We start from the raw sequence: 57,671 nt of genomic DNA, 5'->3' as shown, positions 1-57,671 counted from the left end.
AAAAATAATAGGCCGAGTTAGGTTTTAAATGCAGAAGGCGGTTCACCGGCAATTGTTTTGTGCGCTCAGGATTATTTCATAAAGGAATCTAAGCGTTATGTAAAATCCGGTACGCTGTAATTTGTAAATACGCATGCCAGGATGCCTAATGTGTAGAATTTAATTTATAAGAATTTAAGTCTATTCCCGGTCATTGGATTGATGTTCCCCATTACTTGGCGTTGTGGCTGATTCATAAATTTCGGTATGTCTGATTTGACCACCTAGATATCCCACCCGAGCCATCACTGAAAAACTGAATAAGGAACATATCAATGCTATTTTTGCAATCAATCGCGCTTTTTCTGAGTTTTTAAAATTAAATATTAAACCAAGAATGGAATTTAGCCCTACCACAATTAAACTAATGAGCCCAAACAAAGCAGCTTCTTCATGTTCATGGATTCGTTTCTTTGACACGCCGGGTATTTGTTCAACCAATTCTTCAGCAGATTCTCCGGTAAAATAAGAAATGCCTACACCAAGTGCAGATATGATTAAAACCAGATAAGATGCAGAAATCGTATGCGTACTTTTGGTGTAAAGGCCATAGGCTAAGACGATCGCGCCTAAGATGGAACCAAATAAAGGTAAATGTGTAATGAGTAAATGGACATGAGCAAGGTTCATTGTTGAATTTTTTTATTAGATTATAACAAGATTTTTGATTAATTATTTTAAGAATTATTTAATTTATTATTGGCTGCTGATAAAATAGCGTGAAATTCATTTGAGTGTTTCAATTCTTCCAATTTAAGGGGTAATGTTGGGTTTATTATATAATCCTGAAGGGTTTTTTGAAACCATTTGACATCATGCCAGGTTCCTGATTTAAAGCCTATATTTTTAAAAATACCTATTTCTTCAAACCCCATTTTGATGTGAAGTAATTCACTTTTCTTATTTGGAACGGTCACTCCAGCGTATACATTAAAGAACCCTTGAATTTTAAGAATGGATAACAGAGTTTCATAAAGTATAGACCCAATTCCTTTACCTTGTAGAGATTCGGTTATATAAATGGTAGATTCAGCGGACCACTGATAGGCCGTTTTATACCGATGCCGACTGGCATAAGCATAGCCTTCGATTTGATCGTTTTTTAAGCAAACCAACCAGGGATATTCATAAATTGTATCGAGAATTTTACTTTGAAATTCATTTAGCTCAGGGACTTTATAATCAAAGGTAATTGGAGTATATAAAACATAAGGCTCATATACCTTTAAGCATGCTGCTGCATCTTGCTCAGGAGAAATGAATCGTATAGAATAAGTGTCTTCCATTTTTTAATAATTCGACATATTATTAAGCAAATAAAAGCAATTTGTACATTCTGACAGCCTATTTAATTATTTAATAATTAAATTCAAACCAAATTTTTTTTGTAGTAAATTTGAAATAAGACATTTAATGCTATTAAACCAGAATCGACATGGAAACACAAACAATTGTAGAAACCCCATCAATACAGATGGAATCAAAGTCTTGCAAACAGCAGCCTATTTGCTTAGGGGGTAGCATTTTTAAAACGAACCTGGTTTGTGGTTGCTGTTTTTGTGAAACGGGATCCTGTCTTTGTGAATGGCATAAAGAAACAAATGGATTCTGGTCTTAATTTACGACGAGTCACGATGATCCCTGAATATTGTTTGAATGTGCTAATAAAAGTTTGATTTCAATTTGTACTAGCTTCATTCAATTCGATTAAATAACTCATCAATTGACTCGCAGATTCCAATACAGGACCTCCCATGGGATCTTGAAATAGCTGATTGATAGGTCCTTGACCAAAATAAAGTCCATCTGAAACCAGAAAGCTTAAACGCGCCTGACCGGTATCAGGATAAGGCAATCGATCCTGATTCCAGGGACCAATTTGCTTAATTACCTGATGGCTTTTATCGAATAAATTTTGAATTAACTGGTTGGATTGTTCCTGAGCGGCTTCCAACAAGATTACTTTTTCTGAATAATTAATGTAGCGCGCTGTGCCGTCTTGGTAGGCAGCCAGTACATCAAGTCCTTCCTCCAGAGCAACTTCAATGACGACTCCTAAAAGCTCTTTAGTTTGGATCTTTTCTCCTTGTTTTCTCAATAGATAGTAGGCTAACAGTTTTATTCGGCTTTCCAAAGTCGAATCTTGGGTAATATTAAAAAGATCAGTGGTATTTAAGGGCTCAGATAATAAAATGTTCCAGGGATAAGCTGTGTTTACATCTGTTGAATTTTTAAAAAATTGTGGATTATCACAAAACATCAATTCATACAACTTGTTGATGGCCTCATTTTTAAAGGGAGGGTAGTCCGCTGAAGTAGTGTCTGTGCTTTTCATTATGAAAATGTTTTAATTAAACTTAAGTAAAGAATAAATTCTTTTAGATCAATAAATAGTGAATTGTTGAAAATTCAATCCTGGAACAAATGTAGTTATTTATTCAAATTAAACCTGACAACATAACGCATTTAAAACCTATTTAGAAGTATTATAAGCAATTCTAAAAATTTCAAAGTTCCAAAAGACTGATTATATTTGTAAGGAATTGAAATGATTTGAATCGATTATAGAAAGGTATGAAAACAATTATAAAATTCCTTTTGGTTGGTTACGGGATTACGGCCCTATACTTCTTATATCTCGCAGCAATTAATTTGTTTGTTTATTTTGCCAACACTTCGAAGGGTTTTTATGAACCATTTTTACCTGCTGGGAGAAATTTAGCAATCGGGGTTATTTTTGCATTGATTACCGGATTATCCTGGTTTTTATTGCGCCAGCCATCATATCAAAAAGCTGGAACCATCCTTATTTATTCGCCCTTAATTCTTATTGGATTATTTATTTGTTGGTTTCTTATTGTAATGATATCTTCAGGAGGAAAATGGAATTAAAAGAATTGTTAGTTCCTTATTTTGACCTATGGAGTTTTTATCAAAAATATTGTTCTTCGTACTTTTTGGCATGACCTGCCTTCTGTGTTTGTTTTTTTTTCTTAGCTCAATCAATGTGCTGATTGATGCTTATGGTAAAAAGTCAGAATCCATTATAATGGGTTTAGCAGGTGTTTTGGTAGCTATAGGATTATACATAAGCTATCAAGCTATCCAAGATACGAATCGATATTTATATTGCAGCGGCATATTAGGCATCACCTGGTTAGTAGCTCTAGGAGTCGTGTTGATTGGTTTATTCTTTTTTAATGGTCCACTACGTTGGCAATAAATGGCTTTTATTTTAAAATTAATTTATTATTGTTTATTGGCCGGAACTGCAGCTTTGTCCTTTTTTTATATTTGGACGGCATTGTTTTCTAAACCAGGAACTAACAATCCGTTTTATCTTAAACAATGGTTTGGAATTGTTTCTTTGTTTGTGCTGGCTATCTTATATAAAGCCTACCTGGCTGGAGAAGTAGAAGCTCGTTTTGGTCTGGGTATTAAAATCATAATGATATCCTGGGCTTTATGGGGCTTGATTGTAATTCTATTTTATGGAATTGCAAAGTATCTTGGTAAAATCTAGTTGAATGATTTAGATATATTATAAAGATTGCTTTCGTTACCCTTTATTAAATTTAATATCAAACGGTACCTGTATAAATCACTCCTGAAGTAGGCGTTTCATTTAATTCAATTTTAATCAGTTGGGGTATTTGTGGTTTTATTTGATCCCAAAGCCAAATTGCAATTTGCTCGCAGGTTGGATTTTCTAAACCCGGAATGTCATTCATCAATTTGTGATCAATTGATTTTAAAATGGGATCAATTGCTTTATTAATGGCAGCAAAATCCATAACCCAGTTTAAATGAGGATCTAAACGGTCATCGATAAAAACGGTTAAATGATAGGTGTGTCCATGAATGTTTTTGCATTTATGACCTTCTGGTACGTTGGGAAGAAAATGAGCGGAATCAAAAGTAAACTTTCTAAATATTTGCATCTCAATCAGAATTTGGAACTCTATATGGAAAAAAATAGATATTTATCAAACAAAGGTACTATCTAAATCGATTTAATTTATTCCTGATTTTAATTTAGCTATATAAATAAGATGATTTTCAATCTTTAATTCTGATTTTTGATATTTTATAGTGGAAAATTCTAAGATCGTAAAGTTATTGGCAAATAACATTTCTTCTAAATAATTGGTCTCATGATAATAAACAAAAAGACTGTTTTTTCCATCACTGCTGGTTTCATAAGCAGATGTTTCGTAACGACCTTCAATGGTACTGAAGTAAAATATTCCTCCACCGTGCAATAATCTTGATGCATCTTGTATTAGCTGGGCGCATTCGAGCTTGGATAAATAGGGCATACAGAAACCGATGAGGATTGCATCGTATGACTTACTTAATTGACTCAGGTGACGGCAATCCATCAGTTTAAAATGAACGCTTGGGTTGTTTATTTGTGCAAGGCGGAGCATATTTGGCGAAGAATCAATTGCATCAATAATTAGATCAGGGCGAATTTCCATAAGGTATTTCGTAATATTTCCAGGACCGCAAGCAATTTCCAAAATCAGCGGATTTTCTTTGTCCAGAAGTTTGCAGAAATGATCGTAACTTTCATTATATATCTTTAAATCCATGAATTTGTCCTGATACCGTTGCGCGATATCATCCCAATTTGAAATATCTGATTTTGTTGACTTCATGTTAATTATATTATTTTCTATTATATTTTATTTATTCTTAAGGGTTAATAATGTTCAACCTTTTTCTTCGATGTTCGCCTTACTGAATTTAAATTAATAATGAATTGTATTATAAATATCGTATTAAAACTCCTTATAAATTTATATTATCTATTTAAAATTCTGATGCCATTTATAATTTTTCTGATTTATTTTTCTCTACTCGTTTGTCACGGGTATAATGCATGTAAGTCATATGTGAATAATGCAAATGCTATATACATTCATTTGCCTTTTTTTTTTAAAATTTAAGTATCAAATTTGACAAGGGAATTTTTCTGAGGTAAATTAAATGAAAATTCAAAATCAATGAATTAGAACAATTTTTACTGGTTTTGTATTTTCTGTACTTAGAAAGTATATACCAGAACCAATTTCAGACAAATCAAGCCATTCACTGGAATCAATGAATAGCTTTTGTTTAATCAGCATTCCATTGACATCTAAAACACTTAGGAGGCTTGGAAATTTAGTAGCAGGAAGAATTAATCGAATTTTGTTTTCAACTTGATCAATAACAAGGGAATTATCAAGTTTATCAATGGGATTGGCAGTGGATGTGATCATACAAGAGCATGGGATGGGTTGGGTACTGATTACTAAATTATCAAAATAACGCTCTTGGTCAACGGGCGATCCATTATTCCAGTAGTTTTCAAAAAATATTGCATTTATATGGAGGTTATTGGGATTGGCATTCCAGGTACTGTGCCAATCTAAATTGCTAGTTGAAGCTTGCAAGGTATCATTAATCCAAAATTCAAAAATGCCATTTTTTTGTCCCGGAGTGTTTAATTTAACATGTCCAACGATGCAAAACCATTTACCTGAATTGTTTTCATGATAGATAGGTGTTTTACCGGTTTTAAAACCGAGCCATCTTAAATTATTAAAGTCATTGTATTTAGTTGATTTTAAGTTTCCATCAAGACCAATTCCACTAGCAGGATCCATGCCAAGATACCAATCGTTGGTTCCGCCGGACCAAAGATGCGCCATCATACCTTGCGCCCAATTGCTGTTTGCTAAACACATGGCTCTACTTAGTTTGGCTGGTCCACCTCCGATCCAGCCGGATTGAGATTTAACATCCATCCGCCAATAAATTTCATCAAAGCTTTCACCAGGGTGTGCGGCGTTTTTACCAATATAGGTATCCGGAGTCTTCCCAAAGGATTTTGAAAGAGAGCCGGCACCAACCTCTCCAGCTTGCCACTTGACGCGCATGCCATAACTGCTGTCGCGACCTGCATTTGCTAGTCTTATAAAATCTCCGCCATTATTGTTGTATTCAAAATACTTTTGATTAAATGGAATGTCATCTTCAAAGTCATCACACCAAATAGTTCCTGGCGGCGCATGCTTGCAACTGAAACACTGGCCGAATAGGGAAGTCCCTTGAATTTGAATGCATATAAGTAGTATCCAACAAAAAAATATCTTAGGCTTGTTCATTAAATTTATTTAATTCTTAATTCTTAATTCTTAATTCATATTTCTTCCCGCGAGTACGCAGGATGTCCGCTCCGCTCCCATAATTCGAAATCCGTCATTCGTAATTTAATTTCTAGCGCCTTCAATAAAATACATATCAATTTCACCTTTATGTTTAACTGATATTTTTCCTCGGTAAGTACAAGTATAAATATCTTTAATATAATCATAAGTAGCACCGGAAATATTTACTTTTCCAGCTTCGCCACTCGTTTCCATCCTGGAAGCAGTATTTACGGTGTCACCCCATATGTCATAAGCAAATTTTTTAATTCCAACGATTCCTGCTACCACAGGACCGGTATGAATACCAATGCGCAATTCAAAATATGGTTTACCTTGATTTTTCCGATGGTTTATATTTTTCGTAATAAATTCCTGGAATTCCATTGCAGCTTTTACAACATCCCAGGGATGTGATGTATTTGTGGTTGGGAGACCACCTACACACATGTAACTATCACCAATGGTTTTGATTTTTTCTATCCCATATTTAGTGATAATTTTATCAAATTCACTATAGCAATAGTTGATTTCTTCAACCAATTCTTCAGCTGTCAATTTTTGACTGATCTCTGTAAATTTTTCAAAGTCTGTAAACAACACAGTAACATTATCAAATGATTTGGCTTTTGCACTGCCAGTTTCTTTGAGTTCTTCAGCCACTTCTTCAGGTAATATATTTAACAAGAGTTCGTCACTGCGTTTTTTACCTTTTGCTATTTTATTGCGTTGTCTAATTAGGGCAATGGAAAAGAGTACTACTAAAATCAATCCACCAGATATTCCAACCAAAATTAATCGCTGTTTTTGAATTTCTTTTTGTGCAAGTGCATCCTTTTTAGCTTGTTCAATTTTTAAAATAGCTTCTTTTTTTTCATATTCATACTGGAATTGAGTTTGAATAGATAGTTTATGATTTTTTTCGTTTTGTACACTATCCTTCATTTCAATAAATAAATCATTCATTGCAAGTGCTTCTTTCCACCTTCCTTTTTTACGATAGAGAGCTTGAAGATTTTCTGCCGCATTCCTGATGTCAGTTGGAAATCCTAATTCTTTTGCGATGCCTAAAGATTTAGATAAATAAGCTTCACTTTGATTCAATTGGGATTCATTCAATAAAAAGGCACCATATAAATTGGTTACAATTGCAATTCCCCATTTATCACCAAGCGCTTCAATTCCGGAAAGACTTTTTTCATAAGCACGTTTTGCTTCTTCTTTATTGCCCAACTTATTATGTATGTTTCCAATATTCTTCCAGGTATAAAAAATGCCTTGATTGTCATTAATTTCAGTACGAACTTTAAGCGCTTGTTCATAATAATTTAAGGCTATTAGTAGTTTGTTTTGTTCTTCACACAAATTTCCCAATGCATTCCAGGAATATCCGATACCATATTTGTCATTATCTTCAATGTGAATTTTTAAACTTTTTTGCAGATAATCAAAAGCAAGGTCGTATTGTTTCTGATCTTTATAAATAAACCCGGTATTTTCGTATACTGTAGCGATTCCTTGTTTGTCTTTCAGCTCTTCAAATATTTTTAAAGCTTTGTTGTAGTAATTTAAGGCATCAGGAATTTTACCTTGATTTTGATAGATTAGTCCAATATTATTATAGGAAGATGCAATGCCTTCTTGTTTTCCAAGTTCTAATTTTATGCTTAGACTACGCTGATGAAATTCAAGTGCTTCATCTATTTTACCAAGGTCTTTATATATAGCTGCTATATTATTTAAGCAAGTTGCGGCATCATTTTTATTACCGGTTTTAATTGCTAGTTCGTAACTTTTTTGATAAAGTGAAAGTGCAGTATCAATTTGTCCATTTTGTTCATGAAAATACGCCAACCAGGCTAAACTTTGGATTCGGCCAAAGTTGTAATTCAACTTATCCGATAATCGATTTGCTTCCTGGCTATATTGAAACGCCCTGTTTGGATTGCTTATAAAATATTCAGCGGAAAGTAATAGCATCGTTCGAACGCCCAACGTATCAGTCTGGTTTCCTGCCAACGCTTTTATCAAGGAATCGATTTTGGACTTGTTTTGAGCAAAAACACAGCAGCAACTGCCATATATGAGCATCAATGTCCAAAGAAAATGTTTCATAAATTATAAGTATCCCAAATTTATATATAATTTATCTTTCAAAGGTATTTGAATGATAGTTTTTTGTTTTATATTTAAATTTACTTAATAATAATTATACGCTTGAATTCACTAAGGTTGTGAATATTTACTCAATTAACAAATACCTATTTTATTTAAAATTTATATTATTATAAGACTGAAAACATTTTTTAATTCATTGGTATTAATTAAAGGTCTATACCTTAAAATATCAGATTACTCAATTGTTTTAGTCTAGCTAGTGGACTTGGTATTCAAAAAATTCACTTTTAAAAATTCAATTAATCTAATATAATCAATTTATTCGTACTTATATAGTTTTTAGTTTGAACTTTCAAAAAGTAGATGCCTTTTGGTAAGTTTGAAAAATCTAAATCTATTGTAGATGCTGACGAAACTACTTTTTCCGAATAAGCCTGATTTCCTTTATTGTCATAAAGAGTATACGTATCTATTTGCTCTTTACCAATAATTTTAAACTTTCCATTGCTTGGATTGGGAAATATTTGAATTGTACTTTTTTTAACTCCGTCTGATAGAATATTAGGAAACTGACTTTCGTTTTTGCGAATTATAAATACCCCAAAAACTGGAAATTGGGAAGCAACTGCTTGCGTCGAACCAATTGGTTTTGCATAGCTGTGTTGAATCATGGGGATCTTAAGGATTCCATCTGCTGGAAATTGACCAGGGATCACATCTGCTTGGTAATCCATTACATTGATTAAGTCATATGAATCTCCGGGTTTAAGTCCTGTTTGATTACAATTTATTTGAACAGTTTCTAAACTATCCCAATTATAAATCACCAGATGCGACTTTTCTGGTTCGTATTTATTAGGCAATATAAAATACTCGAGTCCACTAGAAGGTATTTCTGGGATATATTGATTTTCAGGAAAATCCGTTTGAGCAAATCCCCATAAATAGTAACCGTATACGGATGGAATCCCCCCAATGAATCGATTCCCTTGTATCGATGCATTGAATATCGGTGTATTATTAAATCCCAATCGGGTTTGGCAAGTTAAATAATTACTATCGAGAATTAAATTTTTTACTCCATAATTTAATCCAAAAGCATTGACCGGTGGGCGTGGGCTATTCAAACCAGCAAATGTATAATTGTGTTTAATAACTGTATTTACCAATGGGTTATTTGGTCCGTTTGATAAAACAAAAAAGTTATGCGTTCGCGAATTATTTCCAACTCCACCCAGATTTTCTGATGCGGACCCACCATTAAATAAAATATTATTGCGAATATCAAAATTTCCTATAGGAGCGGTAGTTGTCGTCTGCCAGATTTTAATTCCATTTCCAAATGTGTTAAATACGATGTTATTGTGAATCAATTTGGTTCCAAAGGTGTCATTTTGTAAATACATTCCATGTCCGTGCCCTTCCCAATTTGTGCCGTTTAAAAGGTTATTACCAATATGGTATATTATGCAACCATAGATTTCAGTATTCTTTGCAGTCTTCCATGCGTCGATTCCACTACCTGTATCATGGACGATCATGTTAATAAATTTGATGTTTTCGGCAGTACAGGTAATGCCACCTAAAATATCATGGTTTCGATCTGTTGCACTTGAATTGATGACTTCAAGTCCCCAAAACCAGGTATAACTGCAATTCCCCAATCCGGCAAAGATGGTATAAGATTTAGCCCCATCAATCAATACACGTTCGCCATTATAATTTTTAAAAATAATGGGCGCGTTTAAAGTTCCATTTGTTTTACAATTAAATGAAGTTTGTGCATCATAATCATTGGTATAAATACCACCGCGTATCCAAACGGTGTCCCCGGGTTTAAGTGCGGATGGATGATCAAACGCTTTTTGAAGGGTCCATGGATTCAACATACTTCCATCCCCTGTGAGTTTAACAGTATTCGAAACGAAGTAACTGGCTCCATTTAAATTAATATGAATAAAAATGAGCAAAGAAATTAAGAATATAAATCTCATTTCAGAAAGTTTGAATATAAACCATATATTGTTACTAAGATACTGAATTTTATTCAACTTCCAAAATGCTTTGCAAACCTTTATAAAAACCAGGCATAGCGGTTTCCATATGGCCTAAATTTGAAAAAAGAGATGAATTGTAGTTGATTTTATGTTTTAATAGTCCATCAAGCGTGTTTAAAACAGTTTCTGATCTGATTACTTCAGGATCTTCCTGATCTTCCAATCCACCAAATGCTACAAATAGGTTGGTCTGATTGTTTGATATAAAGTGACTCTGTTTATAAGTTTCCAAAATGTAATTGTTATTATAATGGCAGGATGGACTGGCAGCCACATAACCATTAAAAAATACCTCATTTTGTGAAAGATCATGGAGTAGTGCAAAAATTGTAAAATAGCCACCCAGGGAATGACCCATCAATATTCTTTTGAAAGTATCTACAGAATATTTCTTTTCAATGATTGGAATCAATTCGTCTTTAAGGAATTCCAAAAATATTTTGGCGCCACCACTTGTGGCCATTTTATAATCTGCCAATGCTTGTGGATAGGTATAATCTCTGCACCTAAGCGAATCCATAGTATGCAAATCATCATACCCAATTCCTATTAAAATCAGTGGTCTAATCAAACCAACCTCATTATATTTAATAAGCATTTCATAAACCATGTTAAAGTAAAAGTTTGCATCAAGTAAGTAAACCACAGGATATAGCGTGCCTGCTAAAGAATCGATTTTTTCAGGCAGACCAACAAATATTTTAAAGGTATCTTTAACTTGTTCAGAATACAATTTAAAAATCTGTTGATTTTTCATTTTAGACTCAACAGCTTGTATTGAACCTACATCTTGCTTTTTGCAACTGATCAGGATAGTAATAAAAAAAAGGATATGGAGTAACCTCATCACTGGAATGTAAATATTATTTGTCTATTTGGCTGATCCAGGATTCAATGATATTAAATAACTCGTCTTTATTGCTTGTTAAGTCCGCAGTTGAATAAATTTTAACCATTCTTCTTCCATCTGCGTAGTCGCCCTCAAGTAATTGACTTTTATGTAATATGGTGTAGCCGGTAGGAAAGACCAACAAGACATATTCTTTTTTATTTAAATTTACAACCAGCAGATCGCGCTTGTATTCTTTGGGATTAAAAGCGTTCATATCACCATTAAAATAGAAACTTAAAGAATTCCATTTTATGTGTTCGCTGATTTCAGAAAATCTCGTTAATAGATGCTGTCGTAATTCCAGCAGGACCCCTTTCAATGGATGCACCAATTTATCCAAATAGTCGTTGACATCATCAGTTTTTGACTGCTTTATTGTTTTTGCCATTAACTATTTTTTTTGTATTATTTTCATTAACTCTGAAGGCGACTATGCGGGCAATCAGATCATAAGGTATGGCCTGGCTTAATGGAAATTGTACAGATCCTTTTCCTTGTTTATAAAGTGAAAGTTCTTTTTCAAATGAAGAATGGCCGCTGGGAGTCGCATAAAAGCCAACATGATTTTTATAACCACCAAAATATACCAATGGTTTTCCATTTAATTTATAGGCTGGCATCCCATAACTAATTCCCTCCATGGCGGCGATTGCATTTTTTTTAATCACACTACGTATTTTAGTAAGTATTTTCTGGGTTTCAATTGGAAAGGAAGCAATATATTCTTCTACGGTTTTAAATTCGGTATTCATTTTGTTAGCTATATAAATTTAATAAGCTAAAACTATTTTAAAATGTAAACCCATATTCCAGGTTTAAAACAAATTTACGCGTTAAACCATCCGGTCGATTGTCCCTGACAACAAATGGAAAGCCTCCACTGAGTTGCACAGTATGTTTTGGATGTAATTCGTAATCAATAAATAAATTTCCATTTAGAGTTAAGCCTTTGGAACCTGGAATTTCAAGGGTAGTATTGAACGCATTGTCATATTTATCATTGGCTACATGGTAAATTGCCAACACCGCAGGTGTAATTTTTAATTTTGTTAAAAGCATATAAGGATAGGCCAGGCGGGCCAATACATCTGCCTTTCGGCTATAGTGATTGGTAGATTGAAAATCATTTAATATACTTGATGTAGAATGGTTTTCAGCTAAAAATTCATTCTTGTTTTTTGTTAAGGCTTGTTCGTATCCTATAGCTAATTGAAGTTGTTTAATTTTAAAATTCAAACCAAGAATTAGATCAAAAGTACCTAAACTGGACTGGTAATCCATTGGCAATGAATAATCATCTTTAATTTTGTTTGCATTAGTTAAGGGTATTTTAATTCCAACTAATATTTTAGAATATTTATTTAATAAAAAATTTGAAGAAAAATATAGATCAGATAAATTAAAATTTGAAATTTGGTTTCCTTCCTGGCGAATGCTGGTGATTTTACAATGAATTGAAAATTTACTAGAAATAGAACGACTGAATTCTATATAATTTGCAAGGATTGAAATATCATGGTCTGCTTTTGCTATGGATCCGCCAAAAGCAAGTTTGTTTTTTGATCCTGATAAGGTATCAAACGATCCTGGTTTGAGGCCAGATACTGTACAGAAGCCCGCATCACTGCACCCTTGGCCAAGGGTGGTTTTAAGGCATAAAGTAACAATTGCCAAAGTAAAGAGAATAATAATTCTTGTTTTCAATTTAGGTATATTTATAGGTAAAAATAATGCAATTATTTTAATTCAAAAATTGAAGATCTATATTAAGTTGATAATACTAAAAGGAACTTGGTAGAATTAATTAAATTTATAAATGATTCAGATTCTAACTAAAACTTGTTAACATTAGTTATAAATATTTTTATTCATGATTAATAATTATTTTGTCGCTATATAGAAATTTATTATTCTCACTCAATGTAAGTATATATAAGCCATTTTTAAGTTCTTTTAGATCAAAATGAAATTCGTTTTCCTGGTTATAATTAGTTTGTCGGCTTAAAATTCCGCAGGAATTATATAGCGAAATGCTGGCTTTTTTAAGTTTTGGTTTTGATTTCAAAGTAATTGATCCGGATGTTGGATTTGGAAAGAGTTGATATGTAATTTGAATAGCTTCTGGCTGATATTGTTTGACTAAAATGGGTACACACAAGGTGTTGGATCGGACGGGGGATTTAAAATTTGCAGTAGTAAAATACCCAATACCGAGTTGACCATAATTGTTTCTTCCGCTGGCCCAAATAGGTCCTTTTTCAGATAAGAAGAGCGTGTGTTCTCTACAAGCTTCTGCATGAATAATCTTATCAGTACCCCAGGATGTATTAACCAACACAGGTTTTGTTCTGTCAATTGCAGTGCCATCTCCTAATTGGCCGTCATTATTGCCACCACTGTTTAATCCACAAGCATAAACGGTTCCCGTATTAGTAACAAAAACAGAATGAATGCCACCAGCTTCAGCTTTTATGACTTCACTTAAATCGTTAATTGAGGATGCAAGCCATTGATCTGTTTGAGTTCCATTTCCTAGTTGACCGAATTGATTTCTTCCAGAGGAATATACAGTTCCATCTTTTTTTACAAACAGTGCATGCCATTCGCCCGCTGTGATCTGGATGATATCGGATAATCCATTTATTTGGATTGGGTTTTTATTTGAAGCATTTGTTCCATTTCCAAATTGTCCAAAACCATTATGACCGCATGCCCAGACACTCCCGTCCTCTTTTAAGAATAAAGAAAATTCAGCACCTGCTGCAACTTGTATCACATTGGTTAAACCACTGATTTGAATAGGAAACAATCGGTTTGTAGTTGATCCATCTCCTAATTGCCCTGATGAATTTAACCCACATGACCAAACAGTTTGATCTTTTCCTAAAAACAAAGAATGTTCACCTCCTCCAGATGCTTGAATAATATTCGATAATCCAATTACTTGAACGGGTGTATGCCTGTCTAAAGTGCTGCCATCCCCAAGCGGCCCCGCATTATTTCTTCCACAGGTCCAAACTGTCCCATTTTCTTTAATAAAAATCGAATGAAATAATCCACCAGATACACTCACTACACCATTCATTCCAATTACTTTTACGCCTGAATGCTGCTCAGTCGTGGTTGAATTACCCAATTGTCCATAACCATTGTAACCCCAGGCCTGCACAGTACTATCTGCGCAAATCAATAACGAGTGTCTGCCACCAGCCGCAACTGTTTGTGCAGATACATTTGGTGGAACAAAGTATTTTGAAATAAATACAAAGCTGAGTAATAAAATTAGTTTTTTATAGGGTTGCTTACATAACATATTCAAAGATTTAGTATAGGTGATTTAGCAATAGACTTTCGCTCTTTTTGTTTTTATTGAGTGCTGTTTATTTTTATTTTTTGCAATTTAATACATTAATATGAATATTACTTGCTCGTTTATCTCCCAAAATATAGTTTTATTATTTTGGTGTTTAATCAAACACCAAAATAAAATCTAATTTAAATATAAGCTTTGATAAAGCTTGGGATGGCAATCAGCTTAAATTAAAGCAACATGAATCAACACCCCAGCTGGTTAAAAATCTGAATTATTAATTTGCCCATTAATTTTCTAACAAATATTTGTCAAATATACTTTGTGGTTTATTAGGTCGTTCAACATTCCAGGCTGTAATTACAACTACCCATTTTTTTTCTGGTACGACAATAATATTTTGACCTCCGGCTCCTCTTGCAAGAAAAACATTGGGATATGCTGATTTTGTTGAAAAGCGATATTTGGGATTAGTCCACCAGAAATACCCATAATCATAAGAGCTATAAAAACCATTTGCTTCTGCACCAGTTACTAAACTTGAGGTGGCGGTTTGTACATAATTCTCTGGAATAATTTGTTTGTTATTCCATTTACCATGTTGTAAATAAAGTTGACCAATTTTGGCCATATCCCTTGAACTCAAATACAAAAGTGCCATTCCATTATTTTTTGGTCCACCATTTCCATTCCAAAAACGGTATTGTGTAATTTCCAATGGATCAAATAAATATTTTTTTGCAAAATGTTCGATATCCATGTTGCTTGCTTGTTGGATTAGACCGGAAATCAATACAGGTGCAGCATTGCTATAGTTAAATGTTTGGCCTGGTAATTCTGCCATTTCAGTTTCTAAAATTTTTTGATACCAATTTCCACTTGAAGTATAAAGTGCACGCCAATTATTATCGGGTGCTTCCCAGGGAGATTCCTTCCATTTTAGACCATGTTGCTGGGTTAATAGATTGGCAATGCTAATTTGTTGTTTGAGGGAATCCTGAATATACTCTTTGGGAAAAAATTGTGCAATTTTTTCATCGGTACTTTTTATAAAGTTATTTTGAATCGCGCAACCCAACAAGGTGGAAATAATACTTTTAGTTGCAGATTGTAATTGGTGTAGTGAATCAACGGTCCAATTTCCATAATATGATTCAAAAAGCAATTGTCCATTTTCAACAATCAGCAGACTGTGGATCTCTCCAAATTCACCGGCTTTGATGGCGCGATCTACTTTTGTAAAATTGTTTGTATCAACAGTTGCTTTGTTTTGCTTTGCAAATGAAATTTGACAAAACGCGCTTTGTAGAATCATGAAATTTAAACCGATGCATAATCCAATTTTATACATGATTTAGTTTTATAATAAATAGAGCAAAACGTTTAATACAGCGAAAAAAAAGGGGTACCCCGTTCACTGGTACCCCTTGGCTCCACAGATAGGAGTATATCGTATCCATGGCAAAAGCTTCGTAAAGCTAAGACGCTTTTATTCACTAGTTTGCAGCTCCTAAAAATATTTGCAAATCAAGGTTAGTTATTATAATTTCTTTTCCAATATATATAAATTGTTAATGGATAACACTCTTTATAATAGAATTTTAACTTAAGTTTAATTGACTATTTCCCTAAGAATTTGCTCTTTAGAAATCAGTAATTCACAGAGCTTCAAAGACTTAGTTAGCTTGTTGGTGCGGTATGTATTTTGATGAGAAAATCTGCATTTTTCAAGGAGGGGTAAGCCAAAGTTTCTATACATTTGCCCTTAAATCAACTCATTATGTCACAAAGTCATGAAATAGATTACAAGATATTTGGTGAAGAAATGCAATATGTAGAAGTCGAACTCGATCCGGGTGAAACGGCCATTGCTGAAGCGGGTTCATTCCTTATGATGGAGGATGGGATTCAAATGGCTACAATTTTTGGCGATGGCACTAACCAAACAGGTGGATTTATGGGCAAGCTCTTTTCTGCGGGAAAACGCTTACTAACAGGAGAGTCTTTGTTTATGACTACATACACCAATCAAGGAGGTGGTAAAGCGCGCGTAAGCTTCGCTTCCCCTTATGCAGGAAAAATCATCCCTTTGAATTTGATGGAGTTGGATGGTAAAGTCATTGCCCAGAAAGATGCATTCTTATGCGCAGCGATGGGTGTTTCAGTAGGCATTGAACTCCAGCGTAAGCTTGGAACCGGAATTTTTGGAGGAGAGGGTTTTATAATGCAAAAACTGGAAGGAGATGGTATGGCCTTTGTCCATGCAGGTGGTTTTGTAAAAGAATTGGAACTTGGAGTTGGCGAAACGCTTCGAATTGATACAGGTTGCGTGGTTGCCTATACCTCCCGAATCGATTTTGACATCGAATTTATCCGAGGAGTTAAAAACATGGTTTTTGGTGGTGAAGGCCTTTTCTATGCAGTTTTACGCGGCCCTGGCAAAGTTTGGATCCAAAGTTTACCCATAAGTCGATTAGCCGCAAGAATCATGCAATATGGTGGTATGAATCGTAAAGAGGAAGGCAGCATCCTGGGCTCGTTGGGCAATATTTTAGATGGGGACCGATAAGGTAGTTTAATTAATTACGAATGTCGAATTACGAATGTCGAATTACGAATTACGAAATTTGATTCGTTCAATGTTATAATGGTAAGCTTATTTTTATTCCTAATCCATAATTCGTAATCCGTAATTCTTAATTCTTAATTCCTAATTCCTAATTTCCACTTCCCCTTCCCCACCATGCCCCTGATCCTACCAGTACTCGACAAGAAACCCATTTTTGGAAAGCAGTGTTTTATTGCTGAAAATGCAACCATTGTAGGCGATGTGCAAATGGGTGATCATTGCAGTGTATGGTTTCAAGCTATAATTCGGGGGGATGTCAACGAAATTCGAATTGGAAATGAAGTAAACATTCAGGACGGAGCTGTTATTCATTGCACTTATCAAAAGGCTGGAACCTATATTGGGGATCGGGTATCCATTGGACATAGAGCCATTGTACACGGTTGCACAATTCATTCCAATGTTTTAATTGGAATGGGGGCTATCGTGTTAGATCATGCGATCATAGAAGAACATGTATTAATTGCTGCAGGTGCCGTTGTATTAGAAAATTCCAGATTGGAATCGGGTTTTATTTATGGTGGGATCCCCGCAAAAAAAATTAAAGAATTAGATCACGAAACCTTTCAATTTAATATTGAACGAACAGTAAAAAATTACCAAATGTATGCGTCCTGGTTTACGAACGACCTACCATAAAGAGAAATCTTTGCACTAATGCTAGGACTAAGTATATGGAGTTTTTAGAAATTTAAAAAATTAAAATGCATCCTTGTGATGCTCTAGTTTGTAACTACCATCTTTATTTAATAGGATTGCTATGATATCAAATCGAAACTCCCAATCGTGATTTATTTTTTCCATGTAATACGATCCGGCTTCATGAATTAATACTTCTTTATATTCACTTACAAAAGATTCAGGTGGACCAAAATAATCGTAACTCCTGGTTTTAACTTCAATAAAAACCAATATCTCCCCTTCCTTAGCAATTAAATCAATTTCTGATTTGCTGTATCTGAAATTTTGTTCAAGGATTGTGTACTGTTGAGAAACCAAATAATCTTTTGCAATTTGCTCTCCTCTGGAACCCGTTTCTTTGTTTGTTGTTGGTAAATTCAAAGATCAATAATAATTTGTCAATAATAATTGAAGAATTATTTATTAGTTGGATTGTAATTTAGTATTTCAACAGTACAGAATTGGAATATTAATTAGGATGGAAACGCTTCCCTCCAGGCCAGCATTCCGCCCAATAGATTGCGAACTTTTGTAAATCCTGCTTGCTCAAACAGTTGCTTCGCTATTCCACTGCGGTTTCCACTACGGCAATATAATATGATCTCATTATTTTTTTGGTCTGCCATGGATTCAATTTTTTGTCCCAATTCACTCCGCAGGGGAGCTAATTCTCCACCAATATTAAATTCATGGTGTTCATATACTTCACGAACATCAATTAAAATAAAATTTTCTTTTTCTTCTAATTTTTTCCTGAGTTCTTGTACGGTGATATCTTCCATAGTTTATTAATTACAATGTTCTGGTTTAACTTGTGAAATGGTTATTTTAAACGAACTGCCCAATTCGATGGTTTGGCCTTCCTGTGCTTCTGGAATTTGTTTGATAATATATGCGGTTTCGGGATCTGTAATTTCACCTTCTTCAAGGATGGTACCTAATTCTAATTTTGACGAACTCAATAAAAATTTAGCGGCTGCCAGTGTTTGACAAATTAAATCTGGAATAGGTACTTCACCACCTGCTTTGGTAGATATAACAAACTGAAGGGTATCTCCTTTTGATATGGTGATATCAGATCTCCGTTCATTTCCATTAAGCAATAATTGATCGTGATAGTAAACTTCTAATATATGATTTTCAGGTCCCGGGTCAAACTTAACCGCTTTGATTTTTGAGTATAACTCAAACAGATTAAACAATTCAGTTCTTTTGAATTCATATTTTTTACCATAAAGTACTGGTAACAGATCAGATTGAAAAGATTCAGCCTGAAATTTTGTAAGCGTTACATAAATTTTTCGTCCGCGCTTTACTTGTGAACCAGGAACTGGAATTTGTGAAATAATAATTCCACCCGGTTTTCCTTTGACGTACAAAGAATCGGACACAACGATTTCATAGCCTCTGGGTTCAGCATGTTTTTTTGCATTTGCCAGGGAAACGCCAATATATTTTTGTAAGCTGAGTTTTTGTCCGTGATTGGTATAAAGATTTAGAAAAAATGCCTGAAGTATCCATAAGATGATTACAACCAGGAACAAGCGAATTATAGTATGTAGCAACAACTTGCTTTTGAAAAAAGCAGGAAGTTCAGAGAAATTAAACTTAGGCGATTCCTTAACCACGATTACAGTTTAAGTAGTATAATCTTACCATTTTCTGAGATGACTAAGGTTTTATGATTTCGTTTTTTATCTTCCGCTAATTTTAACAAAGCTAATTTTAAGCCTTCAAAAATTTTATTTCCTAATTCCGAATATTTTTGTGTTTTTTCCATTGTGTATTTAATTTATTCCAGGTAATAGGATTGTAAATATTTGGTTGATTAAAAGAAGAACCTTCTGCAACAAAGTTAAGCGTAATATTAGAATTGTCAAATATCAACCATTTATCAACCTGTTTTAAATATATATTTAATAAGTTATCAAGACCTTTGTGATACCGTCTTACGATGATAGATTCTGGTATTGAGTGCCCTCCTTCAAGAATTCGATTATTTACTCTTTGTATTGCTAGCTCAGGAGATTCTAGATAAAAGAAAACTAAAGTAACATAGTATTGCAGCCTTTGGGCTTTTTGAATGGTTCGGTAAAACGATTTTGAAGATAAGGTGGTTTCAAATGCGTAATTGGAGTTAATTGAGATCAATTCATCAATCCTGTTTAACATTATTTTACCTGACTTTATAGAAACAGACTCTGGATTAAAAGGGGATAAGCCGCGAGCTATTTCATCTGCATTCACAAATTCATTAATTCCTAAAATACCTGGTAAAATTGAAAAAGATGCAGTTGTTTTACCCGCACCATTCGGGCGGGCAATTATATATAATTGGGTCATATTTAAATGCAAAGATATTCAATCAATTCAAGGCATCAATTTCAATTCAGAAGATTCCGTAGTTTTTACACTTAATCCAATTAATATATTAAAATTATTTTTAATATGTTTTATCTTTGTTTTTAAATTCGATCTATGAATCCGAAAAAAATGCGCGTTGGAATCCTATTTGGAGGCAAATCCGCTGAACATGAAATCTCAGTTCAATCGGCTAAAAATATTTACCAGGCCTTAGACAAGAATAAGTACGAGGCGGTTTTAATGGCTATCGATAAAAGTGGCAAATGGGTCAGTCATCAAGATGCAATGTGGCTATTAAATCAACAAGCGGTATTACCAAATTTGAATCAGCCCGAATTGAAGCAGATCTCACTTCATCCTCAAAGTGATGGAGTTGTTTCGGGTTTGGGTCCTAATGAAGCGAAATTGGATGTCGTATTTCCCATCCTACATGGTCCATTTGGAGAGGATGGAACCGTCCAGGGATTATTAAAACTTGCAAACATTCCGTTTGTAGGTCCCGGAGTATTGGGTTCAGCAGTTGGTATGGATAAGGATGTGATGAAAAGATTACTCAGGGACGCAAACATACCTATCGGTAAGTTTGTATCAATTCATGGAATTGAGAACGCACCGGATTTTAATACAATCCAATCGCAATTGGGCAGGCCACTTTTTATTAAACCTGCAAACCTGGGTTCATCTGTTGGGATTTCTAAAGTAAATTCAGAAACTGAATATCAGGCAGCACTTGAGCTGGCTTTTCAATTTGATACTAAAGTAATTGTAGAAGAATTTATAAAGGCACGTGAAATTGAATGCGCTGTTTTGGGAAATCAAAATCCAATTGCTTCAATTCCCGGAGAAGTCATCGCTCAAAAGGACTTTTATTCTTATGATGCCAAATACCTGGATTCCCAGGGTGCCCGAACTGAAATTCCTGCAAATTTGGACCAGGAGACTATAAAACGAGTCCAGGAATTGGCAGTTAAGAGTTTTAAAGTGTTGTGCTGTGAGGGATTGGGTAGGGTAGATTTATTCCTTACACCTGATAATCGATTGTTAGTCAATGAAATAAATACAATGCCAGGTTTTACCAAAATTAGCATGTATCCTAAAATGTGGGAATACAGCGGCATTCCCTATCCGGAATTATTGGATCGACTGATTGGTCTGGCCATCGAACGGTTTGAACAGGAATCCCGACTAAAAACAAGTTATTAAAAATTCCAGAGACCTCATTTTCGACTGATTGTTAAATTTTATTGAAATTGTCGGGTATTTATTTTTAGCTTTTTCAAATAATTAACTTAATAATTATCAATATTTTAGATTAAAATTTACGCTTTTAGAAGCATACTGCCTGACATTCAGCTTGAAACATCCATAAAAAAGTTTAATAAAAGTTTTGTTATTAAAATTGAAAGGGCTAAACTTGCAGGGTTTAAACTCTTTTTATTCACGAAAAACTTACGCAAGTATGAAAAAACAACTTTTACTGTTCGTTCTGTTTTTAGGTCTTATGAGCACAGGTGCTCAAGCACAAGGCAAAATGTTTCTAGGTCTTGATTTAGGATTTAACAGCAATGATGCTGGTTTTAATAATGATCATGAAGTGAGCCAATTCAATTTAGGCCCATCTTTAGGATATTGGTTGAATGATAACAGCGCAATCGTCGTTGGTATCAATTACAGCAGCCATGATGACAAAACGGATGACATCAAAGATACCGGCTTTGGTATTGGAGCTGAATTCCGCTATGGATGGCATTTTGGAGATAACGTATATGTTTATTTAGCTCCTGGCATTGGATTTACTTCTAATAAAAGAGAGTTAGCTAACAGTGATTCCAAATGGACTCAGTTAGACATTGGTATTAGCCCAGGTGTATCCTACATGTTGGCAGACAAATGGTCTATCAATGCTTATTTTGGTGGTTTGGGATATTCTTCTCAAAAACCAGATGGTGGCGATGCTGTAAATGCTTTCGGTTTAAATCTTGATATGAGCTCTTTAGGTTTCGGCCTTTGGTACCATTTCTAGGACTTAATTAAAAAATTTATAAAAGCCTTTCAGTTTACTGGAAGGCTTTTTTTTTGTTTGAATTTGAAAAGGAAAAACAAGCAGAACAATATTTCTAAATTCTTGCCAAAGTTTATTAATAAAAATTGCTTTTGATTGCAAGCCTTGATCTGTTTATTAATCCTGGAATTTTATTTGTGTATGGAGTTTTAAAATGCTAACTAAATCAAGGCATGACATAATACCATCCTTAGTTTGAATATGAATATTTTTTTATGGTCTTGAGGGACACACCGTAAATAATAAATACTTTTTATAATTGTTGGATTCATCCCTTGAATCCGTAAGAAACTACAGAGTTAAAAGTTTTGATTTAATTAAAATTTTGCAATTCTTAGTTTCTGAAGTTCAATTTGAACGAATCAATTTTAACTCTTTGAAAAACCAGCTGCCAAAAACGTAAACTAATAGCGGAAAAACAATAAATGAAAGTTTGTTGAAATTCCAGGCAGTTGAAAAATTAAAATGCAGGAGATGCATAATTGCGCGGGTCATACCGCATCCATAACAAGAATAACCTGATAACCTGGTAAAAAGACAGATGGGTGTGCCGGTATCAAAAAAATCGGCAGGCAACAGCATCAATGTAATGATCAAGATGCTAAAGCCTGCCAATTTGATCGTACTAAAAACGTACGGTTTTTTAATCAAAATTTAAGATTAAAGCGTTTCGGTATAATTGCCATTTTTTGGCTGTAAGTCACCAGTGATAATGCGGATTAAATCGATAAGAGCCCAAATTCCACATCCGCCTAAGGTTATTAATTGAATGATGCCTATCGTGGTATATCCCAAATAAAAACGGTGAATACCTAAACCACCAACAAAAATGCACAGTAATAAAGCAATCAATTGGCTTTTCCCTCCACCTGCTGGATGATCATCCAAATCAGCATTGCTTAACTGGTCTTGTTGTTGGTCTAATTTTTTTAGTTGCTTTTCGATAACTTTTTTAGCAACATAAAGTTTAGCTTTTTCCTTCAAACTTAGTTTTTGAAGGACTGGAGTTTTTTCATTAGAAGCTGTTCCTACTGATTTAGCTTTGGTGATTGAATGAGAAAATTCAGGCAGTATAATTTCATTGGAAGTAGAAGCAGTAAGCCCTGAAATAGAAGGAGCTATTTTGTCAATTCCTTCAACTGCAATTGGCTCGTTGTAAAATCCTTGAACAGAATTGTTTTTTGCAACGGTGCGGCTGCTTGGTTTATGCTTAGTATGTGATTTGTGTGTTTTAAGAAAATCAAAACTTATATCAAAATTTCTTTTTTCTTTAAAACTTGGACAAGTCAAATCACGAGATTTGCTGCAAGAACCAAAAACGAGTACAAATCCAATAAGGAGTAAATAATAGAATTTTGCTTTCATAATAAAAGTTTTAGGTTAATTAAATTCAATCCTCAAATATAGTTTTTATTTTTACTTTTCCAAGTCATTAGAGTCAAAATTAAAAGTATCTAAGATGAAATTTTTATTGGCATCAACTGTATTCTGCATGTTTTTTTCTTTGACTCCATCCAATGCTCAAAGTCTTTATTTTCCACCATTAAGTGGGGATCAATGGGAAACCATCCGCCCGGAGTCACTTGGATGGTGTGCAGATAGTATCAATGCGTTATATCAATATTTGGATGCGGAAGAATCTAAAGCATTTATCATTCTTAAAGATGGCAAAATTGTACTTGAAAAATACTTCGATCAGTTTAGCAAAGATTCCCTTTGGTATTGGGCATCCGCAGGTAAAACATTGACTGCTTTTTTAACAGGGATTGCTCAATCCGAATCAAAATTAAAATTATCAGATTCTGTTTCAAAATACTTAGGGTCTGACTGGACTGATTGTAGTCCGGAACAAGAACAAAAAATAACAATCCGCAACCTGTTAACGATGACTAGTGGATTGGATGATGGAGTTTCAGACAACCACTGCACCAAACCTGAATGTCTTATCTATAAAACCGATCCTGGAAAACGATGGGCTTATCACAATGCACCCTATACACTCATTCGGGATGTATTGGAACAAGCGACTGGTATGAATGAAAATTTATACATCCAGTCTAAATTAAAATCAAAAACGGGAATGAACGGATTGTGGATTACATCCGGCTACGATAATGTATACCTCAGCAATGCCCGCAGCATGGCACGATTTGGTTTGCTTATTTTGAATAAGGGAATTTGGGATTCCAATGATTTATTGAATGATCCTTTTTATTTTGATGAGATGGTGCATCCCTCTCAATCAATTAATAAATCTTATGGATACCTCTGGTGGTTAAATGGTCAAGCTTCGTTTATGTTGCCTGGATTGCAATTGGTTTTTCCAGGTTCTTATTGTCCCGAAGCACCCAGCGATATGTTTGCAGCAATTGGAAAAAATGGCCAAATCTTATGTGTGGTACCCAGTCAAAATCTTATTGTGTTGCGTATGGGTGAAGCAGGTGGATTGGGCAGCGACGATGTGCCAATCGTGCTTTGCAATCAAATGTGGTTGCGAATTAACCGTTTAAATTGTCAGCCGGTTCGGGTCAAAGAAAACAATCCATTATCCTTGAATTTAATTCCAAATCCGGCAGGAGATCTGCTCAGCATTGATAATATTAATAATTTATATATGTATAAAATTAATATTTATAATCACTTAGGTTTAAAAATGCCGGTTTCTTGGCAAGGACAACAATTACAGCTTAGTTCATTTCAAGCCGGGATCTATTGGCTTACCATCGAATTAGAAGGCCGGCAATATGTTTATAAATTTATTAAAGCAAATTGAAAGTTTGAAAAATCATTAAATGCCAGCTAATTAAAATGTGATTTCAATCTGGGCATCATAAGTGGATGGTTATTGTTTGTCAGGAATAGGCAACGTTTGGAATAAATTTAATATAAGTAACTTTAAAATAAATATTTACACATTAGATAAAAATATATATAATTTCATTTTTTGAAAGTATGCCTAAAATCATCTGTTTAGTCCCGTCTGGAGCTTCAAAAAAATTAGTTAATACCCTAATAATCTGTGGAATCTGTGTAAATTTGCATTCCATTTTTGAAAACGTTCTTTTATGGGTGCGTTAAGAGAATATATTATCCCCTTGAGAAGCCTTCAAAGCGGAACTCACCAGTTTAATTGGTCGGTTGGTTCCGAGTTTTTAAAACATTTTGAAGCAAGTATCATAACGGATGGTCATTTTAACGTAAAAATGCAATTGGATAATCGGGACGACGTTTCAGTTATTTCTTTGCATTTTACAGGGAGTTATGGTTCAACCTGTGATCGCTGTCTTGCAGATATTGAAATTCCAATCAATAAATCCTTCACGATTTATGTGAAAAATGGAACCGAAGAATCTGAAGATCCGGAATTGATTTTTCTGCATCCGGAAGATCATGAATTAAACATGGCGCCTATCGTTTATGACTATTTGATTCTGTCTTTACCATTAATTCAGGCGTTGGATTGTGAAAACATGGAAAATCCTCCTTGCAATAATGATATTCTTGACAGAATACAACATGAAGAAGGCCTCCACTCTGATAATTCAGTTTGGGAAAGTCTTAAAAATTTAAATACTAATTGATTAAAAAAAGCGGATTATGCCAAATCCTAAATGGAGACACTCCAAACAAAGAAAAAGAAAGAGAAGAACGCATTATAAAGCGGAAACTCCACAATTGACTACCTGCAAAACCACAGGAGCTACACATATTATGCACCATGCACATTGGTATGACGGTGCATTATATTATAAAGGCAATGTGGTAATTCAGGGAGCAGCCAAAGAATCAGCAGAAGCCTAATCCCTTTTAAAAATAAATCTAAAAAGCTCCCATTGATTGATGAGGAGCTTTTTGTGTTTTACAATCATTCGCATACTATGAAAAAAGTAATTTTTACAGAAAACGCACCAAAGCCGATTGGCCCATACAGTCAGGCCATCCAGGTTGGTCAGACACTTTATGTTTCAGGTCAAATCGCATTAGATCCAGTATCCGGAGAACTCCAATTGAGAACCATTGAAGAAGAAACACATCGTGTACTGGATAATATTCAAGCTATTTTAAAAGCTGCTGATATGGATTTTAGTCATGTAGTTAAATGCAGTGTTTTTGTAAAAGACATTAAGCAGTTTAGTGCAATCAATGCCGTGTACGCTACCTATTTCCCTAAAGCGGATCCTCCGGCTCGCGAATTGGTTGAAGTAGCCAATCTTCCAAGATTGGTAAATGTTGAAATTTCTTGTATTGCATATCAATAATCTTTAATTCCCATGACTGATTCAAAAAAAATTATACTGAGCGGTATTCAACCAACCGGTAAACTCCATTTAGGTAGGTATTTTGGTGCAATAGAAAATTGGGTTCGTTTGCAACAAGAATATGATTGCATTTATTGCATTGTTGACTACCATGCAATTACAATGCCCTACAACCCAATTAAACTCAAAGAAAACGTTTGGGATCTTGCAACTAATTTATTGGCTTGCGGAATATTACCTGAGAATTTATTTATTCAGTCGATGATTCCAGAGCATGCAGAATTAGCCTGGATCCTGGGCTGCAGTTGCAGCTATGGCGAACTCAGCCGGATGACACAATTCAAAGACAAGTCGTCGCAGGTTAAAGAAAAAGCGAAGGATGATTTTATTTCTGCCGGGTTGTTTACTTATCCGGTTCTGCAAGCCGCAGATATTCTCATCTATCGCGCAGATTATGTACCGGTTGGAAAAGATCAGGATCAACACCTGGAATTGACCAGAAATATAGCTGACCGATTTAATTCAGTTTGTGGTAAAAACTATTTCAGATTACCTGAACCTTTATATACTGAAGTATCAAAAGTGCTTTCTACAGCGGATCCTAACCGTAAAATGAGTGCCAGTGCTGGGGAAAAACATTATATTGATGTTTTCGGATCGGAAGAAATGATTCGCAAACAAATTCGCTCAGCAGTTACCGATACAGGTGAAACCAAAGCAGGTGAAATGAGTCTCGGAATTAGCAATTTATTCAGCCTGTTAAAGGCAAGTAAATCTCCGGATTACAGCGAACTTCTGAATCGGTATTTACAACAACAGCTTCCCTACAGTGAATTAAAGGAAGCCGTGGCGGATTCAATTATTAAAATGGTTTTGCCATTGCAAGAGCGAAAAAAAGAACTTCTGGAAGATCGTAAAGCAATTAAAGATTCATTAAAGCAATCAGTTGGTAGAATTCGAGCCCGTGCTGCAGAAACGGTTCGTGAAGTAAAAATGTTAACCGGTTTAAGTAATTAAAATGAATTGATTTTAAATTGTTAGAAGGTCGATTTATTATTCATAGTTTGTAATGTTCATTTATTACCGAATTTCTAAATCATGAAAATATTTTGCATAGGCAGAAACTATTCCGATCATGCCAAAGAACTCAATAATCCTGTACCACAAGATCCGGTTGTATTTATGAAACCGGTAACGGCCTTATTGCAAAACAACAAAGCATTTTATTATCCCAATTTCACTAAAGACCTTCACCACGAAATTGAGTTGGTTTATAAAATCGGAAAAAAGGGGAGAAGCATACCTGAAGACAGAGCATTAAATTATTTATCTGAAATCACAGTTGGAATTGATTTTACAGCCAGGGATTTACAACAAAAATGCAAAGAAAAGGGTTTGCCATGGGAAATAGCCAAAGCCTTCGATCATTCAGCAGTTGTCGGCAAATGGATTCCAATACAGGAATTGGATCTAGACAATTTGAAATTCCACCTTTCAAAAAATGAGCAAACCATTCAAAAAGGAATCAGCAATGAAATGATATTTCCAATCCAAAAAATCATTAGTTACCTCTCACAGTTTTTTACACTCAGCCTGGGAGATCTTATTTATTCCGGAACCCCCTCAGGTGTTGGTCCAGTCCAAATCGGAGATCAATTAAAAGGCTTTCTAAACGATGTGGAATTGTTTCAAACGGAAATTAGGTGAATTAGTCTGTAGAGAGGAAGTCTGTAGGTAGTGAGTAATTAAAAATTAATAATTAAGAATTAATAATTAGGGGAGAGTAGTGTAGATCCCACATACTCGCGGGAAGAATTAAAAATGATTATTTCTATCAACTATCAACCATCACCTATCAACTATCAACTATCACCTATCACCTATCACCTATCAAATATCACCTATATCCCTCTAATTCTTAATCCCATTTAAAATTTTCAAATCTGAATTGGCTTTTTCGTCTTTTGGATCTAAACTTAATACCAGGTTGTAATAATTTTTAGCCATATCGTATTCTGAAATTTTTACATTGTAAACAGCCAGATAGGTATAGGCATAAATTAATTTGGTTTTGTTTTTTACAGGATCCGCTGAAGCAAGTTCAATGTATTTTTCATAGTAAGGCTTTGCTAAAAATAATTTATTGGTTGTAGAGGTATCAATTAAATCATTGATCTGTGCCCGTGTCAACCAACCAAAATCATATTTAGGACTTATAGAAAGTACTGTTGCATAGGTGCTATCTGCTTCTAATAATTTATTTTGATTTTTTTGGGTAAGACCCAGATAAACCAATTCACTAACTGTTAAAGGTGCTTGCTTGGCTTTTTCAAGATACCAGAATTCAGCTTTATCAAATTTCTTTGCATCATAAAAAGCTTTAGCCAATAAACCAGTAATTTCAAGTTTGCGTTCCGGTTGGAGTTCAATTACTTTGTTGTAAAACATAGCAGCAGTATCCATTAAATTTAATTTAGCAGCGGCTTTAGCTGCAAATTCATAATCGGAAGGATAGGATTTACGCTCAACGGTATCTTTATTAATTCCATTAAAAAGTAAATAACTTTGATTTAATGAATTTTTAGAATCATTCACTTCAAAATAAGACCAGGCTAACCAACGGTGAATGGTATATTGTTCCGGATTGCTCTCAATAATTTTAGTGCCTTCTTCAATGGCGCGATTGTAATCTTTTGCAGTATAACATAAAAATTTTACCAAGCGAACTTTTGCATCGATATCTGAACCGGATAAAGCCACATATTTTTCAAGGATTGGGACTACTTTTTCAAATTTGCGGGTCCTGATATACAATTCATAAAGATCTTTATATGCCAATGCGTAATCCGCTTTGATTTTGATGGCATTTTCAAGTCTTTGGGTTGCTAAGTCCACCTGTTGTCCTGAAGCCCAAATTCTGGCCATTTTAACATAGATCTCAGGATCATTTACATCTTTTTCTATAGCTGTTTCATAAGAAGTCATGGCATTACCCAGATCCCCTTTTGCCTGATAAGCATCACCCAGGTAAATCCAGTATTTGGATTGTTTTGGATTCAAATCTCTGGCTAAGTTTAAATACTTAAGGGCTGTTTCAGCATTGGGTTTTGTATTATATAAGTACGCAGCACCCACCAAAGCTTGAATTTGATGGTTTTTTGAATTCCCCTTTAATGCAGTTTCAAAATGCTTTTTGGCTGCTTCTGCTTTGTTTTCATCGATATCTAACCTTCCAAGGCCAATATGGCATTGATCGCATTTGGAGCTGATGCTTAAACCTTTATCATAAGCTTTACGAGCTTCGGATTTATTATCAAGGTTGTAATAGACTTCCCCTATATAGTAATAGTAAATCGGGTCTTTTGTATCAGAAACGGCAAGTTTATTGAAAGTCGCCAATGCGGCTGTATAATTCTCGTTTTCCAGTTGTTTGATCCCATCTTGCAGATTTTGGGCTTTTCCAGCCATAAAAATGCAAACAAAGGCAATTGCAAGAGACAGACTCTTTCTCATAATCAAGCTGATTTTATCAAAAATGAGCGCAAAAATAAGATTTTTCATTGTTTCAGTTTTTTCTAATTTTAAGAGATACATTTCCCTTTCATTTGGTTTGACGTTTATTCAGCTCCAATCGTTCGATTGGCTTAGTTAAATTTTGATTAAGAAATTTATTCGACCACTTTAAAAGGACTCGATTTAAGTTCAATCCAACGATCTGTTTGAAATAAAGGCAATAAACCAGCCTTTAATAGAACTTTTTGACCAATTTCGCCAGTGACAAAAGAGGCAAAACCAATACCAAGGTCTGATTTACCTGAAACACTGATAAAATAAAGCGTGCGGGTCAAAGGGTATTTTTGATCCTGAAAGAGATATTGGTCTGGTAGTAAATAACCCATTTGGAGTGAATCTTTTGGCCTACTGATAGCTAAACGTTTCAAACCCTGAAGACGCTGCTGTTGCTTTCGGTCATCTGAATCACTAAATTCTGACCAGTCTACGATTGCTATAATTCCTGGATCCTGGGTCAAATAGTTAAAAAGGGCATCTTTATCTTTTAAAGTATATACGTTTTTGCCAAAACTGTCCAAATAAAATTTTTGCAATAGGTAATGGGCTATACCTGAACCGATATCTTCGATTACAATCGAATGAAACGGAGCATTTTTAACTGGAAGTCCTTTACAAATGGATTCAAAGGCTTCGTACTGTATGGTTGAGTCTTTAGCATTTCTATTTATTAAGAGACCGATCGCACCGACGGCAAATGGAAAGTGGCGAGGATGCACCTGATTTTTAATGAAATAGTTGACCTCACCTTCAGTAAGTGGACGGCAGCTGATTGCGGTAGTCATGCTATCGGTTCCAAGTCGCTTGAATACCTCTGTTTCATTATAATAATGGATATCTAATTCGGCATATTTATAGTTTAACTCAAAAATATCCTCCTCTTGGCTTATAACATATTTTAAGTTTTGGTCGCATAACAAGCGCTCATATCCGATCGTTGGTTGACTGATCTGTGTTTTTTGTTTGCAGGATAATAAAACCAATACAGATAAAAAACAGACAGTAAAATTCAAATGCTTGTCCATATACGAATACCTTATTTTAAAAAAACTTCCAGTCCGCCACCATCCGGAGTATTATGAGAAAATCTCACCTGATCAAAACTTCTGAGCAATTTTTCAACTTCGGCTTTTAATATTCCCTGACCTTTTCCATGGATAATTTGAATGTAACCAACTCTTCTTTGCAAACTAAATTCAATAAATTCTTTACACTTTTGAATTTGGAATTCGAGAATGTTTTCATGTGGATTACCCTGATACCGTTCCGGAGCAAGTACATTGTAATGTAAATCAATAACATGGCTGATTGCCTTTTGTTTCTGCAATGGCTGAAATCCTTTCACAGGCTCGGATTCCAGATTTACCAGTTCAATGAAAGGTTCAGGTTCTGCATACAATTCCAAGTCATCTGCACTTACCAAAATAATTTCATTGTTATAATTTAAACGGGCTTTTCCAGATGCATCTTCCCCAACAAATTGACCAATGAGGTCTTTAGAAATCACACGCAATTGATCGCCAATCCAATAGTCTTTTAAACTCATTTAAATCGTTTGATTAGGATAGGTTCAATGGATTGAACCCATTTATAAAAATCGTATTATATAAATCGTGTTGCAAGCTGGTGTTTATGTGTCCGCAAACCCAAAAGATCGCTCTAAATTACTAGGAAACTTTTAAAGGATCAAAAACTTAAGTAAAATATTCTGTGGCTCGGCTTACTAATGCTGGCAGGCACTTGGTTGAGCATTTCTAATGCAATTCCTATCCTAAATTGGTGCCATTTCACGAAAATTCAGTTTCTCCGAATTTTCGTTGATTATCCCCCTTTTATTGATTCATTGCTTTATTTTTGTGGATTCCAGTTCAATAATACATGAGAAATTTTTTATATTTATTATTCAGCTTATTTTTTATAAATCAGGAAGTATTGGCAGATCAGTATTTTAATGTGTTCTCGCCAGATAAAAAGCTTCAATTGAATTTTTACTTATCCCGGGAAGGGGTTCCTTATTACTCTTTGAATATGGATAATACAAGCATTTTAAAGAGAGGTCGTTTGGGAATTCAAATTGCATCCGGTGATTCTTTTGATGAAGATTTTGAATTGGAACGGATTGATACCATTTCAAAAAGTGAGCCGTGGAGTCCGATTTGGGGAGAAGAAAAGACAATTGCTTCAGATTACATCCAAATGCTGGTGAGTTTACGTCAAGCTAAATATCAAAATCGACTTTTTCAGATTGAATTTAAATTGTTTAATAATGGTCTTGGATTTCGTTATCTCTTTTCTGACAGTACGGTATTAAGTAATTTTATTATTTGTGATGAATTAACCAGTTTTCCTTTGAGTGCTGACCATAAAGCATTTTGGATTCCTGGAGATTACGATACCAATGAATTTGTTTATAGTTATACAAAACTCAGTGACATTCATTGTCTAAAGGAGCGAAAGGAAAATGACATTTCATTTAAATCTCCAATCAGCGACAGCACGGTGCAAACACCATTCACCATGAAGGCAAAGGGATCTTATTTTATAAGCATCCATGAAGCCGGTCTCATAAACTACCCAGCGATGAACCTGGATGTTAATCGAAACGATTTTACTTTAAAATGCAATTTAGTTCCGGATCCTCATGGAAATAAAGCGTATTTGCATAGTGGAGATCGGAGCCCCTGGCGTGTAATTTTATTAGCCCGTAAAGCAGGAGAATTATTAACCAACCGGGTTATTTTAAATTTAAATGAGCCATCTAAATTGGTTCAAACTGACTTTATAAAGCCTGGAAAATTTGTAGGAGTTTGGTGGGAAATGCATGTCGGCAAAAGTAGTTGGTCATATTCAAATAAGATTAATTGGAACCATGATTCAGATATATTGAATCCATCTGGAAAACATGGTGCAACCAATGAGAACGTAAAACGCTATATAGATTTTGCATCTCAAAACAAACTGGATTATGTACTCGTCGAAGGTTGGAATCGCGGCTGGGAAAATTGGTATGGTTCCGGTTTAGAGCATGTGTTTAATTTTACAAAATCGTATCCTGATTTTGATATGCAACTCATAAGTGATTATGCCAAATCGCGAAACGTAAAATTAATCATGCACCATGAAACTTCAGCGGCTGTTACAGATTATGAATGGCAACTTGATGCAGCATTTCAATTGACCGCTCGACACAATTATGGAGCGATTAAAACAGGTTATGTCGGTAAAATTATTCCCAGAGGAGAACATCATGACGGCCAATGGATGATCAATCACTACAATCGGGTGTTGGAAAAAGCTGCATCCAGTCATTTGATGCTGGATGTGCATGAACCGGTTCGACCTACAGGTTTGCATCGCAGTTATCCAAATTTAATGGCCTGCGAAGCAGCCCGAGGCAATGAATTCAATGCATGGAGTCTTGGAAATCCACCGGATCATGAAACCATATTGCCATTTACAAGATTGTTGGGAGGACCTATGGATTACACACCCGGTATTTTTGAAATTAAAATGAAGGTCTACGATCCTAAAAAAAATGAACAGGTTCATACCACCTTATGCAAGCAATTGGCACTTTATGTTACGATGTACAGTCCCTTGCAAATGGCAGCCGATTTAATTGAAAATTATGAGAAGCGGATGGATGCATTTCAATTTATAAAAGATGTACCAACCAATTGGGATACAACAATTGTATTGGATGCTGAGCCTGGAGATTTTTTATATATGGCCCGAAAAGAAAGGAACCAATCAAATTGGTTTATTGGAGCAATTACCGATGAGAAGCCCAGAGAATTTTTAGTGAATTTATCTTTTTTAGATCCTGAGAAAAAGTATCAGGCAACAATTTATAGAGATGACGAGAAAGCAGATTGGAAAAATTTTCCAATGGAATATAAAATTGAACAAAAGAAAGTTAAAATCAATGACAAATTAAAAATTAAATTGGCACCAGGTGGTGGATGTGCCATCAGTTTTATTGAAATTAAAAATTAGGTGTTTCAACGGTAAATTATCAATTAGGTATAGAACCTGATCTTTGAATCATGTTAGTTCCAGATTAAGATCATTCTTTCACAAATCGAATGTTTTCAAATGGTAAAAAATAATTTGGAAGGCAATGCAATTCATCTCCTGCTATTTCCAAATCGATTCCTTTAAAACTCACTTGTACTAAACTTGGTTTTAATTCAACTTCAAAAAAGGTATTCCTATTTTCTTCATCTTTAATTTTTGAAAAAATATCAGGATACAACGAATGTTGTAAAAAAATGCTGTCAATGGATGCTTTGTCGATTTCAATTAAACCCGAATCATCACTAAAGTATTCAGTTTGTTCTTTCCCAACAAAACAAGCTGCGCGAATGTGTTTCAATAAATAGGGGTTTGGTGCTATTACCTGAATGCGGTAGTTATTAGAATTTTGAGACTGACTTTTAATATTAAAATCTTTTCCGGCCTCTTTTGTACTCTTTAGAATTATTTTAGTTCCTTCTATTGTATAAGTTCCTTCTGCATTTCGGTCAATTGCACCATATGCATAATAGAATCGAAACTTGCCTTCCGTATTAAATTCAAAAGCAGCTGCCATTTCGCGAATTCCCCGAAGGGAGTAAACACCGGATAAGGTATTTTGTGAAAATAATTTAGAGCTCATGCTAAGCAGAATTAATAAATAAATAAATGATTGTGTTTTCAAAGAATTGTTTTTATAATATTATTTTTTAAAATAAATAGGTATCAATAAGTCGGATTGGTATTTGTTGATATTCATTTCTAATGAATCTTATAAATAAGAAATAGGATTGTGGCATGTCCATTGATCAAAGGCTAAAAGTCCATGTGTTTGATGAGATTGTTTAATTGAAATAGATGCAATACGTTTTCGAATGCCTGATCCGGCAATCTGCCATTCCATGTCTACTAATTCTGAGCATCTAAATAAAGTATCGCAAATTAATGTTTGAGTATCTCTCCCGGTGAGGTATGAAAAGCAATTTCTGTTTTTGATTCGAATCGAATCTTTAAGTAGGGTATAATTACTTCCAGCCTGATAAGTTTTGAAAATTAAACTATCTAAGTCTGAATTAGTGAAATTTATAAGAATCAATTCGAACCCTGGATTGTTACAATCTTCACGAAAGCATGAATAATTTAATAAACTGCAAAAAAGAACCCAGAATAAAAGGATTTGTATACGCACCAATCGCGTTCTTTAATTGAGTTGATTTAGATTTCCTTTTCGAATTTTAACACACACTACTTTAAATTCAGGACACTTGGCGATGCTATCGCTAACATCAGAAGTAACTATGTTTACAAATAGTTCCGGAAAATGGAAAGTGGTACTGATGACCCCTTGCTTTACTTCATCTGTTAAATGGGCTTTTATACTTATCTGTCCACGGGCAGATTCAATAATAACAGGATCGTTTTCGGAAATGTCGTAAATTTCAGCATCTTTCGGATGGATTAATACAATATCTTCATGAATGATTTCAACATTACCCGTGCGACGTGTCATGGTGCCTGCATTGTAATGTTCTAAAACCCGATTTGTAGTTAGTATCAAAGGAAAATCATCCATGTTTTCTATAATCTCAGGAGATTCTACATATTCTTTAAATTCAAATTTTCCTTTACCGCGTTTAAATGTATCAATATGTAAAATTTTTGTGTCGGTGCCGTCAGGTAAAACAGGCCATTGCTTTCCGTTGTCACCTAATTCATCCCATTTTACTCCAGCAAAAAATGGAACGATCTGACAAATTTCTTCCAGCAAGGGTTTAGCTGCATAATCAGCTTGTTTATAACCCATGCGATTCATGAGATCAACAATTATTTGACCATCCACCTTCGACTCGCATATGGGCTTTACAACCTGTTGTACTTTTTGAATTCTGCGTTCTCCGTTTGTAAAGGTTCCTTCTTTTTCTAAAAACGATGCACCCGGCAAAACAACATGGGCCAGTTTTGCAGTCTCAGTCATAAAGATTTCTTGAACGATTAATAAGTCTAAAGATTTAATTGCCTTTATAACTTTATTTGTATTTGGATCTGATTGAACCAGGTCATCACCCATGATCCAAAGTGCTTTAAACTCTCCGGATAATGCGGCATTATACATTTCCGGAATTTTTAAACCAATTTCGGAAGGAACCGGAGCACCATAAAATTTACTAAAGCGCTCTTGAATATCCGGTTGTGTAACATCAAAATAGCCTGCAGCTTGATAAGGTTGAACACCCATGTCGGCCATTCCCTGTACATTATTTTGTCCCCGTAATGGATTTACACCACATCCGGGTTTGCCAACATTCCCCGTGATCATAGCCAAATCTGCAATCAACATCACGGTATAGGTTCCTTGATAATGTTCTGTAACACCTAATCCATGAAATGCCATGGCCAGCGGCGCTGTTGCATAAGCAATTGCTGCTGAACGAGCTTGTTCGCGTGGCACACCGGATACCGCTTCTAATTCATCTATGGGGAGTTTTAAAATATTTTCTTTGAAATCTTCAAAACCTTCTGTTCGGGTATCAATGAAATTTTTATCAACTAAATTTTCCTTTACAATATAATACAACATCATATTTAGGACTGCCACATTGGTCCCCGGACGTAATTGTAAATGATGTGTGGCATATTTAGCAATTTCAGTGCGTCTTGGATCAATTACAATGGTAGTTTTTCCTTTCATTGCATGTTGTCTCAATTTCGATCCCGTAACCGGGTGGCCTTCTGTTGGATTGGCTCCAATAATTAAAATGGCTGTGGTTAATTTTAAATCTTCAATTGAATTGGTTGCGGCTCCTGTTCCAAAAGTGCGCTGCATCCCTAAAGCGGTTGGAGAATGACAAACACGGGCGCAACCATCTATATTATTCGTGCCAATAACGGCGCGGATAAATTTCTGCATTAAATAGTTCTCTTCATTTGTGCATCGGGCAGATGAAATGCCTCCGATAGCATTTGGGCCATATTTTGTTTTAATTTCAGTCAATGTGCTTGCTATGTAATCATAGGCCTCATCCCAACTTACGCGCACCAGTTCTCCATTTTTTCGAATCATAGGAAATTGCAAACGCTCCGGATGATTATAAAACCGAAATGCATAACGGCCTTTTAAGCAAGTATGTCCTCCATTTACTTCTGCATTGTATGGGGCTTGAATGCTTAATATCTTTCCTGATTTCACACTGACTTCCAAATTGCAACCAACACCACAGTATGTACAAACAGTTCGCACTTTATCTTGGCCCACCAGGGCTTTAGATTGAAATACATCCGATATGGCAGATGTCGGACATGCTTGCGCACAGGCACCGCAACTTACACAATCAGAATTCATGAACGACTGGTCCATGCCTTTTATAATCTGGCTATCAAAACCTCGCCCCATCACAGATAAAACCAATTGGCCCTGTACTTCATCACAAGCACGCACACAACGGTAGCACATAATACATTTTGAAAGATCAGAGGTCATATAGGGATGGCTGAGATCTTTGGTCCGATCGAGGTGATTTTTTCCTTCGGGATAGCGTACTTTCCGGATGCCTACACGTGCCGCAACATCTTGTAATTCACAATTGCCATTGACCTCACAGGTTAAACAATCCAAGGGATGATCTGTCAGCACCAATTCCAAAATATTTTTGCGTAACTTTTGGATAGATTCTGATTCCGTAGTTATGATCATTCCTTCTTCAACCGGAGTATGGCAAGCTGCAACAACTCTGGATTGACTTTGTCCCTGTCGGGATACTTCCACACTACAGACCCTGCAGGCGCCAAAAGCTTCAAGATTTGGCGCATCACATAAGGTTGGAATGAATTTGTAGTCAAAGTATCTTCTTGTAAAACTTAGAATGGTTTCACCAGGCTGAATTTCAAAGGATTCCCCATTAATACTGGCAGTTTTTGTAATGGTTTGTTGGAATAGATCGGGAGTTAGAAATTCAGTTTTCATAGCAAAAGCATTTGGTCCGAAAGACAAATTTAATTAAAATAAGCATACTGACAATCAGTTAGTTCTGTTTAAAATTTCAAATCCATACGAAAATTGGCCTAAACCAAAACGAGGGTTTCCGGATTAATTCCTTAAAGGTTTGTTGTTTTCCAACATAAACTGGATTCGTTCCAGCGTTTTAGGTTCAGAGCATAAACTTAAAAACGCTTCCCGCTCCAAATCCAGTAAATAGGTTTCGCTAACTTTTTGAGAATAACTTAAATCTCCTCCACACAACACGTATCCAATTTTTTGGGCAATTTTAATATCATGATCGGACGCATATCCTCCAAGTTTCAATGTGTGAGCTGCTGCATAAAGTGCTGCTAAACCTGTCCTGCCAAGCACTTGAATATCCTGTCTTTGGGTAGGTTTAATATAATTGGTTGCCAGCTTTAACACATTCTGTTTTGCTAAATAGATTTGTAATCCATTGTATAAGGACACGCTATCCCTGTTTTTATTTAAATAACCCAATTCATAGGCTTCAAATGCTGATGTTGCAACCGCTGCTGTAGCAAGTGTTCTAAATCGTTGAATCAATCGAGGAATTTGTACATCTGTTTCTTTTAATTCGTCACTTAGTCGAACAGCAAATTCTTTTGTTCCACCACCACCCGGTAAAAGTCCAACACCCATTTCAACTAAACCAATGTAAGATTCTGCAGTGCAAATGGATGCATCACAATGCATCAACAATTCCACGCCGCCACCAAATACATAACCTTGTGTTGCAATAACAACAGGTACGGATGAATAGCGACATCTCATGGAGGTTTGCTGAAATAAACGTACAGCCATATCCAATTGATCAAATTCTTGTTGAAAGGCGAGCATTCCAATCAACATTAAATTGGCACCAACTGTAAAATTAGTTCCATTGTTGCCAATAACCAGACCCTTCCATTGTTGATCTTCCGCTATGCGAATGGATTCTTGCAGGCCTTTTAAAATGCCTTCCCCAATTGCATTGTATTTGCTTTTAAATTCTGCGCACAGTACGCCATCACCAATATCAATCAGGTTTAGTTCGTCATTTTTATAAACACATTTATTGGGATTAAAATAGTTTAATCTTATTTCATTTTCCTGGCCCTTAGGTTTATAATAAGTGCAATTTTCAGGATCTAAAACCAAAAGGATTTCATCTTCATTTTTATAAAACTGCTTTTTATTTTCTGAAAGCATTTTTAACACCCAGGGTGCAGGAGTTTGTGAAACTTCTTCTATCAGCTTTAAACCTGCTTCCAAACCGATTGCATCCCAGGTTTCAAAGGGTCCGAGCTCCCAACCAAAACCATTTTTCATGGCTTCATCAATAGCTTCTATCGACTGCGTGATTTCAGGAATTCGATGGGATGCATAAGCAAATAAAAATCCCAGGGATTTTCGGATTAATTGTGCACCTGCATCTTGAATTTTAAGCAATGCATTCAGACGTTTTGGAAGTGAATCAATTTGTTTTGATATATTGATGCTTTCAAGTTTGCTTTTTGGATCCAGTCGATAATCCAGATTTTTTAAATCCAAACTTAAAAATTTGGCTTTTCCTTTTTCGTCTTTTTCATCAGATTTTAAATAAAAACCTTTTCCGGATTTATTGCCAAACCATTGATGCTCCACCAGAAAATTTATAAAATCAGGCACGCGCATGGTTTGAATGATATTATCATTCGGACAATTCTTTTTTAAGCCATTAATAACAAAAACAGCAGTATCCAATCCAACTAAATCTGTTAACCTGAATGTCCCGGATTTAGGCCTGCCTATTGCTATACCAGTCAATTTATCAACATCTGAAATGCTAAGATTTAATTCTTCTGCCAATTCAAAAATTTTGGCCATGCTAACCACACCAATTCGATTAGCTATAAATGCAGGAGTATCCTTGCATAAAACTGTTTTTTTTCCTAAGTACGTTTTGCCAAATTCAAGTAAAAAATCGCTGACTTCCTTTTTAGTAAATTGAGTTGGAATAATTTCAAGCAGTTTCAAGTATCGGGGTGGATTAAAAAAATGCGTACCTATAAAATGTTGTTTAAAATCATCTGATCGACCTTCCAGGAGCATATGGATTGGAATTCCTGAGGTATTGGTACTTACTAAACTTCCAGGAATCCGATGTTCTTCTATTTTTGAATATAATTGTTTTTTAATTTCAATATTTTCAACAACGGCTTCTATAATCCAATCACATGAATTTAGTTTATTTAGGTCGCTATTAAAATTCCCAATTTGAATTCGTTTGATAAATTGTTTATCATAAATGGGGCTTGGTTTAGAGTTCAGACATTTATCAAGTGCTTTTTGAGTGAGTTCATTTTGATTTTGTCCTTGACTAGCTAAATCTAAAAGCAACACATCAAAACCACATCCTGCCAAATGAGAAGCGATTCCTGAACCCATTAATCCTGAACCCAAAACAGCTATTTTGTTTATTCTGAACATTCGTTTGTTATTTTTACAATTTTAGGGATAATTTGAAAATAAAACAATATTATAGTAAATTCTATTCTATTAAAGACCTGAAATTTTGTTTTTTGTGAATATATTAGCCATATGAAAAGAATTTGGAAGCATTTGGTAAGAAAATACAATTTTTTGGGGATTGAAAAGGCCGAAACTGCTTCATCAACACGGGCACGCTACGAACTTGCAAAGCATTTGATTGAATTACGAATCACCGCGATTAGTTATTTCAGAGATTTTTGTTTGATTTTATTTGGGATTTTTTCTGCTTCGTTCGGTGTGAAAGGTTTTTTATTGACCAATAAATTTATTGATGGGGGAGCAACCGGAATTTCTTTGTTGACAAATGCAGTTACCGGGATTCCACTTTGGATCATGTTAATTAGTATCAATATCCCATTTATTTTACTTGGTTCTAAAATTGTAGGCCGTGAATTCGCTATCAAAACGGCAATGACTATTTCTGTATTGGCTTTAGTAATTGCAACTGTTGAGTTTCCAAATGTTACAGATGATAAATTATTGGTAGCAATTTTCGGTGGATTTTTCTTAGGGGCAGGTATAGGACTTTCAGTAAGAGGTGGGGCAGTCATTGATGGAACAGAAGTATTGGCAATCTATTTGAGTAGAAAATTTGGAACCACCATTGGAGATATTATTGGTATTATTAATATCATTATTTTTTCAGTAGCTGCCTATTTCTTGTCTATTGAAATTGCATTGTATTCTATGATTACATACCTTTCTGCTTCTAAAACACTTGATTTTGTAGTAGAGGGAATTGAGGAATATATGGGTGTAACCATTGTTTCTTCGCATAGTGAAGAAATTGCTAAAATGATTATTTCAGACATGGAGCGAGGCATCACCGTTTATAGTGGCAAAAGAGGTTATGGAAAGACTGGTGAATCAAAGGAAACAAATATTATTTATTCAGTTATTACCCGACTTGAACTAAATAAATTAAACACAGAGATTAAAAAAATTGATCCCAATGCATTTGTGGTAATCAACAGTGTTAAGGATACCCATGGTGGAATGATTAAAAAACGACGCCTAAAACATGAGGAGATTTAATTGATAGGAATCAAGCCCCTAACGAATTCAATCGGAATGATTAACTTTGACTTTGAGTTAATTTAATCCGAGCTTCACTGATTTTATTCATAGCAAAATAGGATGTTGTCACAAATCCAAGCGTACAAAATACCTTCTGTCTTAAAGCTGGTTATTAAAATTCTAATTTCTATACTGATTATTTATATAATTAGTAGGAATGTGAATATCAGTCAGCTGATTGGATTCGTTTTAAAGTCTAATGTCTTATTCATTGGATTGGCAATGCTGTTATTTATTGCATCCAAAATAGTTTCAGCAGTACGATATCAACTGTTTTTGCAAGGAGAAGCTGTAAACGTAAGTTTTAGTGAAAACCTTAAGTTGTATTACCTCGGAATGTACTATAATTTATTATTGCCCGGTGGTATCAGTGGTGATGGTTATAAAATTAAAGTACTCATGCAGAATTTTAATAAAGATTTAAAGCTTTTACTTAAGCTTACGCTTATGGATCGATTTTCGGGAGTTTGGGCTTTAATGCAAATTTCACTCGGACTGTTGCTTTTGTTAAAACCATTGGTGGCTTATTTCTGGTTAATTGGCATTCTTTTAATAGCAAGCATTGGACTTCCTTGGGCATTAAACAAAATTTTTAAATGGATGGACTCGAGATCTTATGGAAGGATCCATTTAATTTCTTTAGGAGTTCAACTATTGCAAACTGGGAGTGCCATCTGTTTAATAGTCGCGTTGGGACAAAAGCTGCATTGGATACCATATAGTTTTCTTTTTTTGATTTCTTCCCTTGCAGCGATGTTGCCAATTACTTTTGGAGGAGCAGGAGCCAGGGAAGTAACTTTTCTTTACGGCACCCAATACCTTCAAACTGAAGCAGAAAGTGGGGTAGCTATAGCTTTTTTATTTTATTTAATCTCTACCATAGTATCCTTTTTCGGAATTATTTATAGTTTTAAGCCTATCAAATTTAGCAATAAAGAAAAATGAACATCCTTGTTACCGGAGCCATCGGATTTATTGGATCGCATTTATGTGAACAACTGCTCAAGCAATCTCATAGGGTCATAGGCCTGGATAACATGGATCCTTTTTATGAGGTGCAAAAGAAACAAGAGAATTTAAATCTCCTGGAGTCCATAAATGGATTTAAATTTATTTATGGAGATATCAGAAATCCTTTTTTATTAAATGAAATCCTTGCTTCTTATCAAATTCAAATAGTAATCCATTTGGCTGCGAAAGCAGGGGTGCGCCCATCCATTGCAAATGCCTCTGATTATATGGACGTTAACTTAAATGGATTGGTGAATTTATTAGAGGCATGCAGGAATTGCAGGATTAAACGTTTCATATTTATATCTTCTTCCTCTGTTTATGGGAATCAGCAGAAACTTCCATTTTCTGAAACCGATGATGTGAGTTTTCCAATTTCACCCTATGCTGCAACAAAAAAAAGCGGTGAATTGCTTTGTTATACCTATCATCATTTATACAAGATTGAAACAGCTTGTTTGCGATTATTTACAGTGTATGGTCCTCGTCAGCGTCCGGATCTTGCGATTCATAAGTTTACTCAATTGGCATTAAAACAACAGCCAATTGAATTATACGGGGATGGTTCCAGTATACGCGATTATACCTATGTTTCTGATATTGTTGATGGAATATGCGGCATCGCGTTTCACCCTAAACTAAACTATGAAATATTTAATTTAGGAAATGGACAACCTGTGAAGCTTATTGAAATGGTTCAGGAATTGCAAACAGCACTACAAACCAAAATAAATATTGAGTTTATAGAAAAACAGGCTGGTGATGTTGACCAAACACATGCAGATATTTCAAAAGCAACTTCCTATTTTGGTTACAAACCCAAAGTAAGTTTTCCACAGGGTGTATTGGAATTTGTAAACTGGTTTAAAACTCAAAAGAATTTAGGATAAATGAAGTGTATTTTTTTCGAAACTTCGAACTAGCTATTCTTTTCCAATACTAAATTAATTATATACATTTCTAACCCGGTAGATTTTTTTACCCTGGGATTCATAATAAGTACGAACCTGCATTTCAGCTAGAATTCCTAAAACAATGAGTTGAAATCCAGCCATAAGCAATATGGTTCCCAGAATTATAATTGGCCTGCCCCAGATATCATGTCCTGTTATTTTTTGGAATAATAAATAAGCCATAATCAGTGCACCGGATCCACTAAGCAATACACCCCAACCCCCAAATAAGTGCATGGGTTTGTTGCGAAATCTTTTTAAATAAAGGATTAGCAAAAGATCACTAAAAACGCGCATCGTACGATTAATTCCATATTTAGATTTGCCAAAACTTCGAGCATGATGTTTGACCGGCGTTTCATCCATTCGGGCGCCTTCAAGATCGGCAAGTATGGGAATAAATCGATGCAATTCACCATAGATCCCAAGACTTTTGGCTAAATCTGATTTCATAACTTTCAAAGTACAACCATAATCATGTAAATGCACTCCAGAAGCATTTCGAATCATCCAATTTGCTATTTTACTGGGTATCTTTCGAAGTATAAATCCATCTTGTCGTTTCTGGCGTATTCCCGCCAATAGATCCAGCGATTCAGTTTCAGCTATTTTTAACATACGGGGAATATCATCTGGATCATTTTGTAAATCTCCATCCATCGTTACAATCCATTCAGCTTGTGCATATTCAATTCCGGCTGCGAGTGCAGCACTTTGTCCATAATTTCTTCTGAATTCAACAATCTTAATGTTTGGATTTTTATGATTTTTTAAATTGACTAAGGTATTATCAGTCGAACCGTCATCTACAAATACCATTTCATGGTCGATGCCATTTAATGCAATTGTTAATCGTTCAATTAAAGGAATTATATTTTCAGCTTCGTTGTAAACACAAATGACAACACTTAATTTTCTATTCATCGATTTTTCGTTTTCATTAGATAGATAATTTGCTTTTTTTCTAAAATTAAAGAGTCAACCAAAGTACCTGGAAAACCAGGATACAGCTTAGGATCTACCAAATATAATGCTTCAGGATTGTTGGTAAGGTAAGATTTTCGGATAATCTGATTACTAAAAACAGAAGTATAAAACCGGGCAACCTGATGCGTCTGGGTTTGGCCATAAATCAGCCATGTTTTATTTGGATATAATGCTGCGATTCTTTTACAATCTTCTTTACATGCGTTTTCTGTAGATGTTTTTTCACGAATCGGTAACACAATTCCATTGAAAATAATTCTAAAGCAGAGCAACGAAATGCAGGTCCATAATAGTATTTGAGCATTGAATTTGAATCCGGAATAAAGTACAAAAACCATTACAAACATGCCAAGAATCCACAATACCCACCAATAAGAAATCGTACGGCTCTGACTTAATATTGGAAACAGTGTTATGCATGCAGCAATTAAGCAAATTGTAACTAAAAAGATCCATTTAAAAAATCTTGCTTGCTTTTGATTGATCGATTCCCATTGTTGCAAACAATACACACCGCATAAATTAAATAGCGGAATAAACATTAATAAGTAACGTGGATATACCTGTACAGAAAGCCAATAAACTGGAAGATTGGCTACCAGCATCCAAAAATTGAATCTGATAAATTCATTTGAATGAATCCAATACCAGAATTTTTTATGAAAGACAACAACTATTAAAAGAGACCAGGGTAAAAAATGATAAATTTGTTCGAACGGAAAGGTAATTACGTGCAAGAGGGTTTTGCCAATTCCATGGTGTGTCCCGGTTCGTTGCATGGATTGATCAAGTAACACTGAAAACACTTTTGACAATGGCACTTTTGAGGCGTAGAGCACATAATATAAAACTGCTGGTAATAATCCAAGAAGTGCACCTGTAATATGAGGGATCTTAAAAAAATGCTGTTTAAACTGTCTGAATAAAATCAAACAACATGTAATTGAAATTGCCTGAAATACAAGAGCTGGCAGTCCTTTTAGCATAAAAGCAACACCACATAAAAAATAAGATCCAATAAATAAATAAAACCAGTTGCCTTTTTTGCCCCAAAAATAAAGGAGCATGAAATTTAAATAAATGATCCAGCAAAAGCAAATATCGATGAGACCTACCATGCTATCCCAAAATAAAATGCGGCCACTGGTCAATAACATCAATGTTAGCGTCGCTGCGATTGCCTGATCAAATACTTTTCTGGTAAAAAAGTAAATGGAATAAGCAAATAAGCCCAAAAAACTCAGACTAACCAATCGTGTAGGCCATTCACCATAATATCCAAAAACTTCTGAAATAAAATAAATAAACCAATTGTATAAGGGTGGTTTATTAAAATAGGCATCTCCATTTAGTGTGGGAACAATGAAATTACCTGACAGTTTCATTTCGAAAGCGACCAATGAACGAATGGCCTCATCTCCAATAAATGCAACAGAACCAAGATTCCATAGGAAAGCCGGAGCGGATAATGCGATTCCAAGCCAAAGGATCTGTATTGTGCTAATTGATTTGGTAAATGAATTCATGTAGAGCGCTTTCAAGATGAAAACTAAAGCGCAAAACTAATTAATTCAAGAGCTTTTAGGATTTTAAGCAAATGAAACTGTAATACTACTTTGAAAATACCTTTTCATACAGCTCATTCAAGGTTGCCAAGGGGACTATTTTGATTTTATATTTTTCGGGATCCCAACCTTTTAAATTATATTTTGAAATGCAAATGGCTTTAAAACCAAGTCGCATTGCTTCTTGCACTCGTTGTTCAATTTTAGAAACCGCCCGGATTTCACCGGATAATCCAATTTCACCCGCAAAACAAATTTGTCGGTGCAATGCATTGTCTTCGAGGGAGGAAATAAGCGCGGCTACCACAGCAAGATCCAATGCAGGATCATTGATTCGAATTCCTCCGGCCAAATTTAAAAAGACATCCTGCTGTCCGAAGAAAAAACCACAACGCTTTTCCAAGACCGCTAACAATAAGGACATTCTTTTTGAATCAAAGCCGTTAGCAACACGCTGCGGTGTAGAATATACAGCCGAGCCAACCAATGCCTGAGCTTCTATTAAAAGGGGGCGCTGTCCTTCCATGGTAGCTGCAATTGCAGAACCACTTAATTTTTCTTCATGCTGTGATAGAAGCAATTCGGATGGATTGGTAATCGGACGCATTCCGGTTGATTGCATTTCATATAAACTCATTTCGTCTGTAGAACCAAATCTATTTTTTAAGGTTCGCAGCATACGGTAAGCATACAATCGGTCCCCTTCAAATTGAAGTACCGTATCAACCATATGTTCCAGTAATTTAGGTCCAGCGATGTCTCCTTCCTTATTGATGTGTCCAATTAAAAAGACCGGTATGCCGTGTTCTTTGGCAAATCGAATGATTTGATGACTGCATTCCCGAATTTGTGATATGCTTCCAGGTGCTGATTCCAATTCATCGGTTATCAATGTTTGAACTGAATCGATCACAATTAATCCGGGTTTCAGTCTGGCAGCTTCTGCAAGAATGAAAAGAATTCTGGACTCAGCATATAAATAGCAATTCTTTTGTCCTTTTTGAAGTCTTTCAGCACGCAGTTTAATTTGTTGTTCGCTTTCTTCGCCGGAAACATAGAGTACCTTGTCAACCACCGCTGACAAGGCCATTTGCAAGAGAAGGGTCGATTTACCAATGCCAGGCTGTCCGGCCAATAAAGTAACAGATCCTCTAACCAAACCACCCCCTAAGGCACGGTCTAACTCAGGGTCTCCAGTTCGGATTCGGTCCACATGCTCAATTTGAACATCTTCAAGGATTGATGATTGGGGCTTAGAGGATCCCGTTGCAAGATCCTTCCAGGCATTTTTTGTTGAGGGTTCATCTCGAGCGATGACCTCTTCTACATAGCTGTTCCATTCATTGCAGGAGGTGCATCTTCCCATCCATTTTGGACTGCTGGCCCCACAATTAGAACAGATGTAGATCGTTTTTAATTTGCTCATTTTTGTGTTATTGAAGACAAGATAATGATTCCAATGTGATGCGTAAATGAGATTTATTGAATGCCGGGATGAAATCACATAAATTTAATATTAATTTAAAACATAATATGTAATTAAATAAAATACATTGATATAAATATATATTAATAAATTAATGTGATTAAATTTAGCTTTTTGGAAAAATAAATTTATTAAATAAAGTAAACAACCATCAACTATTGATATGAATTTTTGATTTTATCTATTCCTTTTACGACCAACTTTTAATCAATTTACTTGTTATTCCTTTCCTATTGGTTAGTTAGCATTAGTAGCTGCCAAATATTCGCCTAATTTTGCATTATGAATTCAAATCCATACCTGCCGGCCGTTGAGAGTTTGCTATTTGTTTCACCTCAGCCCATTACCAAAGCGGATCTAAAATATTGTATTGAAAACAGCCTTTCAGTAAGTTTGGATCCTGAAATTATTGAACAAGCCATTGATCAAATTACCAATCGCTATTTGAGCGATGATTTTGGAATCGAATTGAAAGAAATTGCTGGTGGGTATCAGTTTTTATCAAAACCTGCACATTTTCAAGTGGTCGCTGAGCATATTAAAATGACCAATCGGAAAAAATTGTCAAAAGCAGCTATGGAATCTTTGGCAATTGTTGCCTACAAACAACCAATTTCCAAATCTGAAATTGAGCAGATTCGCGGTGTAAATTCGGATCATTCTGTGCAAAAATTGATGGAAAAAGAACTAATCGAAATTGTTGGCAGATCAGAAGGTCCAGGAAAGCCGTTCTTATTAGGAACCTCCCAACGGTTTATGGAATATTTTGGATTAAAAAGTCTTACAGATTTACCAAAATTAAAAGATTTTACCCTGACCGATCAAGAAATAGGTGAACCAGCACCCATTGAAGAACTCAGTACCGTGGATTTGTCAGCACTTTCAACGAGTTCCGAATCCAGTCATGAATAACAATAATTTGTTAGTAAATCGGGTAAACCAAAGTAGTTTAATTACACTTAAACTGGAAGACTTTTATCCTGAGTCTGAAATTTTTGAATTTGATTTAAAAGACTATCTTTTTCATGGATTAATCCTTAAAGAATTAGACTTTAGAAAAGCCTTGAAAGAGCACAACTGGGAAGCTTATAAAAATGGATATCTAACTGTTTTTTGTTCGACGGATGCCATCATTCCAACCTGGGCCTATATGTTAGTTGCCAGTCATGCTGGAGGATTTGCAAGAGATGTTGTTTTTGGTACCAAATCTGAATTTTTACGCAACTATTTTCATCAAAAAATTAAGCAAATAAATCCTGAAGAATACCGGGATGCAAAATTAGTTATCAAAGGATGCAGTGAAAAAGAAGTACCAGCTTCTGCTTATTTAGATATTACCCAACATTTAAAAAACGTCGCTTCCAGCATCATGTTTGGAGAAGCTTGTTCTACAGTCCCGGTTTATAAAAGAAAAACATAATAATAATTTTCCAAAGCTACAATACTGCAATTTTCCAATCAAGATAATGCTTTCTAAATCCTCAATTCATCTCGCGGGTAAGCGAGATATCCACTACGCTCCCATATTTCTTAATTAATAATCCGTTATTCGTAATTCGTAATTGATAATTCGTAATTGATTATCCGTAATTTTCAATTAACCCGCTCCACCCTATATCCTGCTTTTCTCAATAAATGAATTACGCCTCGTTCACCTGCCAAATGTCCCGCACCAACTGCAAAAAAGCAAGATGCCTTTTGCATTTCTGTTTCCATTTTAGGAATCCAGTTTAAATTTCTTTTATAAAGTAATAGATCCAAATGATCTGACAAAGGCTCATCTTCTTTAGTAATGGTTTCACCCAAGGCTTCTAAATTTTGAGATTTGTATTTTTGATACATTTCTTGCATGACCTGCTCATCAGCTTGTGCAGATTTAAAAGAAGCCATTAACATTTTTGCCTGAACTCCATATGGAATATTATCAAAGATGGAAATTTGAAAATCTAAACTTTCCAATCCATCTGTTTCGATATGATACTTTTTTGCAAGTTCTGCCAATTCAAATTCATAAGATTTTAAACTCCCATCCTGCAAACCAAAAGGATTTCCCTGACTGCCTACTAAAACACTTAAAAACATGGGTTTCAATCGTTCGAAAAAATTTAATGGGATACCCAGGTTATTAAAAAATGTATCAAGTTGTTTATATTCTTCCGGACTAATTAAATCAACGAGGCTGGTATCGTTTTGCATAAATAATTTATCGCCTACACTCATTAAATTACCCATATCATTCATGCCATCGATATCAACTTCCATAAATACTTTTTGAGTCTCTTGTAAACTTTTTTCAAGATTTTTAGGTAGAAAGAATTCTGTTGCAGGAATTAAATGGATTGTCCCAAATAAATAAGAAGCTTTCTTCAATTCCTTTCCTTCAATTTTCCAAAGCAAACCGTTTTCAAGAGGCTTATAAACATCTTGCGCTTGAATTGCCTGAAGACCAAGAAAAAGCGAAAGAACATGAAATAGGTGTTTCATAAACTAAATTGGGTTCTAAAGAATTATAAACACATTAATTTGGATTCCGGTTCATTTTCTTTCATTGAGTTCATTTTGGTTTTGTAACATCCATTCATAAAAAAATATTCCTGCAGCTACACTCACATTGAGCGAAGCGATACTTCCTATCTGTGGGATTTTAGCCAATTCATCGGCTTCATTCAATACCTCCCGGCTGACTCCCGTGCCTTCTGAACCGAGTACAATGGCAATAGACTTATTTAAATCGAGATCCCTTATGTTTTTTTCAGCTTTTTCTGAAGCACATAGAATACTTAGTCCCATTTTTTTAAATTGTTTTATTGAATGGACTAAATTTTTCTCCCGACATACCGGCAAACTCAACAGAGCACCCGAAGATGCTTTAATGGATTCTGAATTTACAGGAGCACTGTCTTTTTGGGGGATGACGATTCCATGTAAACCAAATATTTCAGCAGACCTCGCTATTGCTCCAAAATTTCTAACATCTGTAATTCCATCACAAACACAAAGTGCTGGATTTTTTCCATGAAATAAAATATTGTCAACAAGGTTTTGGCTTTGGTAAAAGGGGATTGCAGAATTAAGTCCAATGACCCCTTGATGGTTGCTACGACTCAATCGATCCAGTTTTTGCTTGGCAACTTTTAGAATCGGCACCTTGTGTTGATGTGCAAGCTTTAAAAGCTCTTTCATATCCTCTTTATCAAGGGTTTCAGAAATAAAAATTTTCTGAATCCGTATTTCAGCAGCAAAAGCTTCTCTTAAAGCGTTCTTTCCTAATATTAAATCTTTCTTGTCCATTACACCAATAAAATTATTATTAATTTCGCAAATTCAAATTATTTCCACATTTATGAAAATCAAACTATTTAATTTATTAGTAATCAATGCTTTATGTTTTTCTGTAGCACTTAAAGCGCAGGTCCAGTCCAAATTAGACCTTGCATTAAGAGCTATAGAACAAAATGCCAGTGTCTGGGGACTGAATCCGGACGATATTTCTGATTTAGCCGTTTCAGATATGTATACCTCAGATCATAATGGTTTGACGCATATCTATTTGATTCAACGATATCAGGGAATTGAAATCCATAATGCGATCACATCTGTACACATTGCCCCAAATGGTAAAATTTATGACAGCCCTTCCCGGTTTGTTGATCAGCTCAAGGCAAAAGTAAACACTACGAAGGCACGACTTACACCTATTGATGCATTAAGTGCTGCTGTTCTCCAATTGGACATTCCGAATGCCCTGATCCCATCCAATGTTTCAAGGACCAAAGATGGTAAGATGGAGATTATGAAAACCAACTTTACCAATATTAATATTCCAGTGAAGCAAGTGTATTGTTTGGATCAAAATGGGGCCTTAAGACTTTCCTGGGATTTAACAATGGATTTAACAAGTGGCAGTGATTATTGGTCAGTACGGGTTGATGCCCAAACTGGTAAAATTATTGACAAGCAAAATCTTTCAATCAAATGTAATTTTGATCATCCAGGTCACAGCAAATGTGTAGATCATCAAAAAGCTTTCAATCCGGCACCCGTACCGGTAAAAGAAGCATTGGCCATCATGCATCAACCAAGTCCGGCTGCTCCAAACACATACAATGTAGTGAGTTTGCCATCCGAGAGCCCAAAACATGGCAACCGCCAATTAGTCGTCAATCCTGCGAATGCAACGGCATCTCCATTTGGTTGGCATGACACAAATGGTGCAAATGGTGCAGAATATCAAATTACAAGAGGAAACAACGTACATGCTTATTTGGATCGAAACGGTGACAATGCTTCTGATGGAGGCGAACCAAATGGTGGGACAGACTTAATTTTTGATTTTCCATTTGACCCAAATTCAGAGCCTGGAGTTTATACTAAAGCTGCTACTGTTAATTTGTTTTATCTGAATAATATGATGCACGACAATCTGTACGGTTTTGGATTTAATGAAGCAGCTGGGAATTTTCAAACTAACAATTATAGTAAAGGAGGAGCTGCAAATGACCATGTACTTGCAGAAGCTCAGGATGGCAGCGGTACGGATAATGCAAATTTTGCAACTCCCGCAGATGGAGGAAACCCAAGAATGCAAATGTTTTTATGGTTGTCATCTGGTGTGGAAACTTATATTTCAAAACCAGATTCGTTAATTGGTGCCTTTGAATCACGCCGTGCAAGTGGTTGGGGTGGTGCACCTCCTCCGACGAGAGAGGCAGAAGTGGTCATAGCAAATGATCATTCACCAAATCCAACCCTGGCTTGTTCCAAAGGCCTGCGGAAAAGTGAAATCCAAGGTAAAATTGTATTAATAGACCGGGGAACCTGTGAATTTGGTGTAAAAGCATTAAATGCCCAGGACTCTGGAGCGGTTGCAGTTATCATATGTAATTTTGAAGATGCATTTATCACCATGGGTGCGGGAGCTGTTGGAAATCGCGTTACAATTCCAGCATACTTTACTACAAAAACTATTTGCAATCGTCTCAAACTTCAAGTTAAAAATGGTGGCTTGAGAGTTGAAATCAGAGAACCAGGTGCAACCGCTGGACCAGACAGTTTGGATGGTGATTTTGACAATGGAATTATTGCGCATGAATTTGGTCATGGAGTATCCAATCGTTTGACAGGGGGACCTGCGCGAGCAAACTGTCTTAATAATGCTGAGCAAATGGGAGAAGGTTGGAGTGACTTTATGACTTTAATTATGACTGCAAAACCAGGAGATGTCGGTACAAATCCACGGGGTATTGGCACGTATGCATTAAACCAGGCAACCAATGGACTGGGAATTCGCCGCAGGCCATATTCTACAGATTTTAGTTATAATGAATTTACCTATAAAAATATTGACGCAGAAGTCCATAATCTAGGTGAAATTTGGACAACCGTACTATGGGATATGTATTGGGCACTGGCAAATAAATATGGTTACGATCCGGATTTTAAAAACAAAACGGCGGGAAATAACATAGCCATTCAATTGGTAATGGATGGTATGAAATTGCAACCTTGCCTGCCCGGGTTTATTGATGGTAGGAATGCAATACTTAAAGCCGATACCATAAATAATGCTGCAGCAAATGCCTGTCTTATTTGGGAAGTATTTGCACGCCGTGGATTTGGATTTTTTAGCAAGCAAGGCTCTAGTAATTCAGTCGGTGATGAAACAGAAGATTATTTACCTGCATTAATTTGTATCAATAAATTGTTAGTAAATAAAAGAGCAGGCTACTATAAAGATGCAACTACGTTTATAAAAAATGATGTCGTAAAACCAGGTGACCAATACAGTTATACTATAGAAATTAATAACTATAAACCAGGTGTTGCAAATAATGTAGTCGTAACTGATAATTTACCCGCTGGCTGTACCTATGTGGCAGGTTCTGGAAATCCAGCTCCTGTTGTAAATGGCAACCAATTGGTTTGGACATATAGTCAATTAAAATCACTGGAATCAAAAACAATTACTTATAAAGTAAAATCAGATCCTGCTATCATGTCTACAACGCTTTGGTATGATGATATTGAAGCAGGTGAAGATAATTGGGATATAGATATATCAAAAGGAACACAACTATGGTATCGTGACGAAGGTTATGGTGTCAATCAATCGTTTGCCTGGATTGCAGAAGAAAAGGAAGGCGTTTCCAATGATTATTTTCTTTTTACTAAAAATCAATTGCAACTGAGTGGAGCAGATCCTTCTTTGTATTTCTATCATTTTTTCAATACTGAAAAAGCATTTGACGGAGGTATGATTGAAGTATCTACGGATGGTTTTTTCTGGTTACCAGTTAAACCGGAACAATTTAGTTTGAATGGCTATACGGGTTTGATTAATTATGAAACGTTCGTCATTCCAAATTCATCTGCGTTTTCTGGACAAAGCACAGATTTTATTCCAACTGTATTGAGTCTTAAGGATTACGGTACTAATAAAGTTCAAATTAGATTTCGATTTGGAAATGACAGCTTAAATGTAAGTCCAAATACGAATACCATTTTAGGTTGGGTTATTGATAATGTAGAATTCATTTATCCTAAGTTTTACAATGCCGAAGTTTGTGTAACAACCAATGAAGGCGATTTGGTCTGTACCTCTGCTCCGGGCAAAGGGACATTGGCTGATTCTGATAAAATTATTGGTACCAATTCAGAGAAAACCAAAAGCAACTTCAAGGTCTATCCAAATCCTGCCAACAATTATTTTCTTTTCAGACAGGATGCTGAAAAGTCAATTCATACCTTAATCATCCGATCCGTAAATGGTCAAGAACTTAAGCGGGTTTCTTTACCAGCAGATCTAAGTTTTGTTAAAATCAATACAGAAGATTTGCCAAAAGGTATCGTAATCCTAGAAGGAATTGGCAAGGGGAACCATTCATACTCAAAAGTTGTTATTAAATAATATAAATTAATTAAACGTTAAAAAAGAGCAAAAGCCAGCCTGAAGGTTGGCTTTTGTTTTTATATGCTTTAACTTCTTCTTATTGGGGTTCATCAAAGTATAAAAGTTCTAGAGTCAAAAAAGCTCTACATTCAAATAACCCTCCTCCCCAACAGTCCCAAAATCAGTATTCAGTAATTAGTAGTCAGTAGTCAAAAAATTCAAAAATGCTCAACATTCAAATAACCCTCCTCCCCAACAGTCCTTCAGCCCCAAAATCAGTATTCAGTAATTAGTAGTCAGTAGTCAAAAAATTCAAAAATGCTCAACATTCAAATAACCCTCCTACCCAACTGTCCTCCAGCCCCAAAATCAGTATACAGTAATTAGTAGTCAGTAGTCAAAAATTGTAAAATGCTCAACATTCAATTAACCCTCCTACCCAACTGTCCTCCAGCCCTTCAGTCCTTCAGTCCTTCAGCCCAACAGCCCAACAGTCCAACAGTCCAACAGTCCACTTCCTCAGCTATTTCTCAAAAACCTGAACCTTGGTGGTAACCTCCACAAATTCTTTTGTAAATTTTCCTTCATAGCGTGTGGCTCGTACAATGTGATTGTCAATCCAGTGATAATTGCCACCACGAGGTTTGTTTAATAAGAGGAAATGATATTTAAATCCCCATTTTTGAAGCCAGTTTTCTGTAATCAATTTATGGACATCAGTTCTGGAAGTAAAAAAAGTGATGATATGCCCTTCTTCATACCATTGATTAATTACTTTAATCGCATCCGGATAAGGCTCCACAGTAACCATTCGTTCCGGTTCTTCATTGGGAATGTCGTCACATATAGTGCCGTCAATATCCACCAAAAAATTCTTTACATGTTCCGGTAATAGGGGAGAAGCCTTTTTACCTTCCTGATCAAAATGCTGTTGTAATTTTAATTCTTTCTTAGTATTCATAAAGGGAGTTCGCAAATTTATTCTTCCTCCGGTTTGCCGACTGGTTCGGATTGTGTAATATTTAAATCCGGTTGAGCTTCTGAAACTGGATCCGTAGGTAAATTTGGTTCATCCACAGAAATCACTTCATTGGATTCGTCACTATCAACAATTTTTTCAGTTGATTTACTTTCTGATTTTTGTTTTCTTGGTTTTTTAGCAATTTTAATTTCTTCTGCTGCTTTCTCCAATTTTTCTTGCAATTCTGCGGGAACATGTTCTTGTGCCTGGTGAATTGAATCAGAAATCTTTGCTTTAATTTTTTCTTTTTCTTCTTCTACTTTTTCTTTACGTTCTGTGCGTTTCTTTTGTTTGTCATCCCGCTTTTTAACCTTTTCAATGATGAGCTCTAATTTTTCTTTTGTTGCAAGAAGTTCTTTTAGTTTCTCTTCTTTGGACTTCATTCGTTCCTCAATCATTTTGATTTTAGCCACACGAATTTGAGCTTCTAATTGTCCGCTGGTAGTAGCAATCCTTCTGTTTTCAAAATCTATATTTTTCTTTTCGAAATTTATGGATTGTTCAAATTTTTGAATGGCAACCAACAAACCTTCATATCTGCGGATCAGGCGGTCTGCTCCTGAGCCTTGTTGATCATTTCCAGATTCTCTTTTTTCTCTTTTTTCACGGATGCTTCTAAAGGATTCATTTAATTTTGAAGAAATAGATTCGCGATGGTCTTTGTGTATGGATTGCGTTTTTAGATCAGACTGAATTTTAACTAATTGATCAAACAAGGGTTTTAATAACGATCCACTTTCAATTTTCTTTTCAATTTCAGAAAGTGAGTTCATGATCTGATCATAAACTTCCTTAGATTTTTGCTTAAATTCAGATGCTAAACTTTGTTTTAACTTTTTTAGTTCCTCAAAAAGTGCATTGGATTTTTCCCTTAAGGAATCCGCATGGTCCCGTGAAATATTTTTTTCAAAAATATGTTGTTGAATGTTGGACCAGGTTTGTTTAAGCTCTTCCCATAGAGCCTGATTAAACGATTCTAATCGTTTTATCTTATCATGCAGGTCTTCTAATTCTGTTTTATAATTTTTATAAAGCTTGTTAGACAAGACAATAAAATGCCATTCGATTTGGGCGCGCTGAATCACATCCGATTTCTCAACTTTTAGATCTTCTGGCAATATGCCATCCGCCATGGTTAATTCTGTAATCCGATGCTCTGCGCTGGTAGGCATATCCAAATCCATTCCTTCGCGCCATTGGCTCATCAGCTTGTTGTAAAACTCCTCAGGGATATCCGCTTCAGGAATACTCCAGATTTCAACTTTGTTTGCATCCGCATTTAATGAAATGGCCATCAAGACCCTTTCTTCTTTGACATTAACTCCCCAAACCACTAATCTGGTTCTCATGTTCTAGTATTTAATTATTTAAATCTGTTTTCCTCTCAAACAGAGGCATTTGTAAAATGATGATTTCCTATCTATAACGTTTAAAATGTACAAAAATCAATCCAAATATCATTATTTATAAATTAATTCCTGCCGACCAATTTTTGATCAATGAGATAAGCCGCTATTTGAACGGCATTGGTAGCTGCTCCTTTACGCAAGTTGTCCGCAGTCACCCATATATTTAGCGTGTTAGCCTGCGATTCATCCCGGCGGATTCGACCTACTAATACTTCATTTCTGTTTTTTGCTTGCAAGGGTGTGGGATACTCAAAATTTTCTGGATTATCCATTAAAACGATTCCAGGGGTAGAAGCCAATATATTTGATACAGCAGCTAGTTCAAATTCTTTTTTTAATTGAATATTGATGGATTCAGAATGTCCCCCGTTTACTGGAACGCGCACTGCAGTTGCCGTAATCCGAATCGCTGGATCTCTTAATATTTTACGCGTCTCATGGACCATTTTCATTTCTTCTTTTGTATACGCGTTGTCTAAAAAAGTGTCGCATTGAGGAATGCAATTTTCGAAAATGGGATGGTGATAGGCTCTCGGTTCTTCAACCTGTTTTCCATCTCGCTCCGATTCA

At 35.3% G+C, this 57,671-nt stretch carries 56 protein-coding genes (2 of these 56 running past the window's edge); 21 read left to right on the top strand and 35 right to left on the bottom strand.

Annotated features, from left to right (window positions below):
* From IPJ80_02625 to IPJ80_02615, 3 genes are all read right to left on the bottom strand, one after another.
* Window positions 1–46, bottom strand: the 5' portion of a protein-coding gene (locus IPJ80_02625) for a glycosyltransferase family 39 protein (protein ID MBK7912376.1). 1,376 nt of this gene lie to the left of the window's left edge; 46 of the gene's 1,422 nt are visible here — the first part of the coding sequence; the start codon lies at window positions 44–46; the stop codon falls past the left edge of the window.
* Between the two features lie 134 nt (window positions 47–180).
* Window positions 181–669, bottom strand: a complete 489-nt coding sequence (locus IPJ80_02620) for a hypothetical protein (GenBank protein MBK7912375.1) — start codon at window positions 667–669, stop codon at window positions 181–183.
* A 47-nt stretch (window positions 670–716) separates the two neighbouring features.
* On the bottom strand, window positions 717–1,325 hold the full coding sequence (locus IPJ80_02615) for an N-acetyltransferase (protein MBK7912374.1): 609 nt from the start codon (window positions 1,323–1,325) through the stop codon (window positions 717–719).
* A gap of 149 nt (window positions 1,326–1,474) precedes the next feature.
* Here IPJ80_02615 and IPJ80_02610 point away from each other — a divergent pair, with 149 nt between their 5' ends.
* Window positions 1,475–1,657 (top strand): hypothetical protein, encoded by a 183-nt coding sequence (locus IPJ80_02610; protein ID MBK7912373.1) that lies wholly within the window; start codon window positions 1,475–1,477, stop codon window positions 1,655–1,657.
* 60 nt (window positions 1,658–1,717) lie between these two features.
* Here IPJ80_02610 and IPJ80_02605 read toward each other — a convergent pair whose 3' ends face one another.
* Complete coding sequence (locus IPJ80_02605; protein ID MBK7912372.1) at window positions 1,718–2,374, bottom strand: hypothetical protein; 657 nt, start codon at window positions 2,372–2,374, stop codon at window positions 1,718–1,720.
* 239 nt (window positions 2,375–2,613) lie between these two features.
* On the opposite strand from IPJ80_02605, the gene IPJ80_02600 reads away from it, so the two are divergent.
* Genes IPJ80_02600 through IPJ80_02590 form a run of 3 tightly spaced genes read left to right on the top strand, consistent with a single transcriptional unit; the run spans window position 2,614 to window position 3,562 of the window.
* Window positions 2,614–2,931, top strand: a complete 318-nt coding sequence (locus tag IPJ80_02600) for a hypothetical protein (protein ID MBK7912371.1) — start codon at window positions 2,614–2,616, stop codon at window positions 2,929–2,931.
* A gap of 28 nt (window positions 2,932–2,959) precedes the next feature.
* Complete coding sequence (locus IPJ80_02595; GenBank protein ID MBK7912370.1) at window positions 2,960–3,262, top strand: hypothetical protein; 303 nt, start codon at window positions 2,960–2,962, stop codon at window positions 3,260–3,262.
* Window positions 3,263–3,562 (top strand): hypothetical protein, encoded by a 300-nt coding sequence (locus IPJ80_02590; GenBank protein MBK7912369.1) that lies wholly within the window; start codon window positions 3,263–3,265, stop codon window positions 3,560–3,562. It begins immediately after the preceding gene.
* Between the two features lie 58 nt (window positions 3,563–3,620).
* Here the strand turns inward: IPJ80_02590 and queD are convergent, their stop codons facing one another.
* The 11 genes from queD to IPJ80_02535 form a co-directional block, all read right to left on the bottom strand.
* Entirely contained in the window at window positions 3,621–3,980 is a 360-nt protein-coding gene (queD, locus tag IPJ80_02585) for a 6-carboxytetrahydropterin synthase QueD (GenBank protein ID MBK7912368.1), read from the bottom strand.
* Between the two features lie 72 nt (window positions 3,981–4,052).
* Window positions 4,053–4,700: a class I SAM-dependent methyltransferase gene (locus IPJ80_02580; GenBank protein ID MBK7912367.1), complete on the bottom strand. Its 648-nt coding sequence runs from the start codon at window positions 4,698–4,700 to the stop codon at window positions 4,053–4,055.
* 345 nt (window positions 4,701–5,045) lie between these two features.
* On the bottom strand, window positions 5,046–6,194 hold the full coding sequence (locus tag IPJ80_02575) for a hypothetical protein (protein MBK7912366.1): 1,149 nt from the start codon (window positions 6,192–6,194) through the stop codon (window positions 5,046–5,048).
* A 105-nt stretch (window positions 6,195–6,299) separates the two neighbouring features.
* Window positions 6,300–8,351 (bottom strand): tetratricopeptide repeat protein, encoded by a 2,052-nt coding sequence (locus IPJ80_02570; GenBank protein MBK7912365.1) that lies wholly within the window; start codon window positions 8,349–8,351, stop codon window positions 6,300–6,302.
* A gap of 302 nt (window positions 8,352–8,653) precedes the next feature.
* Window positions 8,654–10,348, bottom strand: coding sequence for a T9SS type A sorting domain-containing protein (locus IPJ80_02565; protein ID MBK7912364.1), 1,695 nt, complete (start codon window positions 10,346–10,348; stop codon window positions 8,654–8,656).
* Between the two features lie 49 nt (window positions 10,349–10,397).
* On the bottom strand, window positions 10,398–11,258 hold the full coding sequence (locus IPJ80_02560) for an alpha/beta hydrolase (GenBank protein MBK7912363.1): 861 nt from the start codon (window positions 11,256–11,258) through the stop codon (window positions 10,398–10,400).
* 16 nt (window positions 11,259–11,274) lie between these two features.
* Window positions 11,275–11,691 carry a DUF1801 domain-containing protein gene (locus IPJ80_02555; protein ID MBK7912362.1) on the bottom strand — a complete coding sequence of 139 codons (417 nt, stop codon included), beginning with the start codon at window positions 11,689–11,691 and terminating at the stop codon, window positions 11,275–11,277.
* The gene (locus IPJ80_02550; GenBank protein ID MBK7912361.1) at window positions 11,660–12,055 is read right to left on the bottom strand and encodes a DUF1801 domain-containing protein; all 396 of its coding nucleotides are present in this window, start codon (window positions 12,053–12,055) and stop codon (window positions 11,660–11,662) included. Before IPJ80_02550 ends, IPJ80_02555 begins: the two co-directional genes overlap by 32 nt.
* Before the next feature lie 37 nt (window positions 12,056–12,092).
* The gene (locus IPJ80_02545) at window positions 12,093–13,007 is read right to left on the bottom strand and encodes a hypothetical protein (protein MBK7912360.1); all 915 of its coding nucleotides are present in this window, start codon (window positions 13,005–13,007) and stop codon (window positions 12,093–12,095) included.
* A gap of 160 nt (window positions 13,008–13,167) precedes the next feature.
* The gene (locus tag IPJ80_02540; GenBank protein MBK7912359.1) at window positions 13,168–14,616 is read right to left on the bottom strand and encodes a T9SS type A sorting domain-containing protein; all 1,449 of its coding nucleotides are present in this window, start codon (window positions 14,614–14,616) and stop codon (window positions 13,168–13,170) included.
* A gap of 286 nt (window positions 14,617–14,902) precedes the next feature.
* Window positions 14,903–15,928: a serine hydrolase gene (locus tag IPJ80_02535; protein ID MBK7912358.1), complete on the bottom strand. Its 1,026-nt coding sequence runs from the start codon at window positions 15,926–15,928 to the stop codon at window positions 14,903–14,905.
* Between the two features lie 465 nt (window positions 15,929–16,393).
* On the opposite strand from IPJ80_02535, the gene IPJ80_02530 reads away from it, so the two are divergent.
* The gene (locus IPJ80_02530; protein ID MBK7912357.1) at window positions 16,394–17,182 is read left to right on the top strand and encodes a TIGR00266 family protein; all 789 of its coding nucleotides are present in this window, start codon (window positions 16,394–16,396) and stop codon (window positions 17,180–17,182) included.
* A 174-nt stretch (window positions 17,183–17,356) separates the two neighbouring features.
* Window positions 17,357–17,881, top strand: a complete 525-nt coding sequence (locus IPJ80_02525; protein MBK7912356.1) for a gamma carbonic anhydrase family protein — start codon at window positions 17,357–17,359, stop codon at window positions 17,879–17,881.
* A gap of 60 nt (window positions 17,882–17,941) precedes the next feature.
* Here the strand turns inward: IPJ80_02525 and IPJ80_02520 are convergent, their stop codons facing one another.
* From IPJ80_02520 to IPJ80_02505, 4 genes are all read right to left on the bottom strand, one after another.
* Complete coding sequence (locus IPJ80_02520) at window positions 17,942–18,304, bottom strand: YraN family protein (protein ID MBK7912355.1); 363 nt, start codon at window positions 18,302–18,304, stop codon at window positions 17,942–17,944.
* 92 nt (window positions 18,305–18,396) lie between these two features.
* Complete coding sequence (locus tag IPJ80_02515) at window positions 18,397–18,705, bottom strand: rhodanese-like domain-containing protein (protein MBK7912354.1); 309 nt, start codon at window positions 18,703–18,705, stop codon at window positions 18,397–18,399.
* A 6-nt stretch (window positions 18,706–18,711) separates the two neighbouring features.
* On the bottom strand, window positions 18,712–19,488 hold the full coding sequence (locus tag IPJ80_02510; GenBank protein MBK7912353.1) for a PASTA domain-containing protein: 777 nt from the start codon (window positions 19,486–19,488) through the stop codon (window positions 18,712–18,714).
* 184 nt (window positions 19,489–19,672) lie between these two features.
* Window positions 19,673–20,266, bottom strand: coding sequence for a zeta toxin family protein (locus tag IPJ80_02505; GenBank protein MBK7912352.1), 594 nt, complete (start codon window positions 20,264–20,266; stop codon window positions 19,673–19,675).
* A 135-nt stretch (window positions 20,267–20,401) separates the two neighbouring features.
* On the opposite strand from IPJ80_02505, the gene ddlA reads away from it, so the two are divergent.
* On the top strand, window positions 20,402–21,490 hold the full coding sequence (ddlA, locus tag IPJ80_02500) for a D-alanine--D-alanine ligase (GenBank protein MBK7912351.1): 1,089 nt from the start codon (window positions 20,402–20,404) through the stop codon (window positions 21,488–21,490).
* A 256-nt stretch (window positions 21,491–21,746) separates the two neighbouring features.
* The gene (locus IPJ80_02495) at window positions 21,747–22,310 is read left to right on the top strand and encodes an outer membrane beta-barrel protein (GenBank protein MBK7912350.1); all 564 of its coding nucleotides are present in this window, start codon (window positions 21,747–21,749) and stop codon (window positions 22,308–22,310) included.
* A 387-nt stretch (window positions 22,311–22,697) separates the two neighbouring features.
* Here IPJ80_02495 and IPJ80_02490 read toward each other — a convergent pair whose 3' ends face one another.
* Together IPJ80_02490 and IPJ80_02485 are read right to left on the bottom strand one after the other, a co-directional pair.
* Window positions 22,698–23,000: a DUF2752 domain-containing protein gene (locus tag IPJ80_02490; protein MBK7912349.1), complete on the bottom strand. Its 303-nt coding sequence runs from the start codon at window positions 22,998–23,000 to the stop codon at window positions 22,698–22,700.
* Between the two features lie 9 nt (window positions 23,001–23,009).
* Window positions 23,010–23,714: a TM2 domain-containing protein gene (locus IPJ80_02485; GenBank protein MBK7912348.1), complete on the bottom strand. Its 705-nt coding sequence runs from the start codon at window positions 23,712–23,714 to the stop codon at window positions 23,010–23,012.
* 127 nt (window positions 23,715–23,841) lie between these two features.
* On the opposite strand from IPJ80_02485, the gene IPJ80_02480 reads away from it, so the two are divergent.
* The 6 genes from IPJ80_02480 to IPJ80_02455 all read left to right on the top strand — a co-directional run bounded on the left by IPJ80_02480 (window position 23,842) and on the right by IPJ80_02455 (window position 28,315).
* Window positions 23,842–25,122, top strand: a complete 1,281-nt coding sequence (locus IPJ80_02480; GenBank protein ID MBK7912347.1) for a serine hydrolase — start codon at window positions 23,842–23,844, stop codon at window positions 25,120–25,122.
* Between the two features lie 292 nt (window positions 25,123–25,414).
* On the top strand, window positions 25,415–25,930 hold the full coding sequence (locus tag IPJ80_02475; GenBank protein MBK7912346.1) for a DUF177 domain-containing protein: 516 nt from the start codon (window positions 25,415–25,417) through the stop codon (window positions 25,928–25,930).
* A 16-nt stretch (window positions 25,931–25,946) separates the two neighbouring features.
* Window positions 25,947–26,150: a 50S ribosomal protein L32 gene (rpmF, locus tag IPJ80_02470; protein MBK7912345.1), complete on the top strand. Its 204-nt coding sequence runs from the start codon at window positions 25,947–25,949 to the stop codon at window positions 26,148–26,150.
* Window positions 26,151–26,227: 77 nt separating this feature from the next.
* Window positions 26,228–26,608: a RidA family protein gene (locus tag IPJ80_02465; protein ID MBK7912344.1), complete on the top strand. Its 381-nt coding sequence runs from the start codon at window positions 26,228–26,230 to the stop codon at window positions 26,606–26,608.
* Between the two features lie 12 nt (window positions 26,609–26,620).
* The gene (trpS, locus tag IPJ80_02460; protein ID MBK7912343.1) at window positions 26,621–27,625 is read left to right on the top strand and encodes a tryptophan--tRNA ligase; all 1,005 of its coding nucleotides are present in this window, start codon (window positions 26,621–26,623) and stop codon (window positions 27,623–27,625) included.
* 81 nt (window positions 27,626–27,706) lie between these two features.
* Window positions 27,707–28,315 (top strand): fumarylacetoacetate hydrolase family protein, encoded by a 609-nt coding sequence (locus tag IPJ80_02455; GenBank protein ID MBK7912342.1) that lies wholly within the window; start codon window positions 27,707–27,709, stop codon window positions 28,313–28,315.
* A 204-nt stretch (window positions 28,316–28,519) separates the two neighbouring features.
* Here the strand turns inward: IPJ80_02455 and IPJ80_02450 are convergent, their stop codons facing one another.
* The 3 genes from IPJ80_02450 to IPJ80_02440 form a co-directional block, all read right to left on the bottom strand.
* Window positions 28,520–30,169: a tetratricopeptide repeat protein gene (locus tag IPJ80_02450; GenBank protein MBK7912341.1), complete on the bottom strand. Its 1,650-nt coding sequence runs from the start codon at window positions 30,167–30,169 to the stop codon at window positions 28,520–28,522.
* A 107-nt stretch (window positions 30,170–30,276) separates the two neighbouring features.
* Window positions 30,277–31,203 carry a substrate-binding domain-containing protein gene (locus tag IPJ80_02445; protein MBK7912340.1) on the bottom strand — a complete coding sequence of 309 codons (927 nt, stop codon included), beginning with the start codon at window positions 31,201–31,203 and terminating at the stop codon, window positions 30,277–30,279.
* An 11-nt stretch (window positions 31,204–31,214) separates the two neighbouring features.
* Window positions 31,215–31,724: a Smr/MutS family protein gene (locus IPJ80_02440; protein MBK7912339.1), complete on the bottom strand. Its 510-nt coding sequence runs from the start codon at window positions 31,722–31,724 to the stop codon at window positions 31,215–31,217.
* Between the two features lie 332 nt (window positions 31,725–32,056).
* Between IPJ80_02440 and IPJ80_02435 the strand changes: the two genes are divergently transcribed.
* Entirely contained in the window at window positions 32,057–34,174 is a 2,118-nt protein-coding gene (locus IPJ80_02435; protein MBK7912338.1) for a glycoside hydrolase family 97 protein, read from the top strand.
* 70 nt (window positions 34,175–34,244) lie between these two features.
* On the opposite strand, the gene IPJ80_02430 is transcribed toward IPJ80_02435, so the two are convergent.
* The 3 genes from IPJ80_02430 to IPJ80_02420 all read right to left on the bottom strand — a co-directional run bounded on the left by IPJ80_02430 (window position 34,245) and on the right by IPJ80_02420 (window position 40,640).
* Complete coding sequence (locus IPJ80_02430) at window positions 34,245–34,835, bottom strand: hypothetical protein (GenBank protein ID MBK7912337.1); 591 nt, start codon at window positions 34,833–34,835, stop codon at window positions 34,245–34,247.
* Window positions 34,836–35,393: 558 nt separating this feature from the next.
* A complete protein-coding gene (fdhF, locus tag IPJ80_02425) occupies window positions 35,394–38,153 on the bottom strand; it encodes a formate dehydrogenase subunit alpha (GenBank protein MBK7912336.1) in 2,760 nt (919 codons plus the stop codon).
* A gap of 123 nt (window positions 38,154–38,276) precedes the next feature.
* The gene (locus tag IPJ80_02420; protein ID MBK7912335.1) at window positions 38,277–40,640 is read right to left on the bottom strand and encodes an enoyl-CoA hydratase/isomerase family protein; all 2,364 of its coding nucleotides are present in this window, start codon (window positions 40,638–40,640) and stop codon (window positions 38,277–38,279) included.
* Window positions 40,641–40,751: 111 nt separating this feature from the next.
* Between IPJ80_02420 and IPJ80_02415 the strand changes: the two genes are divergently transcribed.
* From IPJ80_02415 to IPJ80_02405, 3 genes are all read left to right on the top strand, one after another.
* Window positions 40,752–41,738 carry a YitT family protein gene (locus IPJ80_02415; protein ID MBK7912334.1) on the top strand — a complete coding sequence of 329 codons (987 nt, stop codon included), beginning with the start codon at window positions 40,752–40,754 and terminating at the stop codon, window positions 41,736–41,738.
* 102 nt (window positions 41,739–41,840) lie between these two features.
* The gene (locus IPJ80_02410; GenBank protein ID MBK7912333.1) at window positions 41,841–42,725 is read left to right on the top strand and encodes a flippase-like domain-containing protein; all 885 of its coding nucleotides are present in this window, start codon (window positions 41,841–41,843) and stop codon (window positions 42,723–42,725) included.
* A complete protein-coding gene (locus tag IPJ80_02405; GenBank protein MBK7912332.1) occupies window positions 42,722–43,681 on the top strand; it encodes a GDP-mannose 4,6-dehydratase in 960 nt (319 codons plus the stop codon). The genes IPJ80_02410 and IPJ80_02405 overlap by 4 nt, the downstream gene beginning before the upstream one ends.
* A gap of 54 nt (window positions 43,682–43,735) precedes the next feature.
* Here the strand turns inward: IPJ80_02405 and IPJ80_02400 are convergent, their stop codons facing one another.
* The 3 genes from IPJ80_02400 to radA all read right to left on the bottom strand — a co-directional run bounded on the left by IPJ80_02400 (window position 43,736) and on the right by radA (window position 47,722).
* Window positions 43,736–44,668: a glycosyltransferase family 2 protein gene (locus tag IPJ80_02400; GenBank protein ID MBK7912331.1), complete on the bottom strand. Its 933-nt coding sequence runs from the start codon at window positions 44,666–44,668 to the stop codon at window positions 43,736–43,738.
* Complete coding sequence (locus tag IPJ80_02395) at window positions 44,665–46,257, bottom strand: glycosyltransferase family 39 protein (GenBank protein MBK7912330.1); 1,593 nt, start codon at window positions 46,255–46,257, stop codon at window positions 44,665–44,667. The genes IPJ80_02400 and IPJ80_02395 overlap by 4 nt, the downstream gene beginning before the upstream one ends.
* An 85-nt stretch (window positions 46,258–46,342) precedes the next feature.
* Complete coding sequence (gene radA / locus IPJ80_02390) at window positions 46,343–47,722, bottom strand: DNA repair protein RadA (protein MBK7912329.1); 1,380 nt, start codon at window positions 47,720–47,722, stop codon at window positions 46,343–46,345.
* Between the two features lie 342 nt (window positions 47,723–48,064).
* Here radA and scpB point away from each other — a divergent pair, with 342 nt between their 5' ends.
* Together scpB and IPJ80_02380 are read left to right on the top strand one after the other, a co-directional pair.
* The gene (gene scpB / locus IPJ80_02385) at window positions 48,065–48,694 is read left to right on the top strand and encodes an SMC-Scp complex subunit ScpB (protein MBK7912328.1); all 630 of its coding nucleotides are present in this window, start codon (window positions 48,065–48,067) and stop codon (window positions 48,692–48,694) included.
* Window positions 48,687–49,202, top strand: a complete 516-nt coding sequence (locus IPJ80_02380) for a DUF2480 family protein (GenBank protein MBK7912327.1) — start codon at window positions 48,687–48,689, stop codon at window positions 49,200–49,202. Before scpB ends, IPJ80_02380 begins: the two co-directional genes overlap by 8 nt.
* A gap of 173 nt (window positions 49,203–49,375) precedes the next feature.
* On the opposite strand, the gene IPJ80_02375 is transcribed toward IPJ80_02380, so the two are convergent.
* Together IPJ80_02375 and rlmB are read right to left on the bottom strand one after the other, a co-directional pair.
* On the bottom strand, window positions 49,376–50,266 hold the full coding sequence (locus IPJ80_02375) for a TraB/GumN family protein (GenBank protein MBK7912326.1): 891 nt from the start codon (window positions 50,264–50,266) through the stop codon (window positions 49,376–49,378).
* Between the two features lie 51 nt (window positions 50,267–50,317).
* Complete coding sequence (gene rlmB / locus IPJ80_02370) at window positions 50,318–51,073, bottom strand: 23S rRNA (guanosine(2251)-2'-O)-methyltransferase RlmB (protein ID MBK7912325.1); 756 nt, start codon at window positions 51,071–51,073, stop codon at window positions 50,318–50,320.
* A 52-nt stretch (window positions 51,074–51,125) separates the two neighbouring features.
* Between rlmB and IPJ80_02365 the strand changes: the two genes are divergently transcribed.
* Window positions 51,126–54,689 (top strand): T9SS-dependent M36 family metallopeptidase, encoded by a 3,564-nt coding sequence (locus tag IPJ80_02365; protein MBK7912324.1) that lies wholly within the window; start codon window positions 51,126–51,128, stop codon window positions 54,687–54,689.
* A 505-nt stretch (window positions 54,690–55,194) separates the two neighbouring features.
* Here the strand turns inward: IPJ80_02365 and IPJ80_02360 are convergent.
* From IPJ80_02360 to IPJ80_02350, 3 genes are all read right to left on the bottom strand, one after another.
* Window positions 55,195–55,632 (bottom strand): phosphoheptose isomerase, encoded by a 438-nt coding sequence (locus tag IPJ80_02360; protein MBK7912323.1) that lies wholly within the window; start codon window positions 55,630–55,632, stop codon window positions 55,195–55,197.
* 17 nt (window positions 55,633–55,649) lie between these two features.
* Window positions 55,650–57,041, bottom strand: coding sequence for a hypothetical protein (locus tag IPJ80_02355; protein MBK7912322.1), 1,392 nt, complete (start codon window positions 57,039–57,041; stop codon window positions 55,650–55,652).
* Between the two features lie 122 nt (window positions 57,042–57,163).
* Window positions 57,164–57,671, bottom strand: the 3' portion of a protein-coding gene (locus IPJ80_02350; protein MBK7912321.1) for an aspartate-semialdehyde dehydrogenase. It continues 497 nt past the right edge of the window; the window shows 508 of its 1,005 coding nt (coding positions 498–1,005); its start codon lies beyond the right edge, outside the window; the stop codon is at window positions 57,164–57,166.

Source organism: Saprospiraceae bacterium (genome assembly GCA_016714025.1).
Taxonomy (GTDB): domain Bacteria; phylum Bacteroidota; class Bacteroidia; order Chitinophagales; family Saprospiraceae; genus Vicinibacter.
The sequence above is the reverse complement of the archived record's forward strand: the minus strand, read 5'-3'. Positions and strand labels throughout refer to the sequence as shown.

What these genes read in the sequence shown, in the direction of transcription:
- IPJ80_02620 (MBK7912375.1), bottom strand. Translation starts at nt 669, where the DNA reads ATGAACCTTGCTCATGTCCATTTACTCATTACACATTTACCTTTATTT.
- IPJ80_02615 (MBK7912374.1), bottom strand. Translation starts at nt 1,325, where the DNA reads ATGGAAGACACTTATTCTATACGATTCATTTCTCCTGAGCAAGATGCA.
- IPJ80_02610 (MBK7912373.1), top strand. Translation starts at nt 1,475, where the DNA reads ATGGAAACACAAACAATTGTAGAAACCCCATCAATACAGATGGAATCA.
- IPJ80_02605 (MBK7912372.1), bottom strand. Translation starts at nt 2,374, where the DNA reads ATGAAAAGCACAGACACTACTTCAGCGGACTACCCTCCCTTTAAAAAT.
- IPJ80_02600 (MBK7912371.1), top strand. Translation starts at nt 2,614, where the DNA reads ATGAAAACAATTATAAAATTCCTTTTGGTTGGTTACGGGATTACGGCC.
- IPJ80_02595 (MBK7912370.1), top strand. Translation starts at nt 2,960, where the DNA reads ATGGAGTTTTTATCAAAAATATTGTTCTTCGTACTTTTTGGCATGACC.
- IPJ80_02590 (MBK7912369.1), top strand. Translation starts at nt 3,263, where the DNA reads ATGGCTTTTATTTTAAAATTAATTTATTATTGTTTATTGGCCGGAACT.
- queD (MBK7912368.1), bottom strand. Translation starts at nt 3,980, where the DNA reads ATGCAAATATTTAGAAAGTTTACTTTTGATTCCGCTCATTTTCTTCCC.
- IPJ80_02580 (MBK7912367.1), bottom strand. Translation starts at nt 4,700, where the DNA reads ATGAAGTCAACAAAATCAGATATTTCAAATTGGGATGATATCGCGCAA.
- IPJ80_02575 (MBK7912366.1), bottom strand. Translation starts at nt 6,194, where the DNA reads ATGAACAAGCCTAAGATATTTTTTTGTTGGATACTACTTATATGCATT.
- IPJ80_02570 (MBK7912365.1), bottom strand. Translation starts at nt 8,351, where the DNA reads ATGAAACATTTTCTTTGGACATTGATGCTCATATATGGCAGTTGCTGC.
- IPJ80_02565 (MBK7912364.1), bottom strand. Translation starts at nt 10,348, where the DNA reads ATGAGATTTATATTCTTAATTTCTTTGCTCATTTTTATTCATATTAAT.
- IPJ80_02560 (MBK7912363.1), bottom strand. Translation starts at nt 11,258, where the DNA reads ATGAGGTTACTCCATATCCTTTTTTTTATTACTATCCTGATCAGTTGC.
- IPJ80_02555 (MBK7912362.1), bottom strand. Translation starts at nt 11,691, where the DNA reads ATGGCAAAAACAATAAAGCAGTCAAAAACTGATGATGTCAACGACTAT.
- IPJ80_02550 (MBK7912361.1), bottom strand. Translation starts at nt 12,055, where the DNA reads ATGAATACCGAATTTAAAACCGTAGAAGAATATATTGCTTCCTTTCCA.
- IPJ80_02540 (MBK7912359.1), bottom strand. Translation starts at nt 14,616, where the DNA reads ATGTTATGTAAGCAACCCTATAAAAAACTAATTTTATTACTCAGCTTT.
- IPJ80_02535 (MBK7912358.1), bottom strand. Translation starts at nt 15,928, where the DNA reads ATGATTCTACAAAGCGCGTTTTGTCAAATTTCATTTGCAAAGCAAAAC.
- IPJ80_02530 (MBK7912357.1), top strand. Translation starts at nt 16,394, where the DNA reads ATGTCACAAAGTCATGAAATAGATTACAAGATATTTGGTGAAGAAATG.
- IPJ80_02525 (MBK7912356.1), top strand. Translation starts at nt 17,357, where the DNA reads ATGCCCCTGATCCTACCAGTACTCGACAAGAAACCCATTTTTGGAAAG.
- IPJ80_02515 (MBK7912354.1), bottom strand. Translation starts at nt 18,705, where the DNA reads ATGGAAGATATCACCGTACAAGAACTCAGGAAAAAATTAGAAGAAAAA.
- IPJ80_02505 (MBK7912352.1), bottom strand. Translation starts at nt 20,266, where the DNA reads ATGACCCAATTATATATAATTGCCCGCCCGAATGGTGCGGGTAAAACA.
- ddlA (MBK7912351.1), top strand. Translation starts at nt 20,402, where the DNA reads ATGAATCCGAAAAAAATGCGCGTTGGAATCCTATTTGGAGGCAAATCC.
- IPJ80_02495 (MBK7912350.1), top strand. Translation starts at nt 21,747, where the DNA reads ATGAAAAAACAACTTTTACTGTTCGTTCTGTTTTTAGGTCTTATGAGC.
- IPJ80_02485 (MBK7912348.1), bottom strand. Translation starts at nt 23,714, where the DNA reads ATGAAAGCAAAATTCTATTATTTACTCCTTATTGGATTTGTACTCGTT.
- IPJ80_02480 (MBK7912347.1), top strand. Translation starts at nt 23,842, where the DNA reads ATGTTTTTTTCTTTGACTCCATCCAATGCTCAAAGTCTTTATTTTCCA.
- IPJ80_02475 (MBK7912346.1), top strand. Translation starts at nt 25,415, where the DNA reads ATGGGTGCGTTAAGAGAATATATTATCCCCTTGAGAAGCCTTCAAAGC.
- rpmF (MBK7912345.1), top strand. Translation starts at nt 25,947, where the DNA reads ATGCCAAATCCTAAATGGAGACACTCCAAACAAAGAAAAAGAAAGAGA.
- IPJ80_02465 (MBK7912344.1), top strand. Translation starts at nt 26,228, where the DNA reads ATGAAAAAAGTAATTTTTACAGAAAACGCACCAAAGCCGATTGGCCCA.
- trpS (MBK7912343.1), top strand. Translation starts at nt 26,621, where the DNA reads ATGACTGATTCAAAAAAAATTATACTGAGCGGTATTCAACCAACCGGT.
- IPJ80_02455 (MBK7912342.1), top strand. Translation starts at nt 27,707, where the DNA reads ATGAAAATATTTTGCATAGGCAGAAACTATTCCGATCATGCCAAAGAA.
- IPJ80_02450 (MBK7912341.1), bottom strand. Translation starts at nt 30,169, where the DNA reads ATGAAAAATCTTATTTTTGCGCTCATTTTTGATAAAATCAGCTTGATT.
- IPJ80_02445 (MBK7912340.1), bottom strand. Translation starts at nt 31,203, where the DNA reads ATGGACAAGCATTTGAATTTTACTGTCTGTTTTTTATCTGTATTGGTT.
- IPJ80_02440 (MBK7912339.1), bottom strand. Translation starts at nt 31,724, where the DNA reads ATGAGTTTAAAAGACTATTGGATTGGCGATCAATTGCGTGTGATTTCT.
- IPJ80_02435 (MBK7912338.1), top strand. Translation starts at nt 32,057, where the DNA reads ATGAGAAATTTTTTATATTTATTATTCAGCTTATTTTTTATAAATCAG.
- IPJ80_02430 (MBK7912337.1), bottom strand. Translation starts at nt 34,835, where the DNA reads ATGAGCTCTAAATTATTTTCACAAAATACCTTATCCGGTGTTTACTCC.
- fdhF (MBK7912336.1), bottom strand. Translation starts at nt 38,153, where the DNA reads ATGAAAACTGAATTTCTAACTCCCGATCTATTCCAACAAACCATTACA.
- IPJ80_02420 (MBK7912335.1), bottom strand. Translation starts at nt 40,640, where the DNA reads ATGTTCAGAATAAACAAAATAGCTGTTTTGGGTTCAGGATTAATGGGT.
- IPJ80_02415 (MBK7912334.1), top strand. Translation starts at nt 40,752, where the DNA reads ATGAAAAGAATTTGGAAGCATTTGGTAAGAAAATACAATTTTTTGGGG.
- IPJ80_02410 (MBK7912333.1), top strand. Translation starts at nt 41,841, where the DNA reads ATGTTGTCACAAATCCAAGCGTACAAAATACCTTCTGTCTTAAAGCTG.
- IPJ80_02405 (MBK7912332.1), top strand. Translation starts at nt 42,722, where the DNA reads ATGAACATCCTTGTTACCGGAGCCATCGGATTTATTGGATCGCATTTA.
- IPJ80_02400 (MBK7912331.1), bottom strand. Translation starts at nt 44,668, where the DNA reads ATGAATAGAAAATTAAGTGTTGTCATTTGTGTTTACAACGAAGCTGAA.
- IPJ80_02395 (MBK7912330.1), bottom strand. Translation starts at nt 46,257, where the DNA reads ATGAATTCATTTACCAAATCAATTAGCACAATACAGATCCTTTGGCTT.
- radA (MBK7912329.1), bottom strand. Translation starts at nt 47,722, where the DNA reads ATGAGCAAATTAAAAACGATCTACATCTGTTCTAATTGTGGGGCCAGC.
- scpB (MBK7912328.1), top strand. Translation starts at nt 48,065, where the DNA reads ATGAATTCAAATCCATACCTGCCGGCCGTTGAGAGTTTGCTATTTGTT.
- IPJ80_02380 (MBK7912327.1), top strand. Translation starts at nt 48,687, where the DNA reads ATGAATAACAATAATTTGTTAGTAAATCGGGTAAACCAAAGTAGTTTA.
- IPJ80_02375 (MBK7912326.1), bottom strand. Translation starts at nt 50,266, where the DNA reads ATGAAACACCTATTTCATGTTCTTTCGCTTTTTCTTGGTCTTCAGGCA.
- rlmB (MBK7912325.1), bottom strand. Translation starts at nt 51,073, where the DNA reads ATGGACAAGAAAGATTTAATATTAGGAAAGAACGCTTTAAGAGAAGCT.
- IPJ80_02365 (MBK7912324.1), top strand. Translation starts at nt 51,126, where the DNA reads ATGAAAATCAAACTATTTAATTTATTAGTAATCAATGCTTTATGTTTT.
- IPJ80_02360 (MBK7912323.1), bottom strand. Translation starts at nt 55,632, where the DNA reads ATGAATACTAAGAAAGAATTAAAATTACAACAGCATTTTGATCAGGAA.
- IPJ80_02355 (MBK7912322.1), bottom strand. Translation starts at nt 57,041, where the DNA reads ATGAGAACCAGATTAGTGGTTTGGGGAGTTAATGTCAAAGAAGAAAGG.